Annotated in this window: 30 protein-coding genes and 1 tRNA gene; 17 read left to right on the top strand and 14 right to left on the bottom strand. The window is 66.1% G+C overall.

Annotation, left to right across the window (positions count from 1 at the left end):
- Window positions 1–18 precede the first annotated feature (18 nt).
- The 3 genes from QUS11_03485 to QUS11_03475 all read right to left on the bottom strand — a co-directional run bounded on the left by QUS11_03485 (window position 19) and on the right by QUS11_03475 (window position 3,476).
- Entirely contained in the window at window positions 19–687 is a 669-nt protein-coding gene (locus QUS11_03485; protein MDM7992351.1) for a hypothetical protein, read from the bottom strand.
- A gap of 116 nt (window positions 688–803) precedes the next feature.
- The gene (locus tag QUS11_03480) at window positions 804–1,196 is read right to left on the bottom strand and encodes a hypothetical protein (GenBank protein ID MDM7992350.1); all 393 of its coding nucleotides are present in this window, start codon (window positions 1,194–1,196) and stop codon (window positions 804–806) included.
- Between the two features lie 39 nt (window positions 1,197–1,235).
- On the bottom strand, window positions 1,236–3,476 hold the full coding sequence (locus QUS11_03475; GenBank protein ID MDM7992349.1) for a hypothetical protein: 2,241 nt from the start codon (window positions 3,474–3,476) through the stop codon (window positions 1,236–1,238).
- 279 nt (window positions 3,477–3,755) lie between these two features.
- Between QUS11_03475 and QUS11_03470 the strand changes: the two genes are divergently transcribed.
- Entirely contained in the window at window positions 3,756–4,262 is a 507-nt protein-coding gene (locus tag QUS11_03470; GenBank protein MDM7992348.1) for a hypothetical protein, read from the top strand.
- Here QUS11_03470 and QUS11_03465 read toward each other — a convergent pair.
- Entirely contained in the window at window positions 4,189–4,812 is a 624-nt protein-coding gene (locus QUS11_03465) for a hypothetical protein (protein MDM7992347.1), read from the bottom strand. The genes QUS11_03470 and QUS11_03465 overlap by 74 nt on opposite strands.
- 139 nt (window positions 4,813–4,951) lie before the next feature.
- On the opposite strand from QUS11_03465, the gene QUS11_03460 reads away from it, so the two are divergent.
- On the top strand, window positions 4,952–6,682 hold the full coding sequence (locus tag QUS11_03460; protein ID MDM7992346.1) for a YgiQ family radical SAM protein: 1,731 nt from the start codon (window positions 4,952–4,954) through the stop codon (window positions 6,680–6,682).
- Between the two features lie 203 nt (window positions 6,683–6,885).
- Here QUS11_03460 and QUS11_03455 read toward each other — a convergent pair whose 3' ends face one another.
- Genes QUS11_03455 through QUS11_03445 form a run of 3 tightly spaced genes read right to left on the bottom strand, consistent with a single transcriptional unit; the run spans window position 6,886 to window position 9,870 of the window.
- A complete protein-coding gene (locus QUS11_03455) occupies window positions 6,886–7,575 on the bottom strand; it encodes an anaerobic ribonucleoside-triphosphate reductase activating protein (GenBank protein MDM7992345.1) in 690 nt (229 codons plus the stop codon).
- Entirely contained in the window at window positions 7,572–7,754 is a 183-nt protein-coding gene (gene nrdD, locus QUS11_03450) for an anaerobic ribonucleoside-triphosphate reductase (GenBank protein ID MDM7992344.1), read from the bottom strand. Before nrdD ends, QUS11_03455 begins: the two co-directional genes overlap by 4 nt.
- Window positions 7,747–9,870 carry a ribonucleoside triphosphate reductase gene (locus QUS11_03445; GenBank protein MDM7992343.1) on the bottom strand — a complete coding sequence of 708 codons (2,124 nt, stop codon included), beginning with the start codon at window positions 9,868–9,870 and terminating at the stop codon, window positions 7,747–7,749. Before QUS11_03445 ends, nrdD begins: the two co-directional genes overlap by 8 nt.
- Window positions 9,871–10,060: 190 nt before the next feature.
- Here QUS11_03445 and QUS11_03440 point away from each other — a divergent pair, with 190 nt between their 5' ends.
- Complete coding sequence (locus QUS11_03440; GenBank protein ID MDM7992342.1) at window positions 10,061–11,002, top strand: DMT family transporter; 942 nt, start codon at window positions 10,061–10,063, stop codon at window positions 11,000–11,002.
- Here the strand turns inward: QUS11_03440 and QUS11_03435 are convergent.
- From QUS11_03435 to QUS11_03425, 3 genes are read right to left on the bottom strand one after another with little or no spacing between them, the layout of a single operon-like run.
- Window positions 10,946–13,543 (bottom strand): pitrilysin family protein, encoded by a 2,598-nt coding sequence (locus QUS11_03435; protein MDM7992341.1) that lies wholly within the window; start codon window positions 13,541–13,543, stop codon window positions 10,946–10,948. The genes QUS11_03440 and QUS11_03435 overlap by 57 nt on opposite strands.
- 42 nt (window positions 13,544–13,585) lie before the next feature.
- Window positions 13,586–15,802 carry a hypothetical protein gene (locus QUS11_03430; protein MDM7992340.1) on the bottom strand — a complete coding sequence of 739 codons (2,217 nt, stop codon included), beginning with the start codon at window positions 15,800–15,802 and terminating at the stop codon, window positions 13,586–13,588.
- A gap of 10 nt (window positions 15,803–15,812) precedes the next feature.
- Window positions 15,813–18,488 carry a pitrilysin family protein gene (locus tag QUS11_03425; GenBank protein MDM7992339.1) on the bottom strand — a complete coding sequence of 892 codons (2,676 nt, stop codon included), beginning with the start codon at window positions 18,486–18,488 and terminating at the stop codon, window positions 15,813–15,815.
- 121 nt (window positions 18,489–18,609) lie between these two features.
- Between QUS11_03425 and QUS11_03420 the strand changes: the two genes are divergently transcribed.
- The 9 genes from QUS11_03420 to QUS11_03380 all read left to right on the top strand — a co-directional run bounded on the left by QUS11_03420 (window position 18,610) and on the right by QUS11_03380 (window position 27,512).
- Window positions 18,610–20,223: a CTP synthase gene (locus tag QUS11_03420; protein MDM7992338.1), complete on the top strand. Its 1,614-nt coding sequence runs from the start codon at window positions 18,610–18,612 to the stop codon at window positions 20,221–20,223.
- The gene (purF, locus tag QUS11_03415) at window positions 20,220–21,656 is read left to right on the top strand and encodes an amidophosphoribosyltransferase (GenBank protein MDM7992337.1); all 1,437 of its coding nucleotides are present in this window, start codon (window positions 20,220–20,222) and stop codon (window positions 21,654–21,656) included. The genes QUS11_03420 and purF overlap by 4 nt, the downstream gene beginning before the upstream one ends.
- A gap of 4 nt (window positions 21,657–21,660) precedes the next feature.
- Window positions 21,661–23,205 carry a glutamine-hydrolyzing GMP synthase gene (gene guaA, locus QUS11_03410; protein MDM7992336.1) on the top strand — a complete coding sequence of 515 codons (1,545 nt, stop codon included), beginning with the start codon at window positions 21,661–21,663 and terminating at the stop codon, window positions 23,203–23,205.
- 13 nt (window positions 23,206–23,218) lie between these two features.
- A complete protein-coding gene (locus tag QUS11_03405) occupies window positions 23,219–24,190 on the top strand; it encodes a YitT family protein (protein ID MDM7992335.1) in 972 nt (323 codons plus the stop codon).
- A 66-nt stretch (window positions 24,191–24,256) separates the two neighbouring features.
- Window positions 24,257–24,898 carry a hypothetical protein gene (locus tag QUS11_03400; GenBank protein MDM7992334.1) on the top strand — a complete coding sequence of 214 codons (642 nt, stop codon included), beginning with the start codon at window positions 24,257–24,259 and terminating at the stop codon, window positions 24,896–24,898.
- A gap of 35 nt (window positions 24,899–24,933) precedes the next feature.
- Window positions 24,934–25,641: a hypothetical protein gene (locus QUS11_03395; protein ID MDM7992333.1), complete on the top strand. Its 708-nt coding sequence runs from the start codon at window positions 24,934–24,936 to the stop codon at window positions 25,639–25,641.
- A 13-nt stretch (window positions 25,642–25,654) separates the two neighbouring features.
- Complete coding sequence (locus tag QUS11_03390; GenBank protein MDM7992332.1) at window positions 25,655–25,978, top strand: DUF4282 domain-containing protein; 324 nt, start codon at window positions 25,655–25,657, stop codon at window positions 25,976–25,978.
- Window positions 25,979–26,005: 27 nt separating this feature from the next.
- Window positions 26,006–26,764, top strand: a complete 759-nt coding sequence (locus QUS11_03385; protein ID MDM7992331.1) for a TatD family hydrolase — start codon at window positions 26,006–26,008, stop codon at window positions 26,762–26,764.
- Window positions 26,754–27,512, top strand: a complete 759-nt coding sequence (locus QUS11_03380; GenBank protein MDM7992330.1) for a ThiF family adenylyltransferase — start codon at window positions 26,754–26,756, stop codon at window positions 27,510–27,512. The genes QUS11_03385 and QUS11_03380 overlap by 11 nt, the downstream gene beginning before the upstream one ends.
- Window positions 27,513–27,811: 299 nt before the next feature.
- On the opposite strand, the gene QUS11_03375 is transcribed toward QUS11_03380, so the two are convergent.
- Window positions 27,812–27,908, bottom strand: a tRNA-Sec gene (locus QUS11_03375).
- Between the two features lie 96 nt (window positions 27,909–28,004).
- Here QUS11_03375 and QUS11_03370 point away from each other — a divergent pair.
- Window positions 28,005–30,662: a HEAT repeat domain-containing protein gene (locus tag QUS11_03370; GenBank protein MDM7992329.1), complete on the top strand. Its 2,658-nt coding sequence runs from the start codon at window positions 28,005–28,007 to the stop codon at window positions 30,660–30,662.
- Here QUS11_03370 and glgP read toward each other — a convergent pair.
- Window positions 30,659–33,214 (bottom strand): alpha-glucan family phosphorylase, encoded by a 2,556-nt coding sequence (gene glgP / locus QUS11_03365; protein ID MDM7992328.1) that lies wholly within the window; start codon window positions 33,212–33,214, stop codon window positions 30,659–30,661. The two genes, QUS11_03370 and glgP, sit on opposite strands and share 4 nt — an antisense overlap.
- Before the next feature lie 139 nt (window positions 33,215–33,353).
- Between glgP and QUS11_03360 the strand changes: the two genes are divergently transcribed.
- Together QUS11_03360 and QUS11_03355 are read left to right on the top strand one after the other, a co-directional pair.
- Complete coding sequence (locus QUS11_03360) at window positions 33,354–35,408, top strand: C25 family cysteine peptidase (protein MDM7992327.1); 2,055 nt, start codon at window positions 33,354–33,356, stop codon at window positions 35,406–35,408.
- A 2-nt stretch (window positions 35,409–35,410) separates the two neighbouring features.
- On the top strand, window positions 35,411–36,745 hold the full coding sequence (locus QUS11_03355; protein ID MDM7992326.1) for a sulfatase: 1,335 nt from the start codon (window positions 35,411–35,413) through the stop codon (window positions 36,743–36,745).
- Between the two features lie 130 nt (window positions 36,746–36,875).
- Here QUS11_03355 and QUS11_03350 read toward each other — a convergent pair whose 3' ends face one another.
- Entirely contained in the window at window positions 36,876–37,292 is a 417-nt protein-coding gene (locus tag QUS11_03350) for a hypothetical protein (GenBank protein ID MDM7992325.1), read from the bottom strand.
- Between the two features lie 241 nt (window positions 37,293–37,533).
- Here QUS11_03350 and QUS11_03345 point away from each other — a divergent pair, with 241 nt between their 5' ends.
- Window positions 37,534–39,957: a VIT domain-containing protein gene (locus QUS11_03345; GenBank protein MDM7992324.1), complete on the top strand. Its 2,424-nt coding sequence runs from the start codon at window positions 37,534–37,536 to the stop codon at window positions 39,955–39,957.
- 109 nt (window positions 39,958–40,066) lie between these two features.
- On the opposite strand, the gene QUS11_03340 is transcribed toward QUS11_03345, so the two are convergent.
- Window positions 40,067–40,525, bottom strand: coding sequence for an acyltransferase (locus QUS11_03340; protein MDM7992323.1), 459 nt, complete (start codon window positions 40,523–40,525; stop codon window positions 40,067–40,069).
- A gap of 133 nt (window positions 40,526–40,658) precedes the next feature.
- On the opposite strand from QUS11_03340, the gene QUS11_03335 reads away from it, so the two are divergent.
- On the top strand, window positions 40,659–41,759 hold the full coding sequence (locus QUS11_03335) for a 6-bladed beta-propeller (GenBank protein ID MDM7992322.1): 1,101 nt from the start codon (window positions 40,659–40,661) through the stop codon (window positions 41,757–41,759).
- The last annotated feature ends 42 nt before the right edge of the window (window positions 41,760–41,801 follow it).

Below are 41,801 nucleotides of genomic sequence, written 5' to 3'. Positions count from 1 at the left end.
ATCAGGAACTCACACCAGTCAGGGGCGAAGGAGCTCCAGCGGGATGAAGACCTCCTGCTGGCCGAAGCAGTAGGGGCTGACGGCGTACTCCGCGAAGCGCACAGTGAAACCGGCGAGGGCGCCCGAGGAGTCGGGCACCGGCCACAGCATCGAGTAGTTCTCCCAGTACGGCCCTGCGCCTCTCAGGATCCACTCCATGTCCGGTTCGGGACCGAGCCTCGCCTCAAGGGTGTCGCAGACGATTGCCGAGAATCTGACGAGTTCGGCCGAATCCGCCAGCAGGTCGCGCGAGTCGATCGCGGCCCAATTCAGCAATACGGGACCGCCTTCGAGGGCGTACCTGTACAGGATCGTGTTGTTCATGCCGTGGGCGCCGCCTGTGAACCACCAGTATTCGCACGTCGCGACGGCAAAGCCGTCAGGGGCGGGGAGCAGACTCATGCCGCCCTCGATCATCCAGGACTCCCACTCTTCAAGTTCGCCGGCAGGTAGGGTGGAATCGGCGCTGTTCGCGAAGGAGATCCTCACATCCTCCATGTCCGTGACGGCCTCGGCCCACAGGAACTCGAGGCCCGGCTCAACGGGCGGGTACATGAAGTTGTAGGACCATCCGTGTCCGGAGTCGGCCACGGTGCAGGGCTTCTCGTAATCCAGAGTCACAGTGCGCGATGGCGACTCGTAAACCACGGCCGGCTCTGTGCCGGATCCCGCACTCCAGCCTGCTGTCGCAGCGAGTGCTGCAAGGACTGCAGTGATCAGCAGGGCACCGGCACGGGAACGGTGAGGCGAAATGGTTGAAGACGTCAGGACCGGCATGGTGTCTTGCTCCCTTCCCTGGAGCAGTTCTGCACGCAGTTGCAGAATCCGTGGAAGTTGGCGCAGATGCCGCCGAAGATGGAGAACAGGCCCCAGAAGAGTGGGCCGCCCAGTATCTGAAGCCAGCCCGGCGCCGATCCGATGACCTGCGCGAGCTGTACGCCCCAGGCCACCATGTAGCATCCCGCCACTATGCAGGCATGGCCGAAGACGATCTGTCCCCGCTTCCCTCCCCGGAATCCCAGGTAGGTAAGCGCGACTCCGATCAGGAGAGGGATGACGGGCCCGGCACCGCCTGCGCCGCCCGCGATCCCGAGGATGCCCAGAACTGCCAGGATGATGCCCAGCACGATCGCGACGGGACTCCTTCGACCTGTCATGATCCCCTCCGTTATAACGGCCTGTTCCTGCGACCGGGTCTAGAGTCTCACCAGGCTGCGCACCACCGATCCCGACGGGCAGTCGAGCCTGAGGAAGTAGATGCCCGCGGGCACGTCGTCCGCGGTCCAGCGCAGCCCGTGCATTCCCTCCGATGCATCCCCGTCGAGGAGAACCTCCACGAGTCTGCCATCCAGCCCGTAGACGGCGAGCCTCGCGACTCCGGCCGCGGGCAGGCTGAAGGACAAATCCAGAGGAGCCGAGGACGGGTTCGGCGTCGGGTGGTCGAGTGCCGGGCGGGCGACAAGCGGCGGGCCCCCGATGCCCGTGATCGTCCATGTGACGGTGACGGAGTCGGCACCCTCGGCGCTGAAGTCTGGGCCTACGGCCTCGACCAGGAGGGTCGTCACCGTCTCACCGGCGTCCCTGACGACTTCGGGCACGAAGCAGGCGTTGTCGGGCGTGCCCCAGAGGAACGTTCGCGAGCCGCTGTCGTCGAGGCGGTACACGTTGTACTGGTAGACATCGCCGGGCGAGCGGGTCCACCTCAGGCGCACCGAGGCGTGATCGTCGTCGCTCTGGTAGAAACCGTCGACCCAGAGGCTCGTCGGTGGAGCCGGAGGATCGGGCGGGCCGTCGAGGAGGCCGAGTCTGCCGATCCTGGCGTCGAAGTCGGATATGGCGGACGGTGAGACGAACCGCAGGCCCAGGGCCTCGAGGGTGTGGCCGGAACAGGACGAGAGGCTGACGGTCTTCAGGTTCCATCCCGCCTGGTACGAGCTGCCGACGTCGATGAATGCGCCGGGTCCCGAGGTGTCGTCCAGGTCGAGGGCTATCTGGATCCTGCTGGGCTGTCCCGCCGCGTCGGCCTTGAAGGCGATGACGCAGGAGCTGGACGAACCCAGGGCTATGTCGGTGGAGTAGAGCATCAGGTCGGAGGGCGTGCCGGCCGCCAGGTCGCCCGATACCGAGAGGCATGTCCCGCCGTAGTAGGCGTCGTCCCAGACGAGGTCGGGGTAGAGAGGGGTGCTAGCGCTGGTCGATATCCACCGCCACGTAGGGAGGACGTCCTGCAGGGAGAGGTTGCTCCATTCCCCGGTTCTCTCCACCAGGCCGTCGATCGCGTAGATGCCTCCCTGCCCGGTGCTGAAGTTCGTGACGAAGGGGCAGGAGCCGATCACGGAGCGGTCGGGCACGTAGTGGGCCATCCCCTTCCACGGATCGGAGGTGGAAGTGTTGGAGGGATCGCGGTTGGCTCCGACCCAGAACCGGTTCTCCTTCTGGTAGAAGTCCGCAGGGCCCGTGGACGAGTTGAAGCACCACTCCGGCCTGTAGAAACCGAGAGACGTCCGATGGGACTGCCCCTCGGGGAACAGCACCGCCCAGTTGACCGACGAACCGTACCCGTTCGCCTCGACGTCGGCGCCCGCGAAGAGCTCGTAGCGGCTCCTGCCGTAGCTCTCGGCCAGGGTGCCGGAGTTCACGAGGCCGGTCTGGTTCCAGTTGAAGTTGATGAAGAACTCGTCGGAGATGACCCCGCCGTCGTGGAAGAACATGTCGTTGCTGGCGTTGAGGGCGTTCTGCCAGGCGATGGCCCCGTTCTCGATCATCGCGTCGTACCACATGATGTCGATGTCGGAGACCGTCTGGACGTAATCCATGAAGTCGCGCACCTGGGTCGCCAGCTGAGCGTTCCCGCCCGCCGTCTCCTGGTTGATGAACCAGCCCTCGAAACCGTAGTACTCGGCCGCCTCGATGAGCTTGTCCGCCACCGGGAAGGTGCCGCCGTCCTCCTGGACGAGGTCCCACACCCATTCGATCTGGCCGCCGTAGGCCGTGGGCGGGAAGAAGACCGTTCCATACACCGGCACGCCGTTCCTGTGGGCGGCGTCTATCACATAGGGGGCCGGAGCCAGGATGAGCCCCTCGCCGGCCGATCCGCCCCAAAAGACCATGATGTCGATGTACATCCAGTAGTTGGGCGCGAAGACGTCGAAGTCCTCCCTGCCCTGGGAGGGATTGCTGCTGGTGCCGTACCAGGCGCACAGAGTGGAGATCTGTGCCTCCCCGGAGCGTGCATGGGGGTTGACCTGGATCCCGTAGGGTATCCTGGACGCGAGCGGGACGGAGGAGACGTTGTAGGGGGCGTCTGGATCGGTTGCCGGGTCCCACGAGAGGATCTCGTCGGGGTACCAGTAGGAGCATAGCGGCTGGCCGGGAGGGAACTGGGCCGCGGCGGAGCTCGTGAGGAGGGAAAGGCACAGCGGCGTCAGCGTCTTCATGGCTCATCCTTCGACGTTGCGGAATGCCGGACCGTCCATCGGGGTACAGAATAGGGCGGGGGCGGGGGCTCGTCCATCCCGCGGGATGAGATGTCCGCAAGACGATTGCCGGCACGCCCGGGCGGCGGCAGATTCGCAAGCGTAGAGCCGGCGTCCCGGAGGCGCCGGCCGGGCAGGAAGATGGAGAGAGTTAAAGGAGTTAAAAGCGTTCTTGGTGGGGGCGTTCTTGATCGCCTATCCGGTCGCCTGCCGCAGGGGTGACAGAGGAGAAAGTCAAAGGTGTTAAAAGCGTTCCTGGTGGTTGCATCGTTCTTTCCGGATCTGCAGTGCCTGCCCGCAGGGGTGTGCGGGCTCTGGCACGGGATGCCGATGGTCCCCGCCGGCTATGCCCGAATGTACGCCCTCCTCGATGACGGGCGGTTCGTGTGGCGCGAGAGCGAGATGGACGGGGAGGCCAGGCTCCGCGAGAGGTCCGGTTGCTGGAGCATGGAGGGGGACACGCTCGTTCTGAGGGTGTCGACCGACCTGGTGCGGGAGGGCGGGACGATGGAGCCCGCCACCGGCTCGACCGGCACCGACTCGGAGCTCGTCGGCTTCACCGAGGTGTACTACGACTACTTCGTTCCCGAAGAGGTCAGGATCGTAGCCTCGACCCCCGAGCTGGTGGAACCGGAGGACGACCCGGACCTGCCCGCGGGAATGTGGCGGATGATCATTGGGGGGGAGGACTACTGGCTGCTTTCCTCCGACCCCGGGACGATCCAGCTGATCCTGAACCGGGACTGACCCCGGCCCGGGCCTGTTCGTTATCACCCGCACCGGCGCCATCCGCCCGGCCCGTGCGGCCTTCGGCCGCCGGAACCGCCTGCGTGGCTACGGAACCGGCTGGAACCGCCCTGCCTTCTGACGCCAGCACGGCGTCGCGCCCCTCGAGCCTCATCCTGACAGCACGCTCGGTTCTGCCCAGGGCTTCGGCGATGGCGGAGGGAGTGGAGCCCTCGCCGGCCATGCGCCTGAGTTCTTCGTCGTCTTCGGGCGTCCACTTCTCGAAGGCCTTCGGGTGGAGCCTGTGCACCTCCTCGAGCTCGACCCTTCGCCTGTCGCCCGATTCGCGGTCCATCACCTTCAGGGCCGAGAGGACCGCCCTGCGGAAGGGCTCGAGACCGCTCTCGAAAACCACGATCCTGTCCTGCTTCCAGCCGCCGCGCTCGGCCCTGCGGCTCTGGGCCATGGACAGGAACACCCTGCCCCTGCCCGTCTCCCTCACGTCGAGGAAGTACCCCGCGCCGCGCGAAGCGACCCGCTCGCTCCAGATCGTCTGATTCCCGGACTCCATCCCTGCACCTCCATGCAAACTGGTGTTCCCATGACTAGTGTCGCTCATCCGGAACCCGGGCGCAAGGGGTGGGGGCCGGCCTTTTGTGTTATCGTCCGGAGTCTCTTTCGGACGGCTCCGTCAGCCGTCATGGAGCGCGATGGCAGCGGCAGGCGACGGTTTCCTCCCTGTCGACCGCAGGGGCATGGAGGCACTGGGCTGGGACGTCTGCGACGCCGTGATCGTCACGGGCGACGCATACGTCGACCATCCCTCGTTCGGCGCGGCCCTGATCGGCAGGCACCTGGAGTCGCTCGGCCACAGGGTGGGTATCATCTCCCAGCCCGACTGGAAGAACCCCGGCAGCCTCCTCGCCCTGGGGGTCCCGCGGCTCTTCGTGGGGATCACCTCCGGCGCGATGGATTCGATGGTGAACCACTACACGTCGTTCGGAAGGATCAGGTCCGACGACGCCTACACGCCCGGGGGCAGGGCCGGAACCAGGCCCGATCGCGCGGTGACGGTGTACGCGAACGCAGTCAGGCGGGCGATGCCGGGAGTCCCGATGGTGCTGGGCGGGATCGAGGCCAGCCTCAGGCGGCTCTCGCACTACGACTTCTGGTCGGAGCGGATGAGGAGGTCGATCCTCCTCGACACACGCGCCGACATCCTGGTCTACGGCATGGGGGAGAGGCAGATCGCCGAGATAGCGGCGAGGCTCTCGGAAGGTCGCGACCTGGACGGCATCCCCGGGACCGCGATCTGGAGGGGGGCTTCGCGCGCCGAGCCTCCCGAAGGGGCGGTGGTCCTTCCTTCGCACGAGGCTGTGTGCTCCGACCCCACCGCCTTCCTGGAGATGACACTGGCGGTGGAGGCCGAGGCAAGCCCCTGGTGCGGCAGGCCGCTCGTGCAGATGTCGGACAAGAGGATGACCGTCGTTCATCCTCCCGCGGAACCGCTTTCCGAAGGCGAGATGGACGCCCTGTACGCCCTGCCCTTCACCCGCAGGCCGCATCCTTCCTACACCGAACCCGTGCCGGCCTGGGAGATGATCCGCGATTCGGTGACGGCCGTCAGGGGATGTGCGGGAGGGTGCAGCTTCTGCGCCCTCGGCCTCCACCAGGGAAAACATCTCGTTTCGAGGAGCAGCGGGTCGGTTCTCGGGGAGGTGCGCATCCTGGCGTGTCAGGACTGGTTCCGCGGGACCGTCTCCGACATCGGCGGCCCGACCGCGAACATGTACGGGCTTCGCTGCACGAATCCCGAAGCGGAGAGGAAGTGCCGCCGCCCCTCGTGCCTCTTCCCCTCGCCGTGCCCCAACTTCCCGACTGACCAGACGGCCTATGCCGATCTCCTGGACGCCGCCGCCGGCATTCCCGGAGTGAAGCACACCCTGGTGGGCAGCGGGCTCCGGCTCGACCTGGCCGCACTCGACCCGGCATTCGTGAGGAGGCTCGCCAGCGGGCACGTGGGGGGGCACCTGAAGGTGGCGCCCGAGCACTTCTCCGCGCGGGTCCTCGAGCTGATGAGGAAGCCCGGCATCGCGACCTGGCGGCGGTTCCTCGAACTCTTCCGAGAGGCCTCGGCCGGGCGGGAGCAGTACGTGCTGCCCTACGTGATGGCGGCCTTTCCCGGCTGTACGATGAGGGACATGGAGGAGGCCGCGGAGGAGCTCAGGCGGTGCGGCCTCTCGCCGAGGCAGGTGCAGGCGTTCCTGCCCACTCCGATGACGCTCGCGACCTGCATGTACGCGACCGGGCTCTCCCCTGACGGGAGGGCGGTCGAAGTGGCGAGGAAGCCTTCGGACAAGAAGCGCCAGATCGACGTCCTGCCCGGGCTTTCCGGGAATCCGGGGAGGGGCCTGGAACCGGGGGGCCGCAGGAAGCTATAGAGGGGTGCCCTGCAGGAGTCGTTGCGGAACGACGCACTCGCGGCTACGGAACCCGGCCGGGACAGCACGCAGCAGGCCTACCGGGACGCAGTCATCCTTAGGGGGAGGGGTGCCGAACCCTCCTGCGGGCAGGCCAGCCAGCCTCCTTGAGAAGACCTCCTGCACTCCTCCCCCGCCCTTCCCGCACTCATTCGAATTCGGGATCAGCTCCTGACTAGGACCTCGTCGGCCATGCCCCTGACGAGTTCGGCGGCCTTCTCGGCGTAGCCCGCCGGATACGGCGCCAGGCCGGAGTACTCGGGAGACAGGGTCTTGCCGGGCCGGAACCGCTGGATCGCGTAACGCTTCACATGCCCTATCCTGCCGAGAATCTCCGGCAGGTCCCCGGCCGAAACGAGCCCCGGCACCAGTGTGGTCCTGAACTCGTAGCCGGGCATGGACGCCACCATGCCGGCCGACCTGAGCACATCCTCGAACGACGCCCTTCCGCCGGTGGCGTCCCTGTACCTCGCAGGCGGCGCCTTGAGGTCCATGGCCACGTAGTCGACCATGTCGAGGACGCCGGCGAGCCTGTCGGGGAGTGTGCCGTTCGTGTCGAGCTTGACCGGCAGACCCGTCTCGGACCTGATCCTGTCGATGAATGCGGCCAGGCCGGGCGACAGCAGGGGCTCGCCTCCGGTTATGCAGACCCCGTCGACGAAGCCCACCCTCCGCGACAGCAGGGAAAGCACCTCGTCCTCGCAGAGCGTGTACTGGTCCTCGAGCACGTCGGGACGCACCAGCTCGGGGTTGTGGCAGAACGGGCAGTAGAGGTTGCATCCCCCGAAGAAGACGACGGAGGATATCCTGCCGGGATACTCGATGAGGCTGGTGCCCAGGAACGACCGGATCAAACCGCCGGCTCCCCCTTGCCCTCGGGGGGAGGGGTGATGTCGACATAGGTCCTGTCGGCGAACTCGGCCTGCTTGCCCCTGTTCCAGTCCTGCACGGGCCGGTAGTACCCGACCACCCGCGAATAGACCTCGGCCTTCACGGCCTTGATCCTGGAGTCGCCCTTCTCTTCCTCAGTCATCTCCACCGATCCTCCCGACGTGAAGGAAAAGCCCGCCCTGGCCCGGGTCCGCGGCATCCGGCCCCATGGTCCTGTAGCTGCCCTCGGGCAGATCGACCTCGCCTTCCACCATCTCCCCGAACTTCTCGATCTCCTCGTCGGAGTGAGGGAAGGGGCAGTAGAAGCATTCCCCGGGGACGTACCCGTGGACAGGGCATATCGAAAACGTTGGCGTGAAGCTGAAATAGGGGAGCCTGAACCTTGTGACTATCCGCCTGGCCAGGTCCCTGACGGTTCTCCAGTCCGTGATGGCCTCGCCGATGAACACGTGCACCACAGTGCCCCCCGTGAACATCGCCTGGAGGGGGTCCTGGTGCTCGAGGAGGCTGTAGATGTCGGTACGGTCGTTCACCGGCGGATGGACCGAATTGGTGTAGTACGGGCTGGTGGAACCCATCGTGTAGATGCCGGGGAACCTGTCGAGGTCCTTCCTCGCGAGCCTGTAGGAGGCGCCTTCGGCGGGGGAGGCCTCGAGGTTGTAGAGGTTCCCCGTCTGCTCCTGGAACTCCGAGAGGATATCCCGCATGAAACCGAGTACCGACACGGCCCATTCCGCGGATCCGGGCGCCAGGATCCCCTCGCCGAGCAGGTTGCGGCAGGCCTCGTTCATCCCGATGAGGCCGATGGTGGAGAAGTGGTTGGCCCAGTAGGAGCCGCTCACCCTCCGTATGCCGCCCAGGTAGTGCCTGGTGTAGGGGTAGAGGCCGCGCTCGGTGAGCTCCTCGACGGCTCTCCGCTTGAGCTCGAGCGAATCCCGCGAGAGTTCCATGACCTGCCTGAGGCGTCTGCGGAACTCGGCATCCCCGCCTCCCCTGGAGAGCCATGCGATCCTCGGCAGGTTGATCGTGACGACCCCGATGGATCCGGTGAGGGGGTTGGAGCCGAAGAGCCCGCCGCCCCTCTTCCTGAGTTCGCGGTTGTCGAGCCGCAGCCTGCAGCACATGCTGCGCGCATCCTCCGGGTCCATGTCGGAGTTCACGAAGTTGCTGAAGTAGGGAATGCCGTACTTGCCGGTCATCTCCCATATCGGCCTGAGGTTCTCGTCGTCCCAGTCGAAGTCGCTGGTGAGGTTGTACGTGGGGATGGGGAAGGTGAAGATCCTGCCCTTCGAGTCGCCCTCCATCATGAGCTGGGCGAAGACCGCGTTGAAGAGGTTCATCTCCTCCTGGAAGTCGCCGTAGCGCCAGCCCGTGGGGCGGCCGCCCAGGAGGACCTCTTCGTCTGCCATCCTGGATGGTACCCTGAGGTCCATCGTGATGTTCGTGAACGGCGTCTGGAAACCGACCCTCGTGGGGATGTTCACGTTGAACAGGAACTCCTGCAGGGCCTGCCTGACCTCGTCTGCCGAGAGGTTGTCGGCCCTTATGAACGGCGCGAGCAGCGTGTCGAAGTTCGAGAAGGCCTGAGCCCCCGCGGCCTCGCCCTGGAGCGTGTAGAAGAAGTTGACGATCTGCCCGAGGGCGGTGCGGAGGTGCCTGGGAGGGGCCGACTCGATCTTGCCCCTCGCGCCGCGGAAGCCTTCGAGCAGCAGCTCGCGGAGGTCCCACCCGACGCAGTACGGGCCCAGGATGCCCAGGTCGTGGATGTGGATGTCGCCCGTGTCGTGGGCCTCCTTGATGGCCGGCGTGTAGATGCGCCCGAGCCAGTACCGCGCGGTGATCGAGCTGGAGAGGTAGAAGTTGAGGCCCTGGAGGGAGTAGTTCATGTTGGAGTTCTCGTTGACCCTCCAGTCCTCCTTCCCCAGGTAGTCGCCCACCAGGCCGTCGATGCCCCCTATGAGCCGTCCCACGTCCTTCGCCTCGGCCCTCTTCTCGCGGTAGAGGATGAACTGCCGGGCCGCTGCCGTGAGCTTGCGAAGGACGAGGGTCTCCTCGATGAAGTCCTGGACCTGCTCGACCGTGGGGATCGAACCCCTGCGGAAGAAGCTCATGTAGAGGGCCGCCTCGACCTGGTTCACGATGTCGGAGGCATCCTCGGGAGTCTCCGTGGACGCGAGCACGTTCTCGATCGGGCGGAGGATCTCGCCGCGGCGGTAGCTCTCCACCTCGCCAGTGGCCTTGCGAACGAGCCAGTCCATATGCAGGAACTCCGATGCTCTACGGTTTGTTGTCCGACAACCCCGCTTCGATAATAGCCCGGCAGGGTCCCCCGTCAAGCCCGAAAACACAACATATTGTGGCGGCAGCGGGGCTGCCTGCCTATATGTTGCAGTATCAATGCTCTGGCTCGGAGCCCTTCACCCGGGTCCCGGAGGTCGCGTCCAGCCCATGAGACTCTCGATCGCGAAGAGGTACGGCCTGGCTTCGGTGGCGCTCTGGTCGACGGCGGCGACGGCGTTCAAGCTCGCCCTCGCCGGGTCCGGGCCCTGCATGGTGGTGCTGACGGCATCGGTGGTCTCCCTTGCGTTCCTCGCAGTCCTGTGCGCCTCCACCGGCGCCAGGCTCACCTGGAGGATCATGCTGGAGGCCCTGCCCAGGGGGATCCTCAATCCCTTCGTCTACTACCTGGTCCTCCTCGAGGCGTACGACAGGCTGCCGGCCCAGATCGCGATGGTGGTCAACTACCTGTGGCCGGTGGTCCTGGTGCTTCTGCACGCGGCCCTGGGGAGGCGGAGGCTCCGCGCCGGGAGCCTGCTGGCAGTACTGATAAGCTTCGGCGGGGTGGCGGTCCTGGCCCTGCTCGGGCCCGAAGACGGCGGAAGGGCGGATACGGCCGGTCTCGCTCTCGCGCTGGCCAGCACGGTCATCTGGGCATGCTACTGGATACTGGGCCTCGGAAGAGGGGGTTCGGACGCACCGGAAAGCGTCGGGCTCCTGGCGGGTTTCGCCTGGGGGGTGCTCTTCCTCGCAGCCTACACGGCAGTCACCGGAAGCTTCGCGATCCCGGACGCCCGGTCGGCGGTTGCCGGAGTCTGGATCGGCCTCTTCGAGATGGGGCTGACGTACGTGCTCTGGTCGAGAGCCCTGTCGCTCGCGAAGGAGCCTGCGGAGGTCGGGAGCCTCGTGTACCTGACCCCGTTCCTGTCGCTCTGCTTCATAGCTCTCGTGCTGGGCGAGGAGATCAGGCCCGCAACGCTGCCGGGGCTCGCGCTCGTACTCGCGGGGATCGCCGTCCAGAGACGGGTGGAGTCGCGGGGAAGGACCCGCGGGGGCTCAGAAAGGCAGGCCTCCGACGTCCCCGGCGACCGACACGAACCTCGCACCCCGTGAGAGCCAGCGGGCCGCGGTATCCCGGATCATCACGGGCGTCACGGCCAGGGTGTTGCGGGAGTCCTCCACGTCCCTGTCCAGCCTCCTCCCGGTGGCCGCCGAACCCAGCAGGTAGCCCGCCAGCGAATCGTAGTCGTGCAGGTTCATCGCCTTCCTGCCGACCGACGAGGCCTTGAACAGGTCGATGGTCTTGGTGTCGAAGAGCGTGCCGGCCGCGCGGTCCAGCTCGTCCTCGATCATCTCCAGCACCCTCCCTGCGCTGTCGCGGGAGGTGGCGGCATACGCTATGAACCTGCCGTAGAGGCCGGTGCAGATGTAGTCGCAGCCCACCTGGTAGGCCAGCCCGTGCTGCTCCCTTATCCTCCGCTCCAGCCTGGAGTTCATGCCGTCGCCGAGGATCCTCGACAGGAGGCGGAAGGCATGATGGTCGGCCGCATCCCTCGCGGGGGCCTCCGCGCCCAGGACCACGGCGGCCTGGGTCCTGCCCTCCATCGCCGTCCTGATGCGCACTCCCGCCTCCGGCACCACGGGCGTCCAGGACGGCGGCAGGAATGATCCCGGACCGGCCCATCCCCCGAAGATGCCCGAAGCGTCCGCCAGGAGCCTGTCCGCATCGAACCAGCCCACCGCGACCAGGACCGAGCCTTCGGGCCTCGCGCAGACCGAGTGCAGCGAAACCAAGTCCTCCCGGGATATCCTCGACACCGATTCGCACGTGGGGACGCCCGACCGCTCCCGCTTCTCGGACATGGCGAAGGCGAGCTGTTCGACGGCCCTTCCGAAGGGAGTGTCGACCCTGTGGCAGATCTCGGCGACCTTCTCCTCCACGACCCTGGCCACGTCCTCCCGCCTGAACGCGGGCTTCATGACGAGATCCGCCAGGAACGAGAGCCCGGTGCGGATGTCGCGGGCGTGGAGCCCCGCGGCTGCGAAGGAGTACTCGCGGTCGGCCTCGTGTACGAATCCGGCACCCGTCCTCTCCAGCCTCCTGTTGAACGCCAGGTAGTCCTCGGATTCGTTTCCGTAGGCCAGCGCCTCGACGCACACCGACGAGAGCCCGGACAGTTCCCACGGATCGGCGGCGGCCGCCATCGGGAACGAAAGGGCGAGGGAGACCAGGGGGAAGGTGTCGTCGCGCTTCATCAGCATCCGCAGGCCATTGTCGAGCATCGCGGTCTCCACTCCGTCGCTGACGCCCGAAGGCGGGACGGAGAGCATCTCTGCGGTAACCGGTATCGCGGGGAGACCGGCTGGTTCGGGGGGTGCGATGTCGCCTGCCGGATCCCGGAAGCCCATGGCCGTCGAATCGGATCCGGAGCCCGAAGGGATCAGCTCCGTCACCCAGCCCTTCGCCGGGTCGAGCCACCTCCTGCAGGCGCCCGCCAGGTCCGAAGGCGTCGCGCGCCTCACCTCCGCGGCGATCTTCGAGAACATGAAGGCGTCACCATGGATCAGGCCGGGCACCGCCAGGGCCCCCGCCGCCCCGAAGGGGCTGGCGTTCTCCATCAGGTCGAGCACCTCGCCCCTGTTCCTCAGGCTCTCGAACTCGCCGGCCGGAAGGGGGGCGGCGCCCAGCAGGGAGATCTCACGGAGGATCATCGACTCGACCAGTGCGACGTCGGCCCCGGGGTAGAGCGAGGTCCTGATCTGGAAGAGCCCGGGGCACGCGGTGAATCCGATGTCGGCCGAGACGCCCAGCGCGAGACCTCCGAGCACCAGCAGCTCGTCGAGCCGGCTCGACCGGGTGCCCGACAGCCAGTTGGCCGCCATGTCGAGGAGCGCCCAGTCGGGATGGCCCGGAGCGGGTGCCGGGAAGGAGATCGAAAGCCTCGGGATCGACGAGGGGTGCTCGAAGGACGTCCTCCCGGGAGGGTTGAGCAGGCCTTCGGCCGGATAGACCGCCCGGGTGCCCGGGGGCATGGCACCGAAGTACCGGTCTGCGGCCCTCCTGACGCGGTCGGCATCCACTCCGCCTGCGACGGCCAGGACTGCGTTGGACGCCCCGTAGAAGCGCGAGTGGAATGCGGCTGCCCCGAAGTGGTCGAAAGCTGCTATGTCGCGCTCGAATCCTATCACCGGGCTCCCGTAGGGGTGGCTTCGGTAGGCCTGTGCGGAGAGAACCTCCTCCATGGCGCCCGCGGCGCTCTCGACGCACGAGGTCCTGCGCTCCTCGAGGATGACGTCCCTCTCCCTGGCCACCTCGCCGGCGTCGAAGACGGGCGAGATCATCCTGTCCGCCTCGAGTTCGAGCGCGGTCTCGACGCCGGCCGCCGGGAGCACCTCGTAGTAGCACGTCAGGTCCCTCGACGTGTAGGCGTTGGTCAGGCCGCCGAAGCTCTGGATCCGGCCCCAGAACAGGCTGCCGGGGAACCTCGCGGTGCCCTTGAAGAGCATGTGCTCGACCAGGTGGCTGAGCCCGCGCGTGCCGTCGCCCTCGAGCGCCGACCCGGCCCTCAGGCACGTGAGCACCGCCGCGACGGGCGTGAAGGGCATGGGCAGGACGAGGAGCTCGAGGCCGTTGGGCAGAACGGCGCTCTCCACGTGGTCATGGATGTCCAGGGGATCCTCCAGTCGTCATGAGTTTCAGGGGAGGAGCACGGTCCTCGCGGTCAGCGGACGGGAGCCCTGCCGCACCAGGATCGCGAGATAGAGCCCCGGGGGCGCCCCGGGGAGTCCGACCGTCAGTTCCGTGTCTCCCGGGAGGTCTTCGAGCGGCTCGTCGGCCACGATCCTGCCCGCGCAGTCGTATACCAGCAGAGTGGCCGCCCCGCCCTCATCCAGACCCGAAAGGGCCAGGCGCATCGACCCCGAGCAGGGGTTGACCGCGACCATCGTTGCCTCGACCTGTTCCACGCCGTCGGCAACTCCCTCCGGACCCTGAAGGCATGCCTCGACCGAGTGTCCGCCGGCCGGCAGGGCCGGAAGGACGACGAAGATCCGCGAAGACCTGGCCTCCCAGGGTATAGAGACCCCGTCGAGCTTGACGTAGAGCACGGTTTCACTGTCGGGTACCTCGGTCACGAATGTGAGCCCCGGCCCGGCCGAACCTTCGAAGGATGCGGTCACGAGGTTCCCCGGGTTCCCCAGGGACGTGAAGGCGATGCCCGCCTCCTCTTCGAGGAACAGCCCGTAGTCCTCGGGGAACATCCAGCCGAAGTGCGGCATGCCTTCGAAGACGGAGCAGATGCTGTCGATGGAGGCGAAGACCGCGGGGCTGCCCCAGCCGAACATCCTGTCGGGATGGCATCCCAGCAGGGCGTGCTTGCCCCTGTCGAGGACCGTGGTCGCGTACTCGTACGGAGCCGGCGGGTAGTCGCCCCACCAGACCGTGTTGCTCCCCCAGATGGAGCCCCCCGGCTCCTCGTAGTGCGACATGTACTGGTCGATGAAGGGCTCGCCGCCGATCTGCTCGTACCACCTGATCCCGTTGCAGTAGAAGTCGAAGCCGTATGCGGCCACGGCCTCGAGGCCGCTCTGGCTCGTCCTGTGGCCCGGGAACCTCATGGCACGTATCTGCGAGTTGTCGAGGCCGATGGCGGCCAGATCCTGCCTCATCACGGAGAACCTCTCCATGTGCTCGGCGGGTTCGTACGTGATGAACTCGTGGTACGGGTCCCACGCCGAGTCCGGGGAGGGCGTGTGGTGGTACCCGTGGGAGCCGAGGGTCACCTGGCCGGCCCAGGGCAGGGCGTCGTCCTGGATGTCGACGAGCCACTGCCGGTACCCGGGCGGGGCGAAGTCGGCCAGGCGCCAGACGGAATGCCAGTGCGACCAGCTCTGCTCGAAGCCCTGCTCGGCCCACATCGAGTCGCAGTTCGGGGCCAGGATGGCGTCGGGCAGGATGATCCAGTTCATCTTCATGTCGGGATGGTTCTCCAGAAGGGCGATGAGCCAGGCCGAGACCCATTCGCCGCCCTCCGCCGATTCGGAGAAGGCCCAGAGCGTGGTGTCGGGGGGATGGCGGAACGGAAGGTCGTCGAGCATCCAGGAGGCGGTCCTCTCGAGCCCCGACGGATGGGCCGAGAGATAGGAGGGGATGAAGCCCGGCTCGAGGGCTATCCTGAAGAAGCCGCGGACCTCCCTGCCGGCGGTGAGGATCGAGTGCAGGTCGGGCCCCACCGCGGTCTCCCGGGGCGGTTCCGTGTCGAGCAGCCGGAGCCGGAGTGCGGGCCCGGGCGCCGGCGGGTCATCCAGGGCCAGTATGTCGAGGGCGGGATTTGGGAACACCAGGCGCGCTTCGAGCAGCCCGTCGAGCCGCGACAGGCGGACGGCCTGGTCGCCCGAGATTCGGCAGAGGCCGTGCGTCCCGGTGAGTTCGAGCGCCCTGTCGGGGCCGGACTGGTTGGAGAACGAGGCCGAGTCGAACGGCTGGAGGCTCATGCCCATCTCCAGGGGTTCCAAGATCGGAGCCTCGCCGGTCGCCTCCAGCAGGACGGCCACCTCCATCCCGCGCCCCACCAGGCGGTATGTCACTTCCGCGGCCAGCGGCAGTTCGATCATGCCCGCGGCGAACCCCGGAGACGAGAACACCGCCTCGGTGTCAGAGAGCATCTCCAGGGTGCCGTCCATGGGGGCCAGGCTGCCGCAGCGCAGGGCGCAGAAGTCGCCGCCGGACGCGAGGTCGATGCCGGTCGGGAGGTCTTCGAACCGTGTCACCGAACCCGCCGGCGCCACCGAGCCGGAGGCCGTTATCTCGACCTGGACCAGGCCGTTGGAAAGCACGGCCGAGCGCACCCCGGCCGCCCCGGGTGCGGCTCCGGCCCATGCGGCAGCCACCAGCACCGTCAGCAGGTCGCGCATATCACATCCGTCAGTTGGACAGCGGCTCCATGTTCTCCGACAGACCCCCCGCCACCGATACGAACCATTCTCCCGCACCGAAGTACTCCCCGGCGGCACGGCGGAGGTCGTCGACGGATAGGGCCAGGACCCGCTCCTCCCTGATGCGGTCGTAGCCCAGGGGGAGCCCGATGGCTGCAGTGCGCGCCAGGGCGGATGCCCTCTCACCGTAGGTCGTGCCCGACATGGCGCTCTCGCCCACGGTCATCGCCTTCTGGAGATCGAGCTCGATGGGCTCGACATCACCGGAAGCCATCCTGGAGCACTCGAGGATCACGGAACCCAGCGCCTGCTGGGCGTAGTCGGCCCTGGTGGAGAGGTAGGCCGTGAAGAATCCGGCATCCAGCGACGCCCTGTTCCAGCTTCCGACGTCGTAGGCAAGCCCCTGCTCGTCCCTTACCGAGTGGCCGAGTCTGGAGCCGATACCCGCCCCGAGGATGCCGTTCATGGCCGTGAAGGCGTCGTAGAGCGGAGTTTCGAGGGCCGGACCCGGCACTCCGGCCAGGACCGCGGCCTGGACCCTGCCCGGCATGCTGACAACTGCCGTATCTCCCGGAAGGGTGGACAGGGCCGGAGTCGCAATGACAGGGAGAGGGTCGGAAGGCGACACCCATCCCCCGAACCACTCCTCCGCAAGCGCCAGCGCAGTGTCGTACGTCACGTCCCCTGCGATCACCAGGACCGCCCCGCCGGGGCGGCAGCAGAGCCGGTGGAACTCCCTCACGTCGTCGTTCGAGATCGCCCCGAGCGTCTCCTCGGTGACGATCCGGGCCTCGGCCGGATCGGCGAGCATCATGCGGTCGAGCTGGTCCATCGCGACCAGGAAGACGCTCTCCCCGCGCTGCCTTACGCCTGCGGCCATCTCCTCCCTGCAGGTTTCGATGTCAGCATCCCTGAGGGCGGGGCGGATCAGCAGGTCCGACACGGATTCCATGACGAGCGGGAGATCCTCCGAAAGCGCCGTGACGGAACCTGATGCGAACTCGTCCCCGGGGCGGAACTCGATGTAGGAGCCCTCGTCCTCGAGCCTGCCGTTGAAGGCGGCAAGGTCGAGATCTCCCGTCCCGTACAGCATCGCAGCCGCGGCCAGGCCGGCCATTCCGGCCTTCCCGGCCGGGCAGCTCCGCGATCCCATCGGCACGGAGAACGCGACCGACACCACTTCGAAGGTATGGTCCTCGGACACTATCACCGAAAGGCCGTTCGGGAGCATCGTGGCCACGGCTCCATCGGACACCGACCTGCCGGAGGGGGTGAGCATCGACGCCGGTATGTCGAGCCCGTCGTAGCTGATGTCGGACGGGGCCTCGATGTCCACCGGAAGGGACTCCCTCGGCCTCTCGGCCATGTCGCCCGATCCCGTGGGCTCGAGCCTCGCCGTGCTCGAGTTGTCACGCCTGAAGTACCTGGCGGCGGTCTCGGCGATGTCCTGCGGCGTGACCTGCATCGTCTCCTCGAGCCTACGGTCGCCGAACGCCGGGTCGAGGTAGCATGAACCGTTGTACGCGAGGTTCATGGCCCTGCCCACCGGACTCGACTCCTCCAGGACCGCTGCGGCCCTGGCCCTGTTCTTCAGCGCTTCGAGCACATCGCCCGGAAGGGGGTCGGCGGCGAGGGAGTCGAGCAGCCTCCAGACGGCGCTCTCGGCCTCCTCGAATCCCACGCCCGGCATGAGCGTGGCGCCTATGATGAAGAGCCCCGGATCCACCCCGGCCCCGTCGTACGCCCAGGCTTCCGACGCGAGGCCCTCCTGCACGAGCGCCTGCTCCAGCCACGAGGAGCGGCCGTCCGAGAGCAGGGCCGAGATCAGCCCGAGTTCGGCGTCGTCTTCCGAGGTGGCCTCCGGAACGTGGAACCCTATCGCGATCCTGGCCATGGCCGAGGGGTGGCTGACCTCGACGAGCACCGGTTCGGTCTGCGCCGGCTCTGCAGGTATCACCGGGGCGTGACGGTCGCCCGGCGGGATCGTCCCGAAGAGCGAGTCGACCATCGCAAGGGCTGTTCCCGTGTCGACGTCGCCGACGATGACGAGCGTCGCATTGTCGGGGGTGTAGAAGGAACGGTAGTACTCCGTGGCAGCCACGCTGTCGAAGAGGGCGACGTCGCCTTCATACCCTATCACCGGGTGCCGGTAGGGATGTACTGTGAATGCGGCCCGGCTGAGCGCGTCGTACAGCACGCCGTCCGGATCGTCCATCGAGCTCATCCGCAGCTCGTCGAGTATCACGTTGCGCTCGGCGACGGCATCGGACGAGTCGAACAGGGCGCCCTGCATCCTGTCGCTCTCGATCGCGAGGGCGTCGACGAGCCTCGAGGAGGGCAGAACCTCGAAGTAGATCGTGACATCGTTGCTGGTGAATGCGTTGGCCCAGCCGCCATCCCTCTGCACCACCTGCCAGAGCCTCTCCCCGGGCATCGATCCGGTGCCCCGGAACATCATGTGCTCGCAGAAATGGCTGATTCCCCTCGAACCGTCGGCCTCGTCGATCGACCCGACGCCGTATGCGATGGCGACAGCCACGACGGGCGAGTAGTGGGTCTCCTGGACGACGACCCTGAGCGCGTTCGACATCAGGGTGTCCATCATGGCTGCTTCCGCGGCGGGCTCTCCGGACATGAGGGCGGCGGTCAGGAGGGCGGTGAGCATGGTTCCTTCTCCAGTCTGGTCGGTGTTCGAGGCTTCGGATCCGGCTGCCGGCCCGGGTTGCACCGGCACCATATCAGGGAACTATAATCGGTTTTACCTGAGGCTCCTCAGGAGGTCTGCCTTGGATCGCACGAGGATAGTGTTCGTGACGGGCGGAGTGGTTTCCTCCCTGGGCAAGGGGATCACGGCCGCCTCGATAGCCCTTCTCCTGAAGCAGCGCGGCTACCGCGTGACGCTCCAGAAGCTCGATCCGTACCTGAACGTCGACCCGGGCACCATGTCGCCGTACCAGCACGGCGAGGTGTTCGTCACCGACGACGGCGCGGAGACCGACCTCGACCTCGGCCACTACGAGAGGTTCGCCGGCATCAGGTGCACCCGCAGCAGCAACTTCACCGCCGGGCGCATCTACCTCAACGTCCTGTCCCGCGAGCGCAGGGGTGACTACCTGGGGAAGACGGTCCAGGTCATCCCGCACATCACCGACGAGATAAAGGCCTCGATAACGAACGGCTTCTCCGGAGGCGCCGACATCGCCATCGTCGAGATAGGCGGCACCGCCGGCGACATCGAGTCGCAGCCATTCCTCGAGGCGATAAGGCAGCTCGCGGCCGAGGTGGGCAGGGAGAACTCCGTGTTCGTCCACCTCACCCTCATCCCGTATCTGAGGGCCTCGGGCGAGCTCAAGACGAAGCCCTCCCAGCAGAGCGCCGGGATACTCAGGGAGATAGGCATCATACCCGACATCCTGATCTGCAGAACTGAGAAACCCCTGGAGGAGGAACACTTCGAGAAGCTGGCACTCTTCTGCAGCCTCCCCAGGAAGGCCGTGGTCCAGGAGCTGGACGTTTCGGGGTCTATCTACGAGGTCCCCGTCCAGCTCGCCGGGCAGCACCTCGACGAACTCATCCTGCAGAGGCTCGGCCTGCCCGAAGGGGAGCTCGACCTCTCGGAGTGGGAGGCGATGCTCGCCAGGGCCGTTGCGCCCGCCGGCGGGCAGGTGAGGATCGCCGTCGTCGGCAAGTACATGTCGATGAGGGACGCCTACAAGAGCGTCTTCGAGGCCATCCGCCACGCAGCCGCGGGAGCCGGGCTCCGCGTCTCGATCGAGGGCGTGGAGGCCGAGGAGCTGGCCGGCCCGGGAGGGGCGTCGAAGCTCGACGGAATGGACGGGATACTCGTCCCGGGAGGCTTCGGCTACCGCGGGATAGAGGGCAAGATCGAGGCCGTGGCGAGGGCCCGGGAGGGCGGCATCCCGTTCCTCGGGATCTGCCTCGGGATGCAGTGCGCCGTGATCGAGACCGCCAGGAACCAGGCCGGCATGACCTCGGCCAACAGCACCGAGTTCGACCAGGGCACGCCTTTCCCGGTCATCTCCCTGATGTCGGAGCAGCAGTGCGTCACCGACAAGGGCGGCACCATGAGGCTGGGGGCGTGGCCGTGCAGGCTCGCGGAGGGCTCGGCCGCCGCCGCCGCCTACGGTTCCACGGAGATCTCCGAGCGGCACAGGCACAGGTTCGAGTTCAACCAGTCGTTCAGGGACGCGCTCGAGAAGGCGGGGATGGTCTGCACCGGCCTTTCCCCCGACGGGACACTGGTTGAGGTCGTGGAGAGGCCCGGCCATCCGTGGTTCGTCGCCTGCCAGTTCCATCCCGAGTTCAAGTCGACCCCCCTGGTTCCTCACCCGCTGTTCTCCGCCTTCGTCGAGGCCGCAGCCCGGAGGGCCGGCAGGTGAGCCTCCACGAGTACTGCGGTCTCTGCGGAGTCACCGGTGATGCCGAGGCTCTGGCCCTGGTGGCCGAGGGCCTGCATGCGCAGCAGCACCGCGGGCAGGAGGCCGCCGGCATCCTGGTGAGGAAGGACGGCGGGCTCGAGGTCCACAAGGGGCTCGGGCTCGTGGCGCAGGTCATGGGCGGGGTGCCGGAGGACTGGAGATCCGGCGGGATCACGGCGGCGATGGGCCACGTGCGGTACGGAACCTTCGGCAGCGGCTCGGTGCTCAACGCCCAGCCCCTGCTGGTCAGCATCAACGGCAACCAGACCGGCATCGCGCACAACGGCACCATCAGCAACGCCTCGGTGCTCAGGGCCGATCTCGAGAGACAGGGCGCCATCTTCCAGACCAACTCCGACACCGAGGTCGTGCTCCACCTGATGTCGCGCAACCTCGAGGCCTCGGGCCACGAAATGGGCACCGCTCTGGAAATGGCCCTGGGGTCGCTCGAAGGGGCGTTCTGCCTGCTGCTCATGACGATGGAGGGCATGTACGCGGTCCGCGATCCGCTCGGGTTCAGACCGCTCAACCTCGGCAGGATCACAGGGGGCGGATGGGCCGTGGCGAGCGAGACCATCGCGTTCCCGCTCTGCTGCGCCGAATACGTCAGGGAGATCGAACCGGGCGAGATCCTGTTCCTCCCCTCCGGCCCGGGGGAGCCCTCCTCGAGGAGGTTCGGGGCCAGGCACGGCCTCTTCGGCGGAAGCGACAGGCTGGCCCAGTGCATCTTCGAGCACGTCTACTTCGCCAGGCCGGGCAGCTACGTCTTCGGCGACAGCGTGTACGAGGTGAGGCTCCGGATGGGGGCCAGGCTCGCAGTCGAGGCGCCCGCGGCCTGCGACGTGGTCATGCCCGTGCCCGACAGCGGCATGTTCGCCGCGATAGGCTACTCGAGGCAGCTCGGCATCGAGTTCGACATGGGTTTCACCAGGAACCACTATGTGGGCAGGACCTTCATCGATCCCACCACGGCCCGCAGGGCGGCGATGGTGACGCGCAAGCTCCAGCCCATCCCCGAGGCGGTGAAGGGCAGGAGGATCTGCGTCGTGGAGGACAGCATAGTCAGGGGTACCACCAGCAGGGCCAGGATCAAGGCGCTCCGCGAGGCCGGCGCCAGCGAGGTCCATATGAGGGTTAGCTGTCCTCCGCACAGGTTCGGCTGCTATTTCGGCATCGACTTCCCGGAGCCCTCCCAGCTCATCGCCAACAAGTTCAGCGTGGACGAGATCTGCGGCCTGCTCGACCTCGACTCGCTCGCCTACCTCTCCGAGGAGGGGATGCTCGGCTGCGTGAAGGCCCACAGGCCTTCCGACTACTGCACCGCCTGCTTCAGCGGCGACTACCGGGTGACGCCGCCTGCTTCGGGCGGCATACCGAGATCCTGCGGAGGATGATGGGATGATCCATGCCGGAGGCGTCGCGATCCTCGATTTCGGCTCCCAGTACACCCAGCTCATAGCCCGCAGGACGAGGGAGGCGGGGGTCTACTGCGAGATCTTCCCGGGAGACGCATCCCTCGAGCGGATCCTCTCCATCGGACCCTCCGCCATGATCCTCTCCGGAGGGCCCAGCAGCGTGTACGAGGAGGGATCGCCCAGGCCGGCGCCGGGCGTCCTCGAATCGGAGCTCCCCATCCTCGGCGTCTGCTACGGGATGCAGCTCATCGCGCTGCATGACGGCGGATCGGTAGAGGGCGGGAATGCGCGCGAGTACGGGCCGGCCAGGGTGAGCCCGGTACCCGGTTCGGCTCTCATGCTCGGCATCGGTGAAGGGCTCACCGCCTGGATGAGCCATGGCGACAGGGTTACCGCCATGCCCCCGGGCTACTCGGCGGCCGCCTCTACTTCGAGCCTCCCGGTAGCGGCGATGGAGAACCCGTCCCGCCGGAGGTACTGCGTCCAGTTCCACCCCGAGGTGGTCCACACCGAGTTCGGCCCGCAGGTGCTCTCGAACTTCCTCTTCTCGATCGGGGGGCTCTTGCCCGACTGGAGCATGGAGAGGTTCAGGGGAGAGGCGGTCGAGCGGATCAGGAAGGATGTCGGGCCGGGGGGCAGGGTGATACTCGGCCTCTCCGGCGGGGTCGATTCGTCCGTGGTGGCCGCGCTGCTGCACGAAGCGGTCCCCGACCGGTTCACCCCCATCTTCGTCGACACCGGGCTCCTCAGGAAGGGCGAGCGCGAGTCGGTGGAGGACACCTTCAGGGGGCACTTCGGGATGGACCTCGTCTCCGTCGACGCATCCCGCGAATTCCTGTCGGCCCTCTCGGGCGAGGCGGATCCCGAGCGCAAGCGGAAGATCATCGGCCGCGTCTTCATAGAGGTGTTCGAGAAGGCAGCCCAGGGCGTGGGCGGCATAACGCACCTCGCCCAGGGGACGCTGTATCCCGACGTGATCGAGAGCGTCTCGTTCCGCGGGCCGTCGGCCACCATCAAGAGCCATCACAACGTGGGCGGTCTGCCCGAGCGGATGAACCTCCGTCTCATCGAACCCCTGAGGGAGCTCTTCAAGGACGAGGTCAGGCGGCTTGGCCGCGAACTCGGGCTGCCCGCGCACATTCTCGGAAGGCACCCCTTCCCGGGGCCCGGCCTGGCAGTGCGGATCCCCGGACCCGTCGAAGCCCGGGATCTCGACCTCCTGAGGGAGGTCGACGCCGTCTTCACCGACTACCTCGTGGAGAAGGGGCTGTACGACTCGATATGGCAGGCCTTCGCCGTGCTGCTCCCGGTTCGCACCGTCGGCGTGATGGGCGATCAGCGCACGTACGAGCGCGTGGCCGCCCTCAGGGCCGTGACCTCCACCGACGGCATGACGGCCGACTGGTACAGGATGGATCCCGCGCACATGGCGGCCATCTCCTCCGAGATCGTCAACAGGGTGACCGGCGTGAGCAGGGTGGTCTACGACATCTCATCCAAGCCACCCGCCACCATAGAGTGGGAATGAACCGGAGGCCGGGATGGGCGTCTTCCTGAAGCACACGGCGGGCCGCGAGATCAGGGGCTACGCCGGCATGCTGGCCGGATCGGTGCTCTACGGCGCCGCGTACTCGTGGTTCCTCTTCCCGTTCCGTGTCTCGCCGGGCGGCGTGGGCGGGCTCTCCCAGATCCTCTACAGGTTCACGTCCCTCCCCGAGAGCTTCTGGATGCTATGCTTCAACATCCCGCTGTTCATCCTGGGATGGATCTCCATCGGGCGGCAGTTCGGCCTCAAGAGTTTCGTCGGTGCGATGGTCTCGACAGGCATGTGCTGGGTCTTCATGCCCTCTCACTTCTCGTTCCTGCCGGACTATGCCTCGCTCGTCCACAACCTCGCCGGTGCGGGCGAACCGGCGAGGCTCGCCTTCTTCCTCGACGGCCGGAACCCCGTCGACATCCTGCTCGCGAGCATAGCCGGATCGACGGGTCTCGGGATCGGCCTCGGCATCATCTTCAGGTTCGGCGGATCCACCGGGGGAACCGACATCCCCGTGGCCATCCTCAGAAAGTACACCGGGCTCTCGATGAGCAGCGGCTACTGGGTGGTCGAGTCGCTCATCATCCTCGCGTCGGGCTTCGCCTTCTCCGACGCCCCCCTCGTCATCTGGGCCTACCTGAACCTGTTCCTCTGCTCGAGGATGACCGACCTGGCGGCCGAGGGGATGCCGTACGTGAGGGCGGCCTTCATCATCTCGTCGAAGTCGGAGAGCATACGTGACGCGATCCTCGAGGAGCTGGACCGCGGCGTCACCTTCCTCAAGGCCGAGGGCGGCTTCGCCCGCAGGCCGAAGGAGGTGATCTACGTCTGCGTCCACAGGCGTCAGGTCAGGCTCCTCGAGGAGATAGTGAGGAGCATCGATCCGCACGCGTTCATGGTCCTCCACGATGCGTACGACGTGATGGGATACGGATTCAGGAGGCGGACGCTCGCCTTCGACGACCCGCAGGAGTGACGGGCCCGACATTGTCGCCGGCTCCGCCGATGCTATCTTTCGCATTACGACGAACCGGGAGGGTATATGAAGAAGACGGCGGCCGTTCTGGCGGCGTTCCTCACCCTGTCGTGCGGCTCGGATCCAGCGGGCGGCGGGATGGAGGACAGCGACTACTTCCCCCATGGGATGGCATCCTACTGGGACTACGAACGTAACGGGACGGTCGGTGACCAGTTCGTTGCCCACGGCAGCCGCCTGACCACCGTCACGGGGCTGGCGGAGACGGGCGGTTCGGACCTCGTGGAGCTCACCACGGCCGGCACCGACACCATCTTCACCGACACCCTCCAGATCGTCACCCCGCTGGGGGGCGTCTCCGCCTTCAGGATCGACGGATACGGAGTCTGGTCCTACACCGATACGCTCATGACCGATTCCCTGCAGCTGGCGAGGTTCCCTCTCACCGAGGGCGACACGTGGGCGGCATCGCCCGACGTCGCGGCGGAGGTAGTCTCCATGGAGGAGACCGTGACCGTCCCCGACGGCACCTTCGAGAACGTGCTCCACATATCCACCACCGAGGTCGACACGCTGGGCAACCAGACCGTCGACGACTACTGGTACGCCCCGGGCGTGGGGCTCGTATCTCACGGCAAAATCATGCAGAACGGCCCGCTGGTCCTCTACGAGTTGTCGGAGGATCTCGTCGGGCACCTGACGTTCTGACGCCGGCCGGCACCGCGGCCGTCTGGAGGAAGCAGATGAGTTCCAAAGCAGCGTTTGCGGCGTCGGCTCTCATGGCGATGGTTTTCTGCTCCTGCGGCGATATCGACGCCGGCGGTCCATTCGCCCCCGATCAGCAGGCCGGGGCGGAGTACTTCCCCTTCGCCGAAGGGAACTCCTGGCGGTACGTCCGTACCGGGGCGGGCATGTCGGACTCCCTCGAGTACACGGTCACCGGCATGTCTTCCGTCTCGGTCGGGCGGATGACCATGCATGCCGGGGGCTTCGAACTGGCCGTCGTCTACACCGCCGGGTCCGACACCCTTCACTTCAAGACCGGCGACGAGCCCCAGATACCGTACTTCTCGACGGAGTACGTCCATGTCTCCGACTCGATCGTCGAAGCCTTCGCCGACACGGTTAGCACGACTCCTCTCTGGACCATCCCCCTGCCGCTCTCGGACGGCGACACCTGGCTGTTCAGGAGGCGCCCGACGGACATCTTCGCGACGGTGCTGACCGTCGACGGCACCTGCCAGACCCAGTTCCAGGAATACACGGACATCCTGGAGATCGAGGCGTCATGGGAGCCCGACTCGGCATCCACGCGGACCATGATCTGGTACGACGCCCCCGGAACCGGCACCGTGGCCCTGGTCGACTCCGTTGCGTCGAAGCAGGAGGGCGGAGACTGGTGTGCGCTCAGGGATGAACTGAGGTCGTTCTCGCAGGGCCCCGGATTGTAGGAGGGAGGGCATCGTGGCCGGGAACAGGGGGTTCTTCGGTTCTCTCTTCGACTTCTCGTTCAGATCCTTCGTCTTCCCCAAGCTCGTGAGCTTCCTGTACTTCGTGCTGTTCGCACTGCTCACGCTGTGCGCGGCGGGGATCATCGCTGGCGCTTTCCTTGGATATGCGAGCGAGTACGAGGTCTCCCCGTGGATCGTGCTCGCAGTGACTCCGTTCGTCTATCTGCTGTATCTCGTGATCCTGAGGATGGGGCTGGAGACGGCCATCGTGCTCTTCAGGATCTACGAGAACACCACCAGGATCGCGGAACGGAGCCAGGACCAGGGCCAGGGCTGATCGCAGAGCGGCTGGCCGGGTTCCGTCGTGGCGCTCTACGACACCCACTGCCATCTGACCGTGGAACCGCTCGCATCCCGCATGGACTGCGTGATCCGGCGCGCCAGGGACGCCGGGGTGGACGACATCCTGGTGCCGGCCGTGGACAGGGCCTCGTGGGCCGCGGCTGATGCGCTCGGAGGGCTCGAGGGGATACACGTCGCCCTGGGCCTGCATCCCTGGTGCGCTTCGGAGGGTCTCGACGTTTCGGAGCTCCGCGAGGAGCTGGATCGCCTGTCGTGCCTTGCCGTGGGCGAGATCGGGCTCGACTGGGCCGAGGGATGCCCGCCCAGGGCCGTGCAGCTGGGCGTGCTCGAACCGCAGCTCGCGCTGGCGTGCGATCTCGGCCTGCCCGTGCTGCTCCACTGCAGGAGGGCCTTCGGCGACCTCCATGCCGTCATCTCGGGCTTCCTGCCCGGACTCAGGGGTGTTCTTCACGCGTTCTCGAGGACTCCCGCGGAAGCGGAGCCGTTCCTCGAGGCCGGGTTCCTCCTCGCCTTCGGCGGGGCCGTGACGAGGCCCGGGGCGAGGCGCGCCCACGCCTCGGCGGCATTCGTCCCGCAAGACATGATGCTGCTCGAGACGGATGCCCCCTCGCTCGGAGTCGAGGGGATCGAGCCCGGAGGGACCGAACCGATGCATGTCGCCCTGGTTGCCGGAGCCGTCGCCCGCATCCGGGGGGTGACCCCTGAATCCGTGGCCGGGACTACGGCCGCGAATGCCCGGAGACTCTTCGGTGGGCGTTGACGGAAGGTTCGCCAGGACTCTCGAGTTCTTCGGGCCGGAAGCCTTCGAGAGGATAAGGAATTCGACCGTCGCGGTGGTCGGTCTGGGCGGAGTGGGCAGCCACGCCGCCGTATCGCTCGCGCGGAACGGAGTCGGCGGGCTCATCGTCGTCGATTCGGACGTGATCACCGAGAGTTCGCTCAACAGGAGCCCCTTCGCCTGTCCGTCCGACGTCGGTTGTCCGAAGGCGGAGCTTCTGGCCCGCCATCTCGCATCGGCATGTCCGGGCACCGTGGTGGTCCCGCTCGTCCTGTTCCTGGATCAGGAGAACACCGGAGCGGTCCTGGATCGCGGGCCCGGCCTCCTGATCGACTCGATAGACTCGCTCAATCCGAAGGTCGCCCTGCTGGAGGCCTGCGTGACGGCTGGGACTCCCGTCGTGAGCAGCATGGGGGCATCCAGGAGGATGGACCCCTCGAAGATCGTGGTCGACGACATCTCGAAGACCAGCGTCTGCCCGCTCGCGAGGAAGGTGAGATCCTACCTCGGAAGGCGGGGGATCAGGACAGGCATCAGATGCGTCTTCTCGACCGAGGTCCCGCCCGTGGAGGCCGGCCCGCCGGACGACAGCGAGATGCTGGAGAGGAGGGGACGGATCCGGAGGCGCCTGCCGGGGATCGGGCCCCTGCCGGGGATCTTCGGATACGCCTGCGCCGCCGAGGCCCTCCGCCTCATTGCTCGTCCCATCGATTCCGCGCAGCGGAATTGATGGGTAGCACAACAGTGATTTCCCGTAGGGAAATCGCGAGTGTGCGTGCCCTTCATTTGCGCTCATGCGGAAATGAAGGCGTCGCCAGCTTGTTTGCGAAGCAAACATGCGAGAGACCATTACTTCAGCCATGGCGTGGGGTACTCTGCCGGTTCCATGGCGGAGCCGGCAGGGGGATGCGCTCCGGCATTCTCACTGTCCGCCAGTCGGTTGTGTCGGAATCATGGCGGACAGCTGTCATGCCAGCTTGTTCCTGCAGACGCAGGAACAAGCGTGCCGCCATGCCCGCTGAGCGGGCATGGCGGGAACGTGTGGGAATCGAACCCACCCAGGGTGGTTTGAGCACCCGGCGCCGGATTTGAAGTCCGGGAGGGACACCAGCCCCCTTCCGCTCCCGCGCTGCCGCGAAGATGCCTCTGTCCGGCCCGGTGTCAAGTCTCACTTGCACCGCAGCCCCGCGGGCTATAGCTTATCGAGGGGGGGGAGGGTGTGATGCCTGAAGACGCGCGGACAGCGCTGGACGGGCTCGTCAGGGCTGCGATGAACCAGAAGGACATCCAGTCCATCATGGGGTCGTCCATCTCCAGGATGTCGCAGATGGATGCGGCGGAAGCCGCCTCTGTCATCTCAGCCCTCGACTCCGACTGCATCTCCTCGGCCGACAGGGCGTCGCTGTTCCTTGCGCTCCTCGACTTCTCCGCGCTGCAGTCCAGGCTCTCCACCGGGGCACTCGAGCCTCAGGCGCTCCGCTCGGCGATGATCCCCGAGGACCCGCACACGGCGGAAGCCTGGGCGAGGCTGGAGGCTCTGCAGCCCGGCGGCAGGATTTATGCAATGGCGAAGGTCTCCCTTCTCCTCGAGGTCTATTTCCTGCTCAACCGCGAACTGAAGGACTCGTCGCTCGAGCCGGAGCACTCGTCAGGGGCCGCGATCGCGCTCAGGGTGCTTGCCGATCTGAAGCCCGGAGGCCCCGACCTGTCCCTCGAGACCGCCGTGTTCTCCCAGGCCAGCCAGCGGCTGCTGACCGAGGTCCTCGAAGAACTCGACTTCATACAGCGGGAACGCGGCAGCTGGTCCTACAGGCTCGACGACACATCCTCCACGAGGCTCTCGCAGGCGAGGAACCTCCTCAGCTACCGGAGCGCATCGGCGACGCTGTCGCCCCTGGCCCTGACCAGGGCCGCCGAGAACATCGTCAAGAGGCTCGGCTTCATCGTGAGGGCCACCGGCATGTATCCCTCGGGACATCCCGCGATCGCGCCATCCGTCGAGGGATTCCTCGAAGTCCTGGGCAGTTTCTTCTCGACCGGCCCGATGGTCACCCTGAGCGCCATCGGCGGAGAACTGATGGTGAACGATCTCCAGGTCAGGCGCAGGGGAGGTTCGGTCGATTCGCTCCTGAAGGACATGTCCGACCGCGGTGTCAGCAGCATCACGTTCCAGAACGACACCGACGCCGAGAACGTGATGAGGTTCTCGAACGTCTTCAACAAGGCGCCGGTCTACATCAAGGAGCACGGCGGCCTGGCCTCTCTCCTCGAGAGGAGGGAGGTCTCCTCGATCACCGTCGACCAGTACCACTACGCCCTGGTGTCCAAGGACGGAACAGTGATGGGGGGGACGGCCGCCCCCCCCGAGGACACGACCCTCGAGAACATCATCTTCACCGAGCTCGTCGACAGGCTGGAGAGGGGGGACACGATAAGGGACCTCCCCGACGAGGAGCTCGGCATGGCCTTCAAGAAGGTCATCCAGGAGTCCATGAGCGGAGTGGACAAGCAGAGGGGGCTGCTGGCGAGCTTCGTCGCGGCGCTGGATCCGGGCATCCTCGAGAAGGGCATCCTGGCGAGACGGGAGATCCAGAAGGAGATCGCCTGGAGTGCGCTCAGGAAGATCATCAGGCTCCGCCTCGGCGAACTCGACAGCACCGACGAGGACGTCAGGCTCGAAGCCACCGACAGGCTCCTCGACCTCGTCATCACCGGCATCGAGCGGAACAAGGACAACACCGTCGTTCAGATCATCGACATGATCTCCAGGAGGCTGCCGATAGAGACTTCGCCTGACACCCTCTACACTTCGATCATCCTCATCGGCGCCGCCTGCGAGGCCCTGATCTCGCGGGGAAGATTCTCGACCGCCGAACTGGCGGCCGAGTCTCTCGAGAAGACCAGGGCCCTCGACCTCACGATGCCCGAGCTCGTTTCCGCGCGAAGAAGGGCGCTTGCAGAGGCTCTGAGGCGCATCGACACCCCGGAGGTCGGCGAAAAGCTGGTCGATTCTCTGCTGTCGTACAACGAGATAGTGGCCAGGCAGGGCGAGACCCTCGCGGGGAAACTCGTACTCCGCAACATGACGACGAAGCTGCTCGACGTCTTCAACGAGCCGGACAGGCATCAGCGCGCGAGAGCGTTCCGGGTCCTCAAGAAGATCGGCGCGAGGGTGACTCCCGTCCTCATCGGGAGGCTCAGGAGACTGCAGATGGCCTACGAGACTCCACGGGAGCCCGAAACCCAGAGGCTCATGGACGAGGACTGGTTCGTCGCGAGGAACGTGATCCAGATCCTCGGCGAGCTCAGGCTCCCCGAATCCGTCGAGACCCTGAGGAGGCTCACCGGCGATCCCGACGAGAGGATAAGGGAAGTCGCCCTCATCGCGTACTATTCCGCCGACAGGGTCGATGCGGCCGTCAGGGCCAGGGAGATGCTCAGGGATGCATCCTCCCAGGTGGCCTCGGTGGCCATAGAGCTACTGGGAGCCGAGCTGCAGAGATATCCGGAGCTGACGCAGGACCTCAAGGGAGCCTTCAACGCCAGGCCGGGCCTGCGGCGCACCGTGTTCGCCGCCTTCAGGAAGACGCCCGGGATCGCTCCCGTGAGGGCCTTCCTCGTACAGGGATTCCAGGATCCGGAGGGGATGCCCTTCGGGGATGCCGATCTCGCCGAGACGGCGCTCGATATCCTCCGGGAAGGCGGCAGGCCCGAGGATGGGACCGCCCTCAGGGCCTTCCTGAAGACTGCAGCGGCGAAGGGGCTGACGAGGAAGAGGGGGGCGTTCCGCGCCGTACTCTCATCTCTGGATACCCTTGCCAGGGAACTCGAGGGCAGGGCCGCCGACTCACAGGAAAGACCCTCCTCAGCCCAGATCTAGACCCACCATGTGACCAGCCCCGGCTCGATGACGGTCCCGAACCTCCTGTGGCTCGGGAGCACCCTGACGGTGAACCCCTGCGTGCCCGACCTGGCCGACGTGAAGCTCCCGGCGAACACGAACCGGCCGTCCTCGGTCCCGCTGAAGGCGATGCGTTCGGAAGTCGTCCTGCCGAGCACCTTGTCTCCCGTCACCATCCCCGAGTGCACCTCGACCGCGAGGTCGTCGGGATCGAGGCCCTGGGCGGAGATCACCACCCTGAGAGGGATCACGTCCCCGACGGTGACCGTGTGATCCTCGTCGGGCGAATCCACGCGCTCGATGGCGACCGAGGGCCATGCCGCACGCACACGGGCCTTCCACGACGCGAGATCCCTGGCCCCGGCGCCGGAATCGGCCGCGAGAGCCTCCCAGCCTTCGTAGGCCGGGATGTAGAAGCGGTCGGTGTACTCCGCCAGCATCCTGTTCGTGTTGAAGACTGGGCAGATCGCCTTCATCGACTCCTTCATCATCGAGATCCACTTGCGAGGCAGCCCGTCGTCCTGCCTGTCGTAGAACATCGGTGCGATGACGTTCTCGATGCGGTCGTAGAGGGCGGTGGTCTCGACCCTGTCCTGAACCTCCGGATCGTCGTAGCTCTCGCCGCGCCCCACCAGCCAGCCGGTTTCAGGCGTCCAGGCCTCGTCCCACCAGCCGTCGGGAACGCTGCAGTTGAGAACGCCGTTCATTGCCGCCTTCATGCCGCTCGTCCCGCTGGCCTCGAGGGGCCGTCTGGGGACGTTGAGCCAGACATCGACGCCCTGCACGAAGTGCCTGGCCATGTCCATGCTGTAGTCCTCCAGATAGACGAGTCGTCCGTAGATCCCGTCCTTCATGCTCATGTGGACGATCTGGCGGATCATCTCCTTGCCGCCGTCGTCGTGGGGGTGGGCCTTGCCTGCGAAGACGATCTGGACCGGCCTCTCGGGATGGTTGAGGAGCCTCGCGAGCCTCTCGGGATCCCCGAACAGGAGGGTCGCCCTCTTGTAGGTCGCGAACCTCCTCGCGAAGCCGATCGTCAGGACATCGGGGTTGAGCACCGGCACCTCGGAGAACCTGTGGCTCTGCTGGCCCATGCTGGTCTGCTGAGTGCGCCATCTCTCGCGGACGTATGTGACGAGGCGTTCGCGGAGCCTGACATGCCCCCTCCAGAGCTCGGAGTCGGGTATCGTCGAGATGTTCCTCCAGCATGCCTCGTCGCGGGGTGTGCTCGGCCACCTCGGACCGATGTAGCGGTTGAGGATGCGCGTCATCTCGTCGGAGAGCCAGGAGTCGATGTGGACGCCGTTGGTGACGTGCTCGATGGGCACGTCGTCCTCCGGGAGACCCGGCCACACCTGTTTCCATATCGATCTCGAGACGCGGCCGTGCAGGCGGCTTACTCCGTTCCTGTACCGGGAGTGCCTGAGGGCGAACACCGTCATGGAGAAGTCGCCCCCCGCGCCGGCGGCGCGGCCGAGCTCGAGGAACGACTCGAGCGACATGCCCAGGGCATCGAGATAAGGTTTGAGATAGATGTCGACGAGTTCGGGAGAGAACTCCTCGTTGCCGGCCGGCACGGGAGTGTGGGTCGTGAAGACGTTGCCGGCCACCGCGAGCTCCCGGGCCTCTCCGAGTCCCAGCCCCTCGCCCATGAGCTGCCTGATCCGCTCCAGCACCATGAACGCCGAATGCCCCTCGTTGGCGTGGCATACCGACGGGCGCCGGCCCATGGCCTCGAGCGCGCGGAGGCCGCCGATGCCCAGGACGATCTCCTGGCGGATCCTCATGTCGCGGTCGCCCCCGTAGAGGTGACCGGTTATCTGCCTGTCGGAAGGCGTGTTCGAAGGGAGATCGGTGTCGAGTAGGTAGAGTATCGTGCGGCCCACCCTCACCATCCACACCGCAGCCGACACGTTCCTGCCGTCGAGCGGGAGGGTGACGACCACGGGCCTGCCGTCCCGGTCGACGACGGGGTTCACGGGGGTGTTGGAGTAGTCGTTGACGAAGTACCGTTCCTGCTGCCAGCCGTCGCTGTTCAGGTACTGTCCGAAGTAGCCCTGCCTGTACAGGAGAGAGACACCCACAAGCGGCAGCCCCAGCTCGCTCGCGCTCTTCAATGTGTCGCCGGCGAGCACGCCGAGACCTCCGGAGTAGATCGGGAGGCTCTCATGGAGGCCGAACTCCATCGAGAAGAACGCCACCAGCAGGTTGTCCAGCGCGCCCTGCCGGTGCTCGAACGCCCTGTCGAACCAGGTGGGGCGCCCCATGTAGTCCTCGAGCCTGCCGGCCACGTCGTCGAGGTTGGAGATGTAGACGCTGTCCGAGGCCAGTTCCTCGAGTCTCTTCTGTTCCGCCCGGCCGAGGAGGAGCACGGGGTTGTGCAGGGTCTCCTCCCACAGCCTGCCGTCGATCCATCTGAAGAGGTCCACCGCTTCGGGATTCCATGTCCACCAGAGGTTGTAGGCGATGGTCCTGAGGGCGGAGAGACGCTCCGGGATGCGGGGAACGACCTTGTAGACCCTTGTCTGCACTGCGAGTCCTTTCGGCTTTCGGCGGCATGCCGGGAAACCCGGAACCGCAAGCTAGGGAACTGCGGTCCTCTCCGTCAAGGAACCACCCGGGCTGGCACTCCCGCTGCCTATCCCGGTAGAATCGGGAGAGGAGCGTGACATGAACAGACTGGCGATCACCGCGTTCATCCTCGCCGCCTCCCCCCGGGAGGCGGTGTCCGGCAGCCTCGAGTGGACCGTGAGCTTCGACCCCGGGTCGCTCGCTCTCGGCCGGGACGGCTGCTTCACACTCGTCCAGGCGGACGGCATGCAGATCGGAGGGGATCCCGGCACCCCTCTCCTGCCCTCCCGGCCGGTGGCCTTCGTGATCGATCCCGGAGCCGTCGACGTCGAGTTCGCCGTGAGCTTCTCCGATCCCGAGAGGGTGGACGTGCCTTCGGCGCTTTCGCCGGCGGGGACGCCGGGTCCGATCGGAAGCAGGCTCAGCCGTCCTTCCCGCACTCCCGATCCTTCGGTCTACCTGTCGGAGGATCCCTGGCCCCGGTCGGGCGTCTCCGGGGAGCGGACGGGCCGTCTCGGCGGTTTCTCGGTCGCATCCTGCGTGATAACGCCCTGGGAGTACAGGCCTCTCTCGAACGAACTGACCCTCTTCAGGACAGCCAGGATCAGGCTCGAGTGGGACGGGTCGGCTCCCGTGAATCCTCTGACCATCGAGCAGATCAGGTCGGCGGAGGGCAGGGTCGCCCTCCTGGTGGACAACGCAGAGGAGGTCGCATCGCACCGCCCCCCGGTCAGGCCCGGAAGGGCCGGCGACGCCGTGTGGACGGCGGTCTGCGACAGCTCCTTCACGGGGGCACTCGAACCCCTGAGGGCGATGTGGGAGGATTCGCTGGGCTCGGCATCCATCCTCACGATTCAGGAAATCGAGCAGGCCTCGGCGGGAGCAGATTCGGCGGAACGTCTCAGGAACGCAATCCGTGATCTCTGGCTCGAGCACGGGGCAGTCTACGTCCTGCTCGCCGGAGACGAGAGCCTGGTACCCGCGAGGATAGTCAGGACCCTGTGCGAGGGGCTGCTCGACAACGCTCCCGTCGATCACTACTTCAGCGATCTCGACGGCGACTGGGACCTTTCCGGCGACGGGGTGTACGGCCAGCCGGAGGACTCCCTCGACCTCTTCATGGACGTCCTGCTCGGTAGGGCCCTCTTCTCCACCGCCGGCCAGGCGGATGTATTCGTACAGAAGACCATCGGGTACGCGACCGATCCCCCCGGGGGCTCCTGGAGCACCACGGCCCTCCTGTGCGGTGCCATGCTGTTCGAGGAGATCGGCTACATCGGGGGGAAGAGCTGCGACACCCTCTCCGCGGCGCTTCCGGCCAGCTGGGATGTGATCAGGGTGTACGAGGAGCCGTCCGTGCTCGACGGCAGCGACACCCACATCGAGTATCTCCAGGATGGGACCGGCTGGAACTACTACGCCGGGCACGGGAACGTGAACGGCGTATGGTGGTCGGACCCGCCCTACACGATGATGAGCGTGAGCCTGGCGCAGGATCTTTCCAACGGCCCGAGAACGGGCATCCATACCAGCATAGCCTGCCACCCCGGCGACTTCTGCGACTACCTGCAGTGCTGTGCCGAGGCCCTGCTCCAGAACCCCGACGGCGGCGCCGTCTCCGTGACATTCAACACTACCTACGGCTGGGAGGGATACTGGCCCGAGATGGGCGCGAGCGAATGGATGTGCATCCTGTTCACACGGGCCGTCTTCCTCGATCATCTCCCGACCCTGGGCGATGCCTTCGCCTCGGCCAAGGATCAGAGGATCCCGTGCATCCACGGCCCGTTCGACCGGAACCTGCAGTCGATCCTCGCCTGGACGGCCTTCCAGGATCCCGCGCTCAGGCCCCACGGCGTGAGGGGAGACACTCCGGTCCCTCCCACGGAGTTCTCCATCTCGCCGCCATGGCCCAATCCCTCCACGCGGGGCGCCCCCGTGAACTTCTCGGTGGGTTTCACGGGAGGTACGGCCGAACTCTCGGCATGGGACATGGCGGGCAGGCTCCTGTGGAGGCAGACCGCATCCGGCATCGGAACATACCAGTGGGACGGCCGCCTGCCCGACGGGAGCCGCGCGCCGGCAGGGGTCTACATCATCTCGGCCAGGCGGGGCGACATGGTCCTCAGCCGCCGTACGGCGATCCTCGACTGAACATGGGCCGCATCCCCCTCATCGCTCTGGTCCTGTCGGCCTGCTGCCTGATGGCCGGGTGCGGGCGTCCCGCCGCCGATGTCCCGAATGTGCTCCTTGTGATAGTCGATACGATGCGCTCCGATCACCTGGGCTGCTACGGCTACGCCCGCCCGACGACCCCGCACATCGACAGCCTCGCCCGCTCCGGGACGAGATGGGCACGCGTCCAGGCCCAGTGCCCATGGACCCTTCCCGCCATCGCTACGATCATGACCGGCATGGGCGACAGGGCCCACAGGGCAGGCATGTGGGACGGGGCATTCTACGGGATCGACCCCGCCCTGCCATTCCTGCCGCACCTCATGAACCAGGGGGGGTTCCAGACCGCGGCCTTCTTCAACGTCCTGTTCCTCGACGCGAGTTTCGGATTCAACAGGGGGTTCGATCATTTCGACTGCATCGGCTCCGCCGAAGCATCGAACCTCCGCGATGCGGAAGCCACGACGGACGCCGCCCTCGCCTGGCTGTCCACGGCCGGGGATTCGGGAACACCCTTCTTCATGGTCGTCCACTATTATGATCCGCACCTGACCTACGATCCGCCGGAGGAATACGCGGGGCTCTTCACCGACCCCGCCTACGACGGCGCCTTCGGCCCCTCCTGGGGCACCAAGACCGACGTCGCCCTGGTCAACGATGATTCGACAGGGATCGACAGTGCCGGCGTCGCGAACCTCGTCGGCCTCTACGACGGCGAGATCGCATTCACGGACGTCCAGATCGGCAGGCTGCTGGCAGGGCTCGGATCCTGCGGCCTCTCCGCGAATACCCTGGTAGTGGTGACCGCCGATCACGGGGAGGAGTTCCTCGATCACGGCGGGCTGGGCCATGGGCACACGCTCTACCAGGAGCTCCTCTCGATACCGCTGATCATGTCCGGTCCGGGAGTGCCGCAGGGGATCGTCGACAGTACGCTCGTCGGTCAGATCGACATCGCCCCGACGATCCTCGCCTTTTCGGGTCTCGACGTACCCGGAGCCATGGAGGGGATGGACATCCTCCCGGGTCCCGGGGAAGACCGCATCCTCCTGTCCGATCTCCTCATGACCACTGGTGGAAGGGTCACCGCGCGGCGTATGGACCAGAAGCTCCACTGGGTCCAGTCTTCGGGCGCCTGTGCCCAGTTCGATCTGGCCCTCGATCCATCCGAATCGAGCCCGCTCCCCGAAGTGGATGCATCGCTCGCCGAGGCAGCCGGGTACTGCTGGGCCACTCCGGCACTGGGACACCCTTCAGCGGTCGATCTCGACGAAGCCGCAGCCAGGGTTCTGAGAGACCTGGGCTACATCAGATAGCGGAACCCCTGCCGCGGACCATTCCCTGCGGTCACCGGCCGGTTCGATGACAACGGAAGGGGCCGCCGGACGACCGGCGGCCCTTTCCGCACAAGGATGCTGCAAAGCTTGTCAGTTACCTGTTCGACTGCTACAGAAGACTCTTGATTCCAGCCCAGGTTGTGTTGTTGAGAGACATCGGCCCGTTCAGGTCTTCCATATGCACGTGGTTACCCGTTATGCCATTCCCGGGGAAGCAGAAGTCAAGTGTGGTGTACATGCCCTCTTTGACCTTGATTGCATTAGCTACGAGACCATACTTGAACCTGTAGCCGTTGTCGTCATAATAACAGCAGATCACTGTATATGAGTCACCAACAGGGAGTTCGCAGGTAGTGTAGGACCCTGGAAGGCTGCCGACCTGGGTGTCGTAAATAGAGGACCCAACTTTTACAGTGATGCAGAAATTCGTCCATTGTGGATCTCCATGGCTGACGTCACCCGTGATCCATCCGCCTGCAGATGCCATGGCAGCGAAGCAGAGAACGATAAGGATCATAGTTCTCATGGTAACCCTCCTTTTTGCAGCATCCACGTGAAACTGTGCATAATGCTGTCGATCGTCAATCCTAAAAACCAAATATATGAGTATACCAAATCTAAAGTACGGTTGACCAAGCGTATTGAGGCTCTGGAAAGCTCGCCTCCCCACCCACCGAGGAAGAACGGGATGTCTGACATGCCAGGAGTGGAATACCGGGCGGCCCGGCCGGGTAGAACCTGCAACGGACAGCAGACGGAGGTGCATCGTGAAATCGGTTGTCTTTGCAGCGCTGGCAATACTCTCGACGGCACTGGCCCAGGATGACGCGGCTGACTACAGCAGGCTCCAGGCCGTAGGGGAGAACGGTGTGGTGGTCGATCTCCCTCTCGAGCACACGTCGGTCGACATCTCGGTCACCGGCAACCTGCAGAGGGCCGTGGTCAGGCAGGTGTACGGCAATCCGTTCGCGGAGCCGATCGAGGCCGTCTATGTCTTCCCGCTGCCCGACGACGGCGCGGTCGACAGGATGAACATGTACATCGGAGACCGGCTGGTGGTCGGGCGCATCTACGAGAGGGACGCCGCAAGGGCCATCTACGAGGAGGCGATCTCCTCGGGCCAGACCGCGAGCCTGCTCGAGCAGGAGCGGCCCAACATCTTCACGCAGAGCGTGGGGAACATCCTGCCCGGCGACAGCATCACGATAGAGATCAGCTACGTGGCCACGGTGGGATACGATGACGGCCGCTACGAGCTCTCGTTCCCTATGGTGGTGGGCCCGAGGTTCATCCCCGGGGATCCGACCGGGCAGTCGGGCACGGGGTGGTCGTTCGACACCATCCAGGTCCCCGACGCCAGCAGGATCACCCCCCACGTGGTTCCCGAGGGCACAAGGGCCGGGTACGACATCGACCTCTCCGTCACCATGAACACCGGCTTCCCGGTGGGCCAGGTCAGGAGCCTGAACCACGAGGTCGAACAGGAGCGCGAGGGCGGCACGATCTCCATCGAACTGGCGAGGAAGGACGAGATCCCAAACCGCGACTTCGTGCTCACCTACACATCCGCCTCCGACAGGATCGAGACCGGCATCATGGCCACCAACGGCGACCTCGGCGGGCACTTCATGCTGATCCTGCAGCCCGAGGTGGACGTGGCCGGGAACGACATCATGCCCAAGGAGATGTTCTTCGTCGTCGACTGCTCGGGTTCGATGAGCGGCCAGCCGATCGAGGTCGCGAAGGAGACCGTCAGGCAGTTCGTCAGGGGGATGAACCCGGGCGACTCGTTCCAGATCATCCGGTTCAGCGAGGATGCCAGCGGGATGTCGGACCACCCCCTGGAGAACACCCCTGACAACGTCGCTACAGGCATCTCCTACATCAACGCCCTCCAGGGCGAGGGCGGGACGATGATGATCGAGGGTATCAGGTCCGCCGTCGGATACCCCGAGGATCCCGACAGGATGAGGTTCATCGTCTTCCTCACCGACGGGTACATCGGCAACGAGGCCGAGATCCTGGGCGAACTCCAGACAACTCTGGGCGAGAACACCCGCCTCTTCAGCGTAGGCGTCGGCTCGGGCCCCAACCGCTACCTCATCGAGGGGCTGGCCGAGGAGGGCCGCGGCGCGGCCTACTACGTCGGGCTGGACGAGGATCCCGAGACGGCCGTCTCGGCAGTATACGAGAAGCTCAACAACCCGTATCTCGTCGGCATCGACATCGACTGGGGCAATCTGAAGGTGACCGAGGTCTATCCCGCGTCCATCCCCGACCTCTTCGCCGGGCAGCCGCTGGTCGTCACCGGCCGCTACACGGCCCCCGGAAGGGGCCAGGTCAGGGTGACCGGCATGGTGGGCGACCGCGAGTGGAGCAGGAACATCTCCGTCGATCTCCCCGAGGAGGAGGAGGGCAACGACGTGATCGCCACCCTCTGGGCGAGGCGCAAGATCCACGACCTCTCCAGGCTGCTCTACGATCCCTACGGATACGAGACCTACGACCAGGAGGTGGTCGACGCCATCACCGACGTGGCCCTGGACTACCAGATAATGAGCAACTACACATCATTCGTCGCCGTGAGCGCCGAGGTGAGGACCGTGGACGGCAGGCCCGTCACTGTCGAGGTCCCGGTCAACATGCCCCAGGGCGTCTCCTACGAGGGCGTGTTCGGCGATGGAAACGAAGGGTATTACGCGACCGCCCAGAGCCAGATGGCCGCACCTTCTACGACGATGATGAGGTCGTACGGCACCGTCGGCGGCTCCGGCGGGTACGCACCCGGCAGGGCCACCGAGATGGAATGCTGCGACATGGCCGTCGACGGCGACTACCACTACAATCCCTCGGCGTCGGTGACGATGGTGACGGCCTCGCCCTATCTCGGTCTGAGGGCATCGGAGGTGCGGTCGGCGCTCAGGGAGTGCGTCGACGGGATGCAGGCCGCCTATGCCGAGTTCGCGGAGGAAACGCGTCTCGACGACGGCACCTTCGCGACCGGCAGCATCACGTTCTCGATCGGGTTCGACGACACCGGCAGGGTCTCGGATGTGTCTGCCGTCAGCGACGGCGTCGGGTCCGACAGGCTGGTGAGGGACATGACGGCGCTCCTGAGGGCTGTCAGGATCTCCGAGCCGCCCGAGGGCGCCGGGACGATAATCGTCACATACAGCTTCTCGGCCGTGTAGCCGGGTAGCTGCGGGAACATGGGGGGCGGGCGAGGTCCGCCCCCCCATGTCTGTACTGGCGAGCCGGAACGACTGCGAGACCGCGCGATGGAGCCTGGTGCTGCTCCTGCTACTGGCTCGGGTGGAAACCCTCCCGGAACCTGAGGAACTTCGCGGGATTGCCGGCTACGATGGCCCCGTCCGGTACGTCCCTGGTGACCACGGATCCGGCGCCCACGATGGAATTCCTTCCGATCCTCACCGGCAGGATGGTCGCGTTCGAGCCGATGCTGGCACCGTCCTCGACGACCGTCCCCTTCCACTTCTCCTTCTCGGGCTGCGGCGGATAGACGTCGTTGATGAACATCACGCCGTGTCCGATGAAGCAGTCGCTCCCGATGGTCACCATGTCGCAGACGAACGAGTGGCTCTGCACCCTGGTCCTGTCGCCGATGACGGCCCCGCGCTGGATCTCGGTGAAGCAGCCTATCATGCAGTCCCGCCCGATCCTGCACCCGTAGAGGTTCACGAAGTTCCAGACCCTCGTCCCCTCGCCTATCTCGCAGTCGTTGATCAACTTGTAATCCATGCGCCCCTCCGTTTCGAGACCTGCCGAACATACCCCCGGCCATCCCGCGAAGCACGGCTTTTTACTCCGGCCTGCCGCCATCGTATGCTTGCGCATGCAGCCGGGGTGGAACGGCATGGACGGGGGGGAGCGGATGTCCGTCGAGTTCAAGTGCCCATCGTGCGCGGGGGATCTCTCCGTGAAGTCAGACGAGAAGACGACGACCTGCCCCTACTGCGGCAGTTCGGTGCTCGTGCCGGATGAGCTGCGCGAAAGCACGCAGATCGGACCGACGGTCGTCATCGAGACGGCCCGCACCGCCAGGAGCGCCGCGAGCTGCGTCATCGTCGCAGTAGCCCTGGGGATGCTGCTCATCAGCGGCCTGACGGTCTTCCTCCTCACGAATGCAGGCTCGAAGGACGGAGAATCGCTTCTGCAGGGTGATGCCGATGCTGTTCTGACCTTCGGCGCCGAGGGTACGGGACACGGTTACTTCTCCGATCCCAGACACATCGCGGTGGATGGTGACGGACACATCTACGTGGCCGACTACACGACGGGCAGGATACAGGTCTTCGACGGCAGCGGGAGCTTCATCCGCCAGTGGAACGTCGAAGGCGTGAACGACGAAGCCTACATCTCCTCGATGGACGCCTCGCAGGGCGGGACCGTCTATGTGACGGAGACCGGCAGGATACTAGCCTACGACGGCGCCACCGGGGACCCGCTCGGGATGCTGACCGACATCGACGGATTCTCCGACCTGTTCGTGACCGAGGACGGAGATGTACTTGCGACCATGTGGTCATGCGGCGACAGGCTCTGCCGGCTCGCGCCGGACGGGACGGCCGAGCTGGACATCACCGGAGCGGTGGACGAGGCAGCCGGGAGCAGCGAGCTGTCGCCGCTGGTCGCCGCCGACGGCACCGGCGACATCTTCGTGCTCGGGACCTTCAACGGCCGGGTCTTCAGGTTCGACGAGGACGGCGCCTTCAGGGACATGTTCGGATCGTCCGGCACCGAGCCGGGGCAGTTCGGCTTTCCCTCCGACATTTCCGTAGACGGCCGCGGGTACGTCTATGTGCCGGATTCGGGCGGTTTCATCTCTGTTTTCGATACGTCCGGGAGATTCCTCGACAGGATCGACCTGCCATTCTACGACTATGTCTACGGCATGGACGTGGGGCCCGACGGGAACCTCTATCTCGTCACCGGCGGGTTCGAGGTCGTGGTCATCCCGCCGTACGGGGGATGAGCTGTCTCTTATACACATCTGACGCTGCCGACGAGTTCCGAA

It is taken from the genome of Candidatus Fermentibacter sp., assembly GCA_030373045.1.
Classification (GTDB): Bacteria; Fermentibacterota; Fermentibacteria; order Fermentibacterales; family Fermentibacteraceae; genus Fermentibacter.
The sequence above is the reverse complement of the archived record's forward strand: the minus strand, read 5'-3'. Positions and strand labels throughout refer to the sequence as shown.

Bases quoted from the DNA above. Each gene is read 5' to 3' on its own strand.
- QUS11_03430 (MDM7992340.1), bottom strand. From the start codon at position 15,802: ATGCGCGACCTGCTGACGGTGCTGGTGGCTGCCGCATGGGCCGGAGCC.
- QUS11_03360 (MDM7992327.1), top strand. From the start codon at position 33,354: ATGAACAGACTGGCGATCACCGCGTTCATCCTCGCCGCCTCCCCCCGG.
- QUS11_03480 (MDM7992350.1), bottom strand. From the start codon at position 1,196: ATGACAGGTCGAAGGAGTCCCGTCGCGATCGTGCTGGGCATCATCCTG.
- QUS11_03475 (MDM7992349.1), bottom strand. From the start codon at position 3,476: ATGAAGACGCTGACGCCGCTGTGCCTTTCCCTCCTCACGAGCTCCGCC.
- QUS11_03335 (MDM7992322.1), top strand. From the start codon at position 40,659: ATGTCCGTCGAGTTCAAGTGCCCATCGTGCGCGGGGGATCTCTCCGTG.
- QUS11_03340 (MDM7992323.1), bottom strand. From the start codon at position 40,525: ATGGATTACAAGTTGATCAACGACTGCGAGATAGGCGAGGGGACGAGG.
- QUS11_03370 (MDM7992329.1), top strand. From the start codon at position 28,005: ATGCCTGAAGACGCGCGGACAGCGCTGGACGGGCTCGTCAGGGCTGCG.
- QUS11_03395 (MDM7992333.1), top strand. From the start codon at position 24,934: ATGAGTTCCAAAGCAGCGTTTGCGGCGTCGGCTCTCATGGCGATGGTT.
- QUS11_03460 (MDM7992346.1), top strand. From the start codon at position 4,952: ATGGCAGCGGCAGGCGACGGTTTCCTCCCTGTCGACCGCAGGGGCATG.
- QUS11_03445 (MDM7992343.1), bottom strand. From the start codon at position 9,870: ATGGACTGGCTCGTTCGCAAGGCCACTGGCGAGGTGGAGAGCTACCGC.
- QUS11_03440 (MDM7992342.1), top strand. From the start codon at position 10,061: ATGAGACTCTCGATCGCGAAGAGGTACGGCCTGGCTTCGGTGGCGCTC.
- guaA (MDM7992336.1), top strand. From the start codon at position 21,661: ATGATCCATGCCGGAGGCGTCGCGATCCTCGATTTCGGCTCCCAGTAC.
- QUS11_03355 (MDM7992326.1), top strand. From the start codon at position 35,411: ATGGGCCGCATCCCCCTCATCGCTCTGGTCCTGTCGGCCTGCTGCCTG.
- QUS11_03405 (MDM7992335.1), top strand. From the start codon at position 23,219: ATGGGCGTCTTCCTGAAGCACACGGCGGGCCGCGAGATCAGGGGCTAC.
- QUS11_03400 (MDM7992334.1), top strand. From the start codon at position 24,257: ATGAAGAAGACGGCGGCCGTTCTGGCGGCGTTCCTCACCCTGTCGTGC.
- nrdD (MDM7992344.1), bottom strand. From the start codon at position 7,754: ATGACTGAGGAAGAGAAGGGCGACTCCAGGATCAAGGCCGTGAAGGCC.
- QUS11_03465 (MDM7992347.1), bottom strand. From the start codon at position 4,812: ATGGAGTCCGGGAATCAGACGATCTGGAGCGAGCGGGTCGCTTCGCGC.
- QUS11_03425 (MDM7992339.1), bottom strand. From the start codon at position 18,488: ATGCTCACCGCCCTCCTGACCGCCGCCCTCATGTCCGGAGAGCCCGCC.
- QUS11_03350 (MDM7992325.1), bottom strand. From the start codon at position 37,292: ATGAGAACTATGATCCTTATCGTTCTCTGCTTCGCTGCCATGGCATCT.